The sequence below is a fragment of the Rhizobium sp. H4 genome (assembly GCF_003013335.1).
Lineage (GTDB): Bacteria > Pseudomonadota > Alphaproteobacteria > Rhizobiales > Rhizobiaceae > Rhizobium > Rhizobium sophoriradicis.
Map to the genome: position 1 here is coordinate 115,011 of NZ_PSOW01000013.1, position 56,659 is coordinate 171,669.

53 protein-coding genes (2 of these 53 only partly in view) are annotated in these 56,659 nt (G+C 61.3%); 30 read left to right on the forward strand and 23 right to left on the reverse strand.

The genetic code is table 11. The features are described 5' to 3' along the window. The 4 genes from ugpC to C4N04_RS20695 form a co-directional block, all read right to left on the reverse strand. Positions 1–807: the 5' portion of a sn-glycerol-3-phosphate ABC transporter ATP-binding protein UgpC gene (gene ugpC / locus C4N04_RS20680; protein ID WP_096763248.1), read on the reverse strand. It extends 276 nt beyond the left edge of the window; only the first 807 of its 1,083 coding nucleotides appear in the window; its start codon is at positions 805–807; its stop codon lies beyond the left edge, outside the window. A gap of 12 nt (positions 808–819) precedes the next feature. Further along, positions 820–1,656 carry a carbohydrate ABC transporter permease gene (locus C4N04_RS20685; protein WP_010056938.1) on the reverse strand — a complete coding sequence of 279 codons (837 nt, stop codon included), beginning with the start codon at positions 1,654–1,656 and terminating at the stop codon, positions 820–822. Next, positions 1,653–2,513: a sugar ABC transporter permease gene (locus C4N04_RS20690; RefSeq protein WP_106796896.1), complete on the reverse strand. Its 861-nt coding sequence runs from the start codon at positions 2,511–2,513 to the stop codon at positions 1,653–1,655. Before C4N04_RS20690 ends, C4N04_RS20685 begins: the two co-directional genes overlap by 4 nt. A gap of 88 nt (positions 2,514–2,601) precedes the next feature. Continuing rightward, positions 2,602–3,876 (reverse strand): extracellular solute-binding protein, encoded by a 1,275-nt coding sequence (locus C4N04_RS20695; RefSeq protein ID WP_096763249.1) that lies wholly within the window; start codon positions 3,874–3,876, stop codon positions 2,602–2,604. Between the two features lie 86 nt (positions 3,877–3,962). Between C4N04_RS20695 and C4N04_RS20700 the strand changes: the two genes are divergently transcribed. Beyond that, complete coding sequence (locus tag C4N04_RS20700; protein WP_106796897.1) at positions 3,963–4,883, forward strand: helix-turn-helix domain-containing protein; 921 nt, start codon at positions 3,963–3,965, stop codon at positions 4,881–4,883. Position 4,884: 1 nt separating this feature from the next. Here the strand turns inward: C4N04_RS20700 and C4N04_RS20705 are convergent, their stop codons facing one another. Further along, a complete protein-coding gene (locus C4N04_RS20705) occupies positions 4,885–5,301 on the reverse strand; it encodes a VOC family protein (RefSeq protein ID WP_106796898.1) in 417 nt (138 codons plus the stop codon). Between the two features lie 137 nt (positions 5,302–5,438). Between C4N04_RS20705 and C4N04_RS20710 the strand changes: the two genes are divergently transcribed. Further along, positions 5,439–5,948 (forward strand): GNAT family N-acetyltransferase, encoded by a 510-nt coding sequence (locus C4N04_RS20710; RefSeq protein WP_096763252.1) that lies wholly within the window; start codon positions 5,439–5,441, stop codon positions 5,946–5,948. 64 nt (positions 5,949–6,012) lie between these two features. Here C4N04_RS20710 and C4N04_RS20715 read toward each other — a convergent pair whose 3' ends face one another. Next, positions 6,013–7,107, reverse strand: coding sequence for a Gfo/Idh/MocA family oxidoreductase (locus C4N04_RS20715; RefSeq protein WP_096763253.1), 1,095 nt, complete (start codon positions 7,105–7,107; stop codon positions 6,013–6,015). Between the two features lie 10 nt (positions 7,108–7,117). Further along, positions 7,118–8,128 carry a Gfo/Idh/MocA family oxidoreductase gene (locus tag C4N04_RS20720; RefSeq protein WP_096763254.1) on the reverse strand — a complete coding sequence of 337 codons (1,011 nt, stop codon included), beginning with the start codon at positions 8,126–8,128 and terminating at the stop codon, positions 7,118–7,120. 367 nt (positions 8,129–8,495) lie between these two features. Between C4N04_RS20720 and C4N04_RS20725 the strand changes: the two genes are divergently transcribed. After that, complete coding sequence (locus C4N04_RS20725) at positions 8,496–9,656, forward strand: fumarylacetoacetate hydrolase family protein (RefSeq protein ID WP_096763255.1); 1,161 nt, start codon at positions 8,496–8,498, stop codon at positions 9,654–9,656. Here C4N04_RS20725 and scpA read toward each other — a convergent pair whose 3' ends face one another. The 5 genes from scpA to C4N04_RS20750 form a co-directional block, all read right to left on the reverse strand. After that, on the reverse strand, positions 9,657–11,795 hold the full coding sequence (gene scpA / locus C4N04_RS20730) for a methylmalonyl-CoA mutase (protein WP_096763323.1): 2,139 nt from the start codon (positions 11,793–11,795) through the stop codon (positions 9,657–9,659). Between the two features lie 130 nt (positions 11,796–11,925). Continuing rightward, entirely contained in the window at positions 11,926–12,579 is a 654-nt protein-coding gene (locus C4N04_RS20735; protein WP_096763256.1) for a methionine ABC transporter permease, read from the reverse strand. Then, positions 12,560–13,648, reverse strand: a complete 1,089-nt coding sequence (locus C4N04_RS20740) for a methionine ABC transporter ATP-binding protein (RefSeq protein ID WP_106796899.1) — start codon at positions 13,646–13,648, stop codon at positions 12,560–12,562. Before C4N04_RS20740 ends, C4N04_RS20735 begins: the two co-directional genes overlap by 20 nt. Positions 13,649–13,737: 89 nt before the next feature. Beyond that, positions 13,738–14,577, reverse strand: coding sequence for a MetQ/NlpA family lipoprotein (locus tag C4N04_RS20745; protein ID WP_040112984.1), 840 nt, complete (start codon positions 14,575–14,577; stop codon positions 13,738–13,740). A 338-nt stretch (positions 14,578–14,915) separates the two neighbouring features. Then, a complete protein-coding gene (locus C4N04_RS20750) occupies positions 14,916–16,118 on the reverse strand; it encodes an MFS transporter (protein WP_096763258.1) in 1,203 nt (400 codons plus the stop codon). Positions 16,119–16,471: 353 nt separating this feature from the next. Between C4N04_RS20750 and C4N04_RS20755 the strand changes: the two genes are divergently transcribed. From C4N04_RS20755 to C4N04_RS20780, 6 genes are all read left to right on the forward strand, one after another. Continuing rightward, positions 16,472–16,930, forward strand: coding sequence for a helix-turn-helix transcriptional regulator (locus tag C4N04_RS20755; protein WP_096763259.1), 459 nt, complete (start codon positions 16,472–16,474; stop codon positions 16,928–16,930). Between the two features lie 282 nt (positions 16,931–17,212). Next, positions 17,213–18,427 (forward strand): plasmid partitioning protein RepA, encoded by a 1,215-nt coding sequence (gene repA, locus C4N04_RS20760; RefSeq protein WP_096763260.1) that lies wholly within the window; start codon positions 17,213–17,215, stop codon positions 18,425–18,427. Between the two features lie 42 nt (positions 18,428–18,469). Beyond that, entirely contained in the window at positions 18,470–19,519 is a 1,050-nt protein-coding gene (gene repB, locus C4N04_RS20765; protein WP_096763261.1) for a plasmid partitioning protein RepB, read from the forward strand. A 149-nt stretch (positions 19,520–19,668) separates the two neighbouring features. Then, on the forward strand, positions 19,669–20,961 hold the full coding sequence (gene repC / locus C4N04_RS20770; protein WP_106796900.1) for a plasmid replication protein RepC: 1,293 nt from the start codon (positions 19,669–19,671) through the stop codon (positions 20,959–20,961). A gap of 273 nt (positions 20,962–21,234) precedes the next feature. Next, positions 21,235–21,801 (forward strand): sugar transferase, encoded by a 567-nt coding sequence (locus tag C4N04_RS20775; RefSeq protein ID WP_096763263.1) that lies wholly within the window; start codon positions 21,235–21,237, stop codon positions 21,799–21,801. 123 nt (positions 21,802–21,924) lie between these two features. Next, positions 21,925–23,919, forward strand: a complete 1,995-nt coding sequence (locus C4N04_RS20780) for a nucleoside-diphosphate sugar epimerase/dehydratase (protein ID WP_106796901.1) — start codon at positions 21,925–21,927, stop codon at positions 23,917–23,919. Between the two features lie 33 nt (positions 23,920–23,952). On the opposite strand, the gene C4N04_RS20785 is transcribed toward C4N04_RS20780, so the two are convergent. The 3 genes from C4N04_RS20785 to C4N04_RS20795 all read right to left on the reverse strand — a co-directional run bounded on the left by C4N04_RS20785 (position 23,953) and on the right by C4N04_RS20795 (position 26,248). Beyond that, positions 23,953–25,227, reverse strand: a complete 1,275-nt coding sequence (locus tag C4N04_RS20785; RefSeq protein ID WP_106796902.1) for an O-antigen ligase family protein — start codon at positions 25,225–25,227, stop codon at positions 23,953–23,955. 315 nt (positions 25,228–25,542) lie between these two features. Then, entirely contained in the window at positions 25,543–25,794 is a 252-nt protein-coding gene (locus C4N04_RS20790; protein WP_009986472.1) for a hypothetical protein, read from the reverse strand. 52 nt (positions 25,795–25,846) lie between these two features. After that, positions 25,847–26,248 (reverse strand): DUF2934 domain-containing protein, encoded by a 402-nt coding sequence (locus C4N04_RS20795; protein ID WP_096763266.1) that lies wholly within the window; start codon positions 26,246–26,248, stop codon positions 25,847–25,849. A gap of 187 nt (positions 26,249–26,435) precedes the next feature. Here C4N04_RS20795 and C4N04_RS20800 point away from each other — a divergent pair, with 187 nt between their 5' ends. Together C4N04_RS20800 and uxuA are read left to right on the forward strand one after the other, a co-directional pair. Then, positions 26,436–27,158, forward strand: coding sequence for a GntR family transcriptional regulator (locus C4N04_RS20800; protein ID WP_106796903.1), 723 nt, complete (start codon positions 26,436–26,438; stop codon positions 27,156–27,158). 43 nt (positions 27,159–27,201) lie between these two features. Beyond that, positions 27,202–28,389 (forward strand): mannonate dehydratase, encoded by a 1,188-nt coding sequence (uxuA, locus tag C4N04_RS20805; RefSeq protein ID WP_106796904.1) that lies wholly within the window; start codon positions 27,202–27,204, stop codon positions 28,387–28,389. A 133-nt stretch (positions 28,390–28,522) separates the two neighbouring features. Here uxuA and C4N04_RS20810 read toward each other — a convergent pair whose 3' ends face one another. After that, positions 28,523–29,395: an aldose 1-epimerase family protein gene (locus C4N04_RS20810; RefSeq protein WP_106796905.1), complete on the reverse strand. Its 873-nt coding sequence runs from the start codon at positions 29,393–29,395 to the stop codon at positions 28,523–28,525. A 37-nt stretch (positions 29,396–29,432) separates the two neighbouring features. Further along, complete coding sequence (locus C4N04_RS20815) at positions 29,433–29,762, reverse strand: DUF6665 family protein (RefSeq protein WP_106796906.1); 330 nt, start codon at positions 29,760–29,762, stop codon at positions 29,433–29,435. Between the two features lie 143 nt (positions 29,763–29,905). Here C4N04_RS20815 and C4N04_RS20820 point away from each other — a divergent pair, with 143 nt between their 5' ends. The 4 genes from C4N04_RS20820 (at position 29,906) to C4N04_RS20835 (ending at position 33,373) form a co-directional block, all read left to right on the forward strand. After that, positions 29,906–31,528: an ABC-F family ATP-binding cassette domain-containing protein gene (locus C4N04_RS20820; RefSeq protein ID WP_106796907.1), complete on the forward strand. Its 1,623-nt coding sequence runs from the start codon at positions 29,906–29,908 to the stop codon at positions 31,526–31,528. 141 nt (positions 31,529–31,669) lie between these two features. Next, entirely contained in the window at positions 31,670–32,260 is a 591-nt protein-coding gene (locus C4N04_RS20825) for a hypothetical protein (RefSeq protein ID WP_106796908.1), read from the forward strand. 99 nt (positions 32,261–32,359) lie between these two features. Then, a complete protein-coding gene (locus C4N04_RS20830) occupies positions 32,360–32,524 on the forward strand; it encodes a DUF1328 domain-containing protein (protein WP_003571841.1) in 165 nt (54 codons plus the stop codon). Between the two features lie 327 nt (positions 32,525–32,851). Further along, positions 32,852–33,373, forward strand: coding sequence for a DUF992 domain-containing protein (locus C4N04_RS20835; RefSeq protein WP_040112834.1), 522 nt, complete (start codon positions 32,852–32,854; stop codon positions 33,371–33,373). Between the two features lie 147 nt (positions 33,374–33,520). On the opposite strand, the gene C4N04_RS20840 is transcribed toward C4N04_RS20835, so the two are convergent. Further along, on the reverse strand, positions 33,521–34,450 hold the full coding sequence (locus C4N04_RS20840; protein ID WP_106796909.1) for a LysR substrate-binding domain-containing protein: 930 nt from the start codon (positions 34,448–34,450) through the stop codon (positions 33,521–33,523). 72 nt (positions 34,451–34,522) lie between these two features. Here C4N04_RS20840 and C4N04_RS20845 point away from each other — a divergent pair, with 72 nt between their 5' ends. The 10 genes from C4N04_RS20845 to glpK all read left to right on the forward strand — a co-directional run bounded on the left by C4N04_RS20845 (position 34,523) and on the right by glpK (position 45,622). Continuing rightward, complete coding sequence (locus C4N04_RS20845) at positions 34,523–35,440, forward strand: DMT family transporter (protein WP_106796910.1); 918 nt, start codon at positions 34,523–34,525, stop codon at positions 35,438–35,440. Between the two features lie 114 nt (positions 35,441–35,554). Then, complete coding sequence (locus C4N04_RS20850) at positions 35,555–36,328, forward strand: DeoR/GlpR family DNA-binding transcription regulator (protein WP_106796911.1); 774 nt, start codon at positions 35,555–35,557, stop codon at positions 36,326–36,328. A gap of 111 nt (positions 36,329–36,439) precedes the next feature. Further along, positions 36,440–37,954 carry a glycerol-3-phosphate dehydrogenase gene (gene glpD / locus C4N04_RS20855; protein ID WP_106796912.1) on the forward strand — a complete coding sequence of 505 codons (1,515 nt, stop codon included), beginning with the start codon at positions 36,440–36,442 and terminating at the stop codon, positions 37,952–37,954. Positions 37,955–37,995: 41 nt separating this feature from the next. Next, positions 37,996–39,090 carry an ABC transporter ATP-binding protein gene (locus tag C4N04_RS20860; RefSeq protein ID WP_106796913.1) on the forward strand — a complete coding sequence of 365 codons (1,095 nt, stop codon included), beginning with the start codon at positions 37,996–37,998 and terminating at the stop codon, positions 39,088–39,090. A gap of 9 nt (positions 39,091–39,099) precedes the next feature. After that, positions 39,100–40,170 carry an ABC transporter ATP-binding protein gene (locus C4N04_RS20865; RefSeq protein WP_077993509.1) on the forward strand — a complete coding sequence of 357 codons (1,071 nt, stop codon included), beginning with the start codon at positions 39,100–39,102 and terminating at the stop codon, positions 40,168–40,170. 3 nt (positions 40,171–40,173) lie between these two features. Beyond that, the gene (locus C4N04_RS20870; protein ID WP_011427488.1) at positions 40,174–41,037 is read left to right on the forward strand and encodes a sugar ABC transporter permease; all 864 of its coding nucleotides are present in this window, start codon (positions 40,174–40,176) and stop codon (positions 41,035–41,037) included. A gap of 12 nt (positions 41,038–41,049) precedes the next feature. Beyond that, entirely contained in the window at positions 41,050–41,871 is an 822-nt protein-coding gene (locus C4N04_RS20875) for a carbohydrate ABC transporter permease (protein ID WP_040112840.1), read from the forward strand. A gap of 12 nt (positions 41,872–41,883) precedes the next feature. Then, positions 41,884–42,165, forward strand: a complete 282-nt coding sequence (locus tag C4N04_RS20880) for a DUF2160 domain-containing protein (protein WP_040112841.1) — start codon at positions 41,884–41,886, stop codon at positions 42,163–42,165. A 79-nt stretch (positions 42,166–42,244) separates the two neighbouring features. Next, entirely contained in the window at positions 42,245–43,969 is a 1,725-nt protein-coding gene (locus C4N04_RS20885) for an ABC transporter substrate-binding protein (RefSeq protein WP_040112842.1), read from the forward strand. A gap of 150 nt (positions 43,970–44,119) precedes the next feature. Next, the gene (glpK, locus tag C4N04_RS20890) at positions 44,120–45,622 is read left to right on the forward strand and encodes a glycerol kinase GlpK (RefSeq protein WP_106796914.1); all 1,503 of its coding nucleotides are present in this window, start codon (positions 44,120–44,122) and stop codon (positions 45,620–45,622) included. A gap of 86 nt (positions 45,623–45,708) precedes the next feature. Here glpK and C4N04_RS20895 read toward each other — a convergent pair whose 3' ends face one another. The 5 genes from C4N04_RS20895 to C4N04_RS20915 form a co-directional block, all read right to left on the reverse strand. Next, on the reverse strand, positions 45,709–46,551 hold the full coding sequence (locus C4N04_RS20895; protein WP_106796915.1) for an alanine--tRNA ligase-related protein: 843 nt from the start codon (positions 46,549–46,551) through the stop codon (positions 45,709–45,711). A gap of 197 nt (positions 46,552–46,748) precedes the next feature. Further along, positions 46,749–47,735, reverse strand: a complete 987-nt coding sequence (gene pdxA, locus C4N04_RS20900) for a 4-hydroxythreonine-4-phosphate dehydrogenase PdxA (protein WP_106796953.1) — start codon at positions 47,733–47,735, stop codon at positions 46,749–46,751. Positions 47,736–47,765: 30 nt separating this feature from the next. Beyond that, positions 47,766–48,899 carry an iron-containing alcohol dehydrogenase gene (locus C4N04_RS20905; RefSeq protein ID WP_106796916.1) on the reverse strand — a complete coding sequence of 378 codons (1,134 nt, stop codon included), beginning with the start codon at positions 48,897–48,899 and terminating at the stop codon, positions 47,766–47,768. Between the two features lie 332 nt (positions 48,900–49,231). Further along, the gene (locus C4N04_RS20910) at positions 49,232–50,419 is read right to left on the reverse strand and encodes an exo-alpha-sialidase (RefSeq protein ID WP_106796917.1); all 1,188 of its coding nucleotides are present in this window, start codon (positions 50,417–50,419) and stop codon (positions 49,232–49,234) included. Positions 50,420–50,430: 11 nt separating this feature from the next. Further along, positions 50,431–51,336 carry a dihydrodipicolinate synthase family protein gene (locus C4N04_RS20915; RefSeq protein ID WP_106796918.1) on the reverse strand — a complete coding sequence of 302 codons (906 nt, stop codon included), beginning with the start codon at positions 51,334–51,336 and terminating at the stop codon, positions 50,431–50,433. A gap of 323 nt (positions 51,337–51,659) precedes the next feature. Here C4N04_RS20915 and C4N04_RS20920 point away from each other — a divergent pair, with 323 nt between their 5' ends. The 5 genes from C4N04_RS20920 to C4N04_RS20940 form a co-directional block, all read left to right on the forward strand. Further along, complete coding sequence (locus C4N04_RS20920; RefSeq protein WP_106796919.1) at positions 51,660–53,297, forward strand: ABC transporter substrate-binding protein; 1,638 nt, start codon at positions 51,660–51,662, stop codon at positions 53,295–53,297. Between the two features lie 133 nt (positions 53,298–53,430). Further along, the gene (locus C4N04_RS20925) at positions 53,431–54,387 is read left to right on the forward strand and encodes an ABC transporter permease (RefSeq protein WP_085739127.1); all 957 of its coding nucleotides are present in this window, start codon (positions 53,431–53,433) and stop codon (positions 54,385–54,387) included. Between the two features lie 2 nt (positions 54,388–54,389). Then, complete coding sequence (locus C4N04_RS20930) at positions 54,390–55,349, forward strand: ABC transporter permease (RefSeq protein WP_040112849.1); 960 nt, start codon at positions 54,390–54,392, stop codon at positions 55,347–55,349. Then, positions 55,346–56,353, forward strand: a complete 1,008-nt coding sequence (locus tag C4N04_RS20935) for an ABC transporter ATP-binding protein (protein WP_096763280.1) — start codon at positions 55,346–55,348, stop codon at positions 56,351–56,353. The genes C4N04_RS20930 and C4N04_RS20935 overlap by 4 nt, the downstream gene beginning before the upstream one ends. Further along, positions 56,353–56,659 carry the beginning of an oligopeptide/dipeptide ABC transporter ATP-binding protein gene (locus C4N04_RS20940; RefSeq protein ID WP_096763281.1) on the forward strand. It continues 686 nt past the right edge of the window, so only the first 307 of its 993 coding nucleotides appear in the window; its start codon is at positions 56,353–56,355; the stop codon falls past the right edge of the window. Before C4N04_RS20935 ends, C4N04_RS20940 begins: the two co-directional genes overlap by 1 nt.

Here is a 56,659-nt window from a genome sequence, read left to right on the forward strand (position 1 = left end):
GGGCAGCGGCAGGCGCGTATTGGTGTTGCTTTCGAGTGCAATCACCGCCCTGCCCGGCTGCGTCTCGACCACAACGGCCTTAAGGAAATTCATCTTCGGCGAGCCAACGAAGCCGGCGACGAACTGGTTGGCGGGATCGTCATAGAGATCGAGCGGCGCGCCGATCTGCTCGATATTGCCGGCGCGCAGCACGACGATCCGGTCGGCGAGCGTCATCGCCTCCGTCTGATCGTGGGTGACGTAGATCATCGTCGTGCCGAGCTGCTTGTGCAGCCGGGAGATTTCGACGCGCATCTGCACGCGCAACTCGGCGTCGAGGTTCGACAAAGGTTCGTCGAACAGGAAAACCTCCGGTTCACGGACGATGGCGCGGCCGATCGCGACGCGCTGGCGCTGACCGCCGGAAAGCTGCTTCGGCCGCCGCTTCATCAACTCGGTGATCTGCAGGATCTCGGCGACATGGCGCACGCGCCGCTCGGTATCGGCCTTCGGGTTGCCGTTCATGCGCAGGCCGAAGCTCAGGTTTTCCTCGACGGTGAGGTGCGGATAAAGCGCATAGGATTGAAACACCATGGCGATGCCGCGATCGGCCGGCTCGACGTCGTTGACGACCCTGCCGCCAATGCGAAGCTCGCCTGAAGTAATGTCCTCGAGGCCGGCGATCATCCTGAGCAGCGTGGACTTGCCGCAGCCGGACGGGCCGACGAAGACGACGAATTCGCCATCCTTCACCTCCAGATCGGCGCCGTGGATAATCTCAAAGCCGCCGAAGCGTTTGACGATATTGCTGAGTGAAAGCTCTGCCATGCGGCCTCCCGATTATTTAATTGCGCCGGCCGCGATGCCGGCGATGAAATGGCGCTGCAGAGCCACGAAGACGACGAGGATCGGCGCCGTCAGCAGCACCGCGCCGGCCATGATGCCGCCCCAGGAGACTTTGGTGAGGCCGATCAGCGTTCCCAATGCCACTGGCGCCGTCATCATCCCCGGTCTGGAATTGATCAGCAGCGGCCAGAGATAATTGTTCCACGAGTGCAGGAAGAGAATGATCGCCAATGCCGCCATCGTCGGGCGCGCCAGCGGCAAGGCGATGCGCAGGAAGATCTGCCATTCCTTGACGCCCTCGACCCGGGCCGCATCGAAAAGCTCGCCCGGCATCATCGAGAAGGATTGTCGCATGAACAGCACGCCCAGCGAATTGAACAGCGGCGGCACGATCAGCGCCACCCAGGTGTTTGCCAGCTTGAACTCGCGCGCCACCATGATGAATTGCGGGATGACGACCACGGAGAAGGGCAGCGTGATCGTGCCGAGGATGATGGCGATAACGACGGTGCGGCCGACGAAACGGTAACGTGCCAGTGCCCAGCCGGCCATCGAAGTCAGCAGCACCGAGAGCACCGTATAGATCAGCGCCACGCCAATGGAGATCACCATGGCCCCGATGAAATCGGTATCGGCCTGCAGGTTCTTGAAATTCTCGACGAAGTTGGTCGATGGCCACAGCACGATGTCAGGGCTGAAGATGCCGTTGTCGGGCATCGTGGAGAAGACGAACATCATCCAGAGCGGAAACAGCCAGATTATCGCAAGCGGCGCCAGTGCGGCATGCAACGCGATCTGGCGCAGCAGAAGGGATTGCGATTTGGATTTCATTTCGGATCCCTCCCGACCCAGAGATTGAGAAGCGAGATCGCCACGGCAAGGGCAGCCATCGTATAGGCGATCGCCGAGGCATAACCGAAGTTCAGAGCGGTGAAGCCCTGGCGATAAAGGAAGAGGCCGAGAGTTTCCGTGCCGCCGCCGGGACCGCCGCGATTGGTGATGAGGAAGGGCTCGGTGAAGAGCTGCATGGTGCCGATCACCGAAAGCACCACACAGAAGAGGATGATCGGTTTCAACAGCGGCAGGGTGATATGAAAGAACTGCTGTACCTTGCTCACTCGGTCGAGCGTTGCTGCCTCGTAGACATCGTCGGGAATGGCCTGCAGGCCGGCGAGGATGATGATGGCGTTATAGCCGGCCCAGCGCCATGTGACGGCGAGGATGATCACGGCCATCGCCGCATTGGCATTGTCGAACCAGGATATCGGGCTGAAACCGATGGCCGAAATCATCTTGTTGATGACGCCGAAATCGAGGCTGAACATCAGCCGGAATACGGCTGCGTAAGCGACCTCACCAACGACAACCGGCGCAAAGAAGGCGAAACGGAAAAGCGGGCGCGCTTTCAGGAGCGGCGAATTGAGCAGCACGGCCATGACGGTCGCAAGCGCGATCATGACCGGCACCTGGATCACCAGGATGATCAGCGTGTTGTAAAGAGCGTTATAGAAGGCCGGATCGTAAAAGAGCCGGCCCCAATTGGCCTGCAGACTGTATTTCCACGGGTTGATGCGGGTGTTTTGAAAGGAAATTAGGAACGAATTGATGATCGGCCAGATCCAGAAGGTGGCAAAGATCAGCAGATAGGGGGCGAGGAACGCATAAGCGCTCCGGGTTCTGAACGGCATCCAGTTTCCTCCACACGAACTAAATGAATGACCGGCTGCGTTGCAGGCCGGGGGAATGCCGGGAGCTTGGAGCGCCCGGCATCGTCATTCATTGCGCGATGGGAAGACCGGTCGCCGAAGCGATCTGGTTGGCGGCGTCGTCGAGAGCCGCTTTCGCATCGGGGTAGCCGCCGGCGAAGAACTTCGCCTGCGTCGCCCTGAAGATGCCTTCGGCATCGCTCTGGAAGGCGGTGCCGCGGCTCGGAACGATCTTCGGCAGCGTCGCCAGGATATCAGCCCAAACCTTCTGCCCGCCCCAATAGGGCTGCGGCTCGTTGACGAAGGGATCCTTCTCGGCCGAAAGCAGCGACGGCACCAGGCCGAATTCCTTCAGCATGGTCACCTGCCCCTCGTTGGTGCCGAGGGCATAGTTGACGAACTTCCAGGCCGCTTCCTTGTTTGCGGACGCTGCCGAAATTGCAAGCGACGAACCGCCGAGATTGGCCGCGTGCGGGCCGTCGGCCGTCAGGCTCGGCATTCTGTAGACGCCCCATTTGCCCTTGAGATCGGGAGAGGTCGAGCGCACGGTGCCTTCATACCAGCCGCCATAGAGCTGGCTTGCCGCCTTGCCGGCGGTATTGGCCTGGATCTTTTCGTCCCAGTTGGCGGCCGTCAGCGTGCCGGCATCCTTCATCTCCTTTACCTTCTGCAGCGAAGCGACGCAGGCCGGCTGGTTGATGGTGATGTTCTGGCCGTCGGTCGAGAAATAGCCGCAGCCCTGCTCGTTGGCGATCATGCGGAACCATTCGCTGTCGCCGTTGAAATCGGCCTGCGCCATGACGACACCGGGATTGGCGGCCGAGATCTTCTTGCCGGCGGCGATGAAATCGTCCCAGGTGCTGATGGTGCTCGGATCGACGCCGGCCTTTTCATAGAGATCGCGGCGGTAGAAGACGGCGACGGGACCGGAATCCCAGGGCATAGCATAGGCGACATCGCCGACCTCGAGCTCTGTGCGCTTGAAGTCGGGGAACTTCGCCTGAATATCGGCTGTGTAACCGAGCTCTTTCAGATTAGCGAAGCAATCCGGGAAGCGGCTCCAGAAGATTTCAGCTTCGAAATTCTCGATGCTGACGATGTCGGGCAAGCCTTCGCCGCCGGCAGCGCAGGCTGCGAGCGTCTTGTCGAAGACCTGGCTGTTTCCGAGGTCTTCGACGGTGATCTTGATATCGGGAAACTGCTTGTTGAAGCCGGGCAGCGTGGATTTCAATGCCGACGCGGCGACATTCCAGCTCCAGATGGTCAGGTTGGCCGACTGCGCGAAGGCGGAGCCGGAAGCGAGCAGTGCGACAGCTGTGGTCGCGGCGAGAAGTTTGAAGCGCATTGAAAATCCTCCCTTTTCAATTGCCGATCTTTCACGAACGCGGTTAGACTATCCGCAAGGGAGCGGCTGTCTCCTAAAAAGGGAATATGGATTTGGCGGAAAGTAAGATCGGCACGAGTGCAATCTACCGGCCCGGCGCCGGCAGCATCGAGGGTTCGCCGACGGCGCTGCAGATGTTTCATGCCCATCCGCTCGTCATGGCCATGCCGCACTGGCATGCGCAGGTCGAGGTCAACTATGTCATGCGCGGAACTGTTCATTATCGGATGAGCGACCACGAATTCCGGCTGAACGCCGGCGAAATGTGCCTCTTCTGGGGCGGCCAGCCACATCAGATGGACGAATCATCGGATGATTCGCTCTACGCCGGCGCCCACCTTCCGCTCATCTATTTCTTTCGGCTGCGTTTGCCGATCAGCATTTCCAGCCGGCTGATGAAGGGCGAGACGCTGCTGACCTCGGCAACCGATGCCGCCGACAATGAAAATTTCGCTCGCTGGTTCCACTATTCCAAGTCCGGCGATTCCGCCAAGGCCCAGCACGCCGTCGATGAATTGCTGCTGCGCATCGAGCGCATTGCGCTCGAACCCTATTCGATGACCACATCGAAGACGACCGTCAGCCTGGAAGGCGATCAGCCGCATCCGAATTCCTCGCGCAGCGTCGCGCGCATGTGCGATTTCATCGCCGCCAATTTCCTGCAGGACATCGATTCGGTCGACATCGCCCGCGCCGCCGATCTGCACCCGAAATATGCGATGAACCTGTTCAAGCGGTCGACCGGCATGACGATCAGCAAATATGTGACGCTGCTCAGGCTGTCGCGCGCCCAGGCGATGCTGATGAGCGAGGGCGCCAATGTGTTGCAGGTGGCGATGGACAGCGGCTTCGGCTCGATCAGCGCCTTCAACAAATCCTTCCGCCATATCGCCGGCATGTCGCCATCCGACTTCCGCCGGGATATCCGGCTGGTGACGACGGTGCCCGCCGGTTCCTTCCAGAACTAGCTCACAATACGGCGGCGACAGACGATCGTTTCTCGGCAAGTTCGATCTGAATGCCATCAGGATCGCGCAGAAAGGCGACCTTGTGCAGAACTTCGGCATTGACGGCCAGGCGCGGCTGCTCCTTGACCTCGACACCGGCCTGTTTTAGCCGGGCGAATGTCTCATCGACACTTTCGAACAGGAAGGTCAGATGCCGTAGTCCGGCCGTGCCCTCGGGAACGTCAACCGCCCGTGCCGCACCACCGGCCGGCGCGACGATCTCGAGCATGCCGCCGCCGGCATCGAGAAAGGCGATCTCAGAGCCGTCGGCCATCGTCCTGCGCAGATGCAGGCGCAAGCCGAGCAGGCCGCAGTAAAAATCGAAGGCACGGTCCATGTCACTGACCGTCATGCCGACATGTTCGAAGGATTTCAGCATGGGTGCTTCTTTCGTTTTGGATTTCGGCGGCTTGAATTTTGGATGAGCGGGATTGCTGGAGGCCGCAGACGGGTGGGCGCTTGCGCTCTCTCATTCTCGCCACCAGTTTGTCGTCGAAACACGAGGCTATCAAAGTCATGCATATTCGAAGAGCGGTATCCGCCGATGCGGAGGAGCTGTGCAGTCTCCTGAACGAAATTATCCTGGCCGGCGGCACAACCGCGCTCGAGACGCCGCTTACCGCCGCGGAATTCACAGATTGGTTCATCAACGGCGAGTTTCCCCTTGTCTGCCATGTGGCCGAGCATGACCGGTCGCTTGTCGGCTTTCAGTCGCTGAGCTCATACGGCGATCCGCCGAAGGGTTATGTCGATATCGCAACATTTGCCCGCATGAGCCCGAAGATCTCAGGCGCCGGCAGCGCCCTTTTTCCGGCGACGCGGGCAGCAGCCGAAGAGCTCGGGCTCGAATTCATCAATGCGACCATTCGTGCCGACAATGTTGGCGGTCTTGCCTATTACGCAAAGATGGGCTTCGAGCCCTATGACAGGCTTATCCAAGTTCCGCTGTTGGACGGAAGGCCCGTCAATCGGGTCAAGAAAAGGTTCAAGGTGGATGCCAAGCCCCGTCCGGCACCCACCGTTTGACCGTTCGCAGACCCCGTCGGAAGGCCCCCGTCCGTGCCCTTTTAACGCCCCTCCCCTGCTTTGTTCACAGGCCGGCAGCCGCGCGCTGTTCCTCCGGAAGCCAGGAGCGGTAGAGAGGGTGATCGGCGGCAATCGGCATCGGCGTCGGCTTGCCGGTGCGCTGCGAGTAATAGGCGGCCGTCACCAGCTCCAGTGAGTTACGGGCATCCTGCAGCGTCACCGGCGGGTCCTTGCCCTCGACGATCGCCTTATGGAGGAGCTCGAACTGGCGGGTATAGCCGTCCTCGCCCGGCACATAGGCGGCCAGCGCCTCGTCGATCCGCGCCTGGTGTTCCTCCGTTCCAGCCGTGAAGATCCAGGGATCGCGACCCATCGTGTAGGGTTCGAGTATGCTTTCGGCGACGAGATCGCTGAAGCAGAAGCGCAGTCGCGAGATCTCCTTGCGCGAGCCGAGCGTCATCGACAGCGTCGCCAGCGAGCCGTTCTGCATCTTGACCGAAAGGGCGGCCGTATCTTCCACTTCGATCGGATTGACCAGCGTCGCACCATAGGAAAACACCTCGGCGCAGGGTCCATGCACATAATTCAGCATGTCATGCGCGTGGATCGCGTGGCCGAGAAGGCCGCCGCCGAGCTCGGTCGCCCATTTGCCGCGCCACGGCACGGCGTAATAATCCGGGCCGCGCCACCAATGGGTTTCGATCGTCGTCAGGAATGGCTTGCCGGCCAGGCCGCTTTTGATCAGCAGCTTCAACTTCTGCAGGCCGGAGCCGTAGCGATATTGGAAGATCGGCATCAGCTTTTGGCCGGGGAAGCGGGCGAGGATGCGGCCCATTTCGTCGACCTCGGCGATCGAGCCGAAGAGCGGCTTCTCGCAGATCACGTGCTTGCCGGATTCGATGCCCTTGCGGCAAAGCTCGAAATGCGAGCTCGGCGGCGTCGAAATATCGATGATATCGAGATCGTCGCGGGCAAACAGCGAGTCTGCGTCCTGCGTATATTCGCCGATGCCGAACTCTTCACACAGCGCTTTGCCGCGATCCTCATCGAGCGAGCAGAGTACGGGAACCTCAAAGAGATCCTTGTTCCAGCCGAAGCCTGTCAGATGCCGCGCGGCAATCCCTGCGCCGATAACGCCGACGCGCAATTTCCTGGTCATGTCATCCTCCTCAGCGAGCGCCGATGCGCGCGGCTTTCGTCTGGGCTTCGAGCGAAAGGCGGCAGACCTCGAATACGTGATCCTGCGTCATCGCCGTCTGCGTGCGGTTGCCGACATCGGCGGTGAAGGCGTCGAAATAATCGAGCTTTTCGCCACTGCAATCGATATGGGTCATTTCCTTGCCGTTGACGAGGAAGAGGTGATCCTTGCCCGGCCGGCCGGCAATGTCGATATATTTGCGCAGCTCGATATAACCCTCGGTGCCGAGGATGGTCAGGCGTCCGTCGCCCCAGGTCGGCAGTGCCTCCGGCGTGAACCAGTCGACGCGGACATAACCTGCCGCTCTGTCGGAGCGCAGCAGCACTTCGCCGAAATCCTGGAAGGCCGGCTTGTCGGGCATGCCGAAATTGCCGATCGAGCTGGCGATGACCTCCCCCGACGTCGAGCCGGTATAGAACAGGAACTGGTCGACCTGATGCGAGGCGATGTCGACGATGATGCCGCCGAAGGCTTCCGGATCGAAGAACCAGTCGGGTCTGGTCGGCAGCTGCAGGCGGTGCGGGCCGACGCCGAGCGTCTGGATCACCTTGCCGATTGCGCCTTCGGCGACGAGCTTGCCGGCCTTGACGGCGGAGCGCACGCAATGGCGCTCGGAAAAGCAGATCGAGAAGATCTTGCCGGTCTCTGCCACTGTGCGCTTGACCTCTTCGAGTTGGGCGAAGGTCGTGACGCCGGGCTTGTCGGTCATCACGTCCTTGCCTGCCTTCATCGCGCGGATGGCAAGGCCGGCGCGGTCGCGCGGGATCGCGGCAATGCAGATGACATCGATCGACGGATCGTCGAACAGCTTTTCGCGATCGATCTGCGGCGCATCGGGATATGTCTTTTCGAACGTCTCGCGCAATGCCGGCACCGAGGTTTGCGGGCAATAGCCGACGAACTCGCCGCCTGCCGCCAGCAATCCTTTCACGTGATCGAACGTATGCCCATGGTCGATTCCGACGACGGCAAATCTCAACATCGCTGCAATATCCTCCCGGGATTTTCTGAGCACCGGCTGGCGCCGGCATCCTCCATGTCGGGCAAAACAGATAACGAAACTTGCCTCCTGTCAAGGCGAGATCGAGGCTGATAATGCACATCGATGTATCTAAGCATCTGAAAGTAAATAAAAATTTTGTATCTAAATAGTTATTTACTGACTTCCGGCGCCGTTTTGCTGACAAGTCCCTTATTCGATCCGAATTGGACGAAAGTCTTTTTCTCCAGCATCTCTTGCCCCATCTGCGGGAATGTGATCGATTTCCGCCGCCGCCGGGTTGGAGGGCGGCAACGACCTCGAAGATATTCAAAGAGCGCTCCCCGCTTGCCTGTGACGGAGGATCACCATGTCTCATCCCCTTCTCGATGCCGCTGCTTCGGCTGGTCTTTTTGTCGGCCGCGTCTGGAGCCCCGAGGCAGCCGGACCGAGCATCGTAACGCTTCGCGAGGGCATGTTGGTCGACATTACCTCGCGCGAGGCGCCGACGCTGAGTGCGGTGCTCGAAAAGCAGGATGCCGCCGGCTTCGTCCGCGCCGCAAATGGCAAGGCGATCGGTTCGCTGGAGGAGATCGCCGCCAACAGCAAGGAAGCGCCGGACACGGCTCGTCCCTATCTGCTGGCGCCCGCCGACCTGCAGGCGGTCAAGGCCTGCGGCGTTACCTTCGCCCAATCAATGATCGAGCGCGTCATCGAGGAGAAGGCGGCCGGCAATCCCGATCGTGCCGCCTCGATCCGCGAACGCGTCAGCACGCTGATCGGCGGCAGCCTCACCAATCTCAAGGCCGGTTCGCCCGAGGCTGCCAAGGTCAAGCAGGCCCTGATCGACGAGGGCATGTGGTCGCAATATCTCGAAGTCGGCATCGGCCCGGATGCCGAGGTCTTCACCAAGGCGCCGGTACTGTCTTCCGTCGGCTGGGGCGCCGATGTCGGCCTGCATCCGATCTCGACCTGGAACAATCCCGAGCCGGAAATCGTGCTTGCGGTCAACAGCCGCGGCGAGATCAAGGGCGTGACGCTCGGCAACGACGTCAACCTGCGCGACGTTGAGGGCCGCTCGGCGCTCTTGCTCGGCAAGGCCAAGGACAACAACGCGTCCTGCTCGATCGGTCCGTTCATCCGCCTGTTCGATGCCGGTTACGGGCTGGATGACGTGCGCAAGGCCGAGCTCGACCTGAAGGTCACCGGCGAGGATGGTTTCGTGCTCAATGGCAAAAGTTCGATGTCGCAGATCAGCCGCGATCCGACCGACCTCGTCAAACAGACGCTCGGGCCCCATCATCAATATCCCGACGGGTTCATGCTCTTTCTAGGCACGCTGTTTGCCCCGACCCAGGATCGCGACGCGCCGAAGCAGGGTTTTACCCATAAGATCGGCGATGTCGTCGAGATTTCCTCGGCCGGTCTCGGTACGCTCGTCAACACGGTGCGGCTCTCCACCGAATGCCCGCCCTGGACCTTCGGCATTTCGGCGCTGATGAGCAACCTGGCGAAGCGCGGATTGCTGTAACTACTGGTTCCGCCGCCTGCCCTGCAGTAGGTCAAGGACGGAGTTGGCTGCCTCGAGGACGTTCGTCCCTGGGCCGAACACCGCGGCAACACCGTGTTCGTGCAGGAATTCATAGTCCTGTCTCGGAATGACGCCGCCGCAGACGACGATGATATCGCCACCGCCCTTTTCTCTCAGCCTGTCGATCAGCTGCGGCAACAGGGTCCGGTGACCGGCCGCCAGCGACGAGACGCCGACGACATTGACCTTCTCACCGAGCGCCACGCCGGCCGCCTCCTCAGGCGTCTGGAAGAGCGGTCCGGCAAGCACGTCGAAACCGATATCGCCGAAGGCCGAGGCGATCACCTTGGCGCCACGGTCATGCCCGTCCTGGCCGAGTTTGGCGACCATGATCTTCGGCCGCTGTCCCATCGCTTCCGTGACCTCCGCCATCCGGGTCTTCAGCACGGCAAGTTCCGGCTCGTTGTCATAGGCCTCCCCATAGACGCCCTTGATGACGGCAGGCGTGGCGGCATGATCGCCGAAGGCTCCGCGCATGGCATCGGAGATCTCGCCGACGGTGGCGCGCGCCCGTGCCGCCTCGATTGCTGCTTCCAACAGGTTGCCGCTCCCGGTGCGCGCCACCTCTGCAAGGGCGGCCAATGTCTCGCGCACGGCATTGCCGTCGCGCCGCCGCCTGGTTTCCTCGATCCGTTTGATCTGGGCGGCGCGCACGGCGCTGTTGTCGATCTCCAGAATGTCGATCGGCTGTTCGTTGTCGAGCCTGTAACGATTGACGCCGACAATGACCTCTTCGCCCTTGTCGACGGCAGCCTGGCGGCGCGCGGCCGCCTCCTCGATCATCCGCTTCGGCAGGCCGTCATTGACGGCTTTCGTCATGCCGCCGAGCGCTTCGACCTCCTCGATCAGCGCCCAGGCCTTATCGGCAAGCTCCTGCGTCAGGCTCTCGACGTAATAGGAGCCGGCCAGCGGGTCGACCACCTTGGTGACGCCGGTTTCGTGGCTCAGGATGAGCTGGGTGTTGCGAGCGATGCGGGCGGAAAATTCCGTCGGCAGCGCGATCGCCTCGTCGAAAGAATTGGTGTGCAGCGATTGCGTGCCGCCGAGCACGGCCGACATCGCCTCGAAGGCGGTGCGGATAATGTTGTTATAGGGATCCTGCTCCTGCAGCGACACGCCGGAGGTCTGGCAATGGGTGCGCAGCATCAGCGAGGACGCCTTCTTCGGCTGGAACTCCTCCATGATCCGGCTCCAGAGCAGCCGGGCGGCGCGCAGCTTCGCCGCCTCCATGAAGAAGTTCATGCCGATCGCGAAGAAGAAGGAGAGCCTTCCGGCAAAATCATCGACGTTGAGACCCTTGGCGATCGCCGCCCTGACATATTCGCGACCGTCGGCCAGCGTAAAGGCCAGTTCCTGGACCAGCGTCGCGCCGGCCTCCTGCATGTGATAGCCGGAGATCGAGATCGAGTTGAATTTCGGCATCTCCCTTGCCGTATATTCGATGATGTCGGCAACGATCCGCATCGAGGGCTCGGGCGGATAAATATAGGTGTTGCGGACCATGAACTCCTTGAGAATGTCGTTCTGGATGGTTCCCGACAACTCGCCCCTCGGCACCCCCTGCTCCTCGCCTGCGACGATGAAGGAGGCGAGGATCGGGATGACGGCGCCGTTCATCGTCATCGACACAGACATTTCCCCGAGCGGAATGCCGTCGAACAGGATTTTCATATCCTCGACGCTGTCGATCGCGACACCCGCCTTGCCGACATCACCTTCGACGCGCGGATGATCGCTGTCATAACCGCGATGGGTGGCGAGATCGAAGGCGACCGACAGGCCCTTCTGGCCGGCGGCCAGATTGCGGCGGTAGAAGGCGTTCGATTCCTCTGCCGTCGAGAAGCCGGCATATTGACGGATTGTCCACGGCCGGCCGGCATACATGGTGGCGCGCGGGCCGCGGGTAAAGGGCGCAAAGCCGGGAAGCGAGCCGAGATGCGCGGCGCCTTCGAGATCCTCGGCCGTATAGAGCGGCTTGACGGCAATGCCTTCCGGCGTCTGCCAAATCAGCGTTTCGGGCGAGGCACGCAGTTCCTTCTGCGCAAGCTCCGCCCAATCCGACAGCGTCTTCTTCGTCATGCCTTCCTCCGGCTCTTTCATCGCACCTTATCATTTCACAGGCGCTTGATGCGATACAGCCTTAGGAGAATTAGCGCAGCAAAGCATCGATCGCCTGCCACTCATTCCGCCACCGGGTTGCGGCACTGACCTATTTGTGATCCAGCCTGGCGACTAGCCTGTCGCCGAGCCACTGGATGCCGCAGACGAGGACGATGAGGACGGCGACGACCGCGATCATCACATTGGTTTCGAAGCGCTGGTAGCCGTAGCGGATGGCGAGATCGCCGAGGCCGCCGGCGCCGATTGCGCCCGCCATCGCCGAGGCGCCGATCAGTGTCACCAATGTGACGGTGAAGCCGGCGACGATGCCGGGCAGCGCTTCGGGCACTAGCACTTCGCGGATGATCGTCCAGCGATTGCCGCCTATGGCGCGCACGGCATCGATCAGCCCGCGGTCGACCTCGCGCAGCGACACTTCGGCGATACGGGCGTAATAAGGCGTCGCGGCGATGGCGAGCGGCACGATGGCCGCCCATGTGCCAAGCGCGGTGCCGACGATCAGCCGTGTCAGCGGAATCAGGGCCACCAGCAGAATGATGAAGGGCACCGAGCGGAAACCGTTGATAACAGCGCCGAGCACGCGATTGATCCAGAGATTTTCAGCGATGCCGCCGCGTGCGGTGACGACAAGGGCAAGGCCGAGCGGCAGACCGGCGACGAGGGAGATCACGCCGGAGGCGACGGTCATCAGGACGGTCTCCCAAAGCGAGCGGATCAGCAGTTCAAACATGATCGGCGTCATAACCAAGCACCTCCACCCGGGCGGACCGGGCCGTCAGAAATTGTTCGACCTTCCCGGCAAGCGCGGGGTCGCGCATGGGAACGGCGATGAAGAACCGCGCAACCGGCTGGTTCTGGATATGGTCGATGCCGCCATGGACCAGACGGAAGGAATGCGGCAGCGCCGCCGAAAGCTCGGCAAACAGCGCGCCTTGCGCTTCGGGCCCGGCCAGATCGACACTGAGGATCGCCTCACTGCCGGATGTCGCCGATAGCCGCCCGGCTATATGATCGGGAAGCTGCGGGCGGATGCCGCCGAGCAGGCTCCTTGTGATCCCTTCTTGCGGATTGGCGAAGACCGACCAGACCTGGCCCTCCTCGACGATCCGCCCGGCATCGATGACCGCGACGCGATCGGCAATGCCGCGCACCACTTCCATCTCATGCGTGATCAGCAGAATGGTCAGGCCGAGTTTGCGGTTGATATCTTTGAGTAAGGACAGGATCGACCGGGTCGTCTCGGGATCAAGCGCCGACGTTGCCTCGTCGGACAACAGCAGCGCCGGACGCGCCGCGAGTGCGCGGGCGATGCCGACGCGTTGTTTCTGGCCGCCGGAGAGCGAGGCGGGATAGGCCTTCGCTTTGTCGGCAAGCCCGACGAGCTCAAGCAACTCACGCGCCCGCTTCAGGCGCTCGGCCCTGGCAACGCCCTCGATCTTCAGCGGCAGCGCGACGTTGTCTTCGACCGTCTTGGCCGAAAGCAGGTTGAAGTGCTGGAAGATCATGCCGATGCGGCGGCGCAGCGGCTGCAGTTCCCGTTCTTGAAGTCCGGTGATATCGCGGCCTTCGATACGGATCTCGCCGCTGTCGGCGCGCTCTAGGCCGTTCAGGCAGCGGATCAAGGTCGATTTGCCGGCGCCGCTGCGGCCGATGATGCCGAGGACTTCGCCCTTCTTCACCTGCAGCGAAATGCCGTCGAGCGCGGCCGTGGCTCCGAACCGACGCTTCACGTCGACAAGTCTCACCACTTCTTCGGCCGTTGCTGCTTGCGGCTGCGGCTCGATTGTCGTGGCGGAAACAAAGGAATTCATCTGCTTTTCCTTAGAAATACCAAAGGCGGTCCTGGCATGAAACGCCCGGACCGCCTTTCGGCAGGCCTTAACCCCGGCCGAGTTTCGGATCAATAGGCGCTGAGACCCGTCCCCTTATAGACCTTGTCAAATTCGGCCTTGACGGTGTCGTTCTGATAAGACGACACAAGCGTCTTGACCCAGTCCGCATCCTTGTTCTCGGCCTTGACGGCGATGAAATTGCGGTACGGATTATCGGCGACCGGCTCCTGCGCGATGCGTTCGGCAGGAGAAAGGCCGCTCTTCAAAGCCCAATCGGTATTGACAACGCCGGCATCGAGATCATCGATCGAACGGCCGACGATGCCGGCATCGAGTTCCTTGATCTCGATCTTCTTCGGATTGTCGCTGACGTCGGCCACGGTGGCGAGAATGCCCGTGCCATCCTTCAGCTTGATGAGGCCTTCGCTCTGTAGAACGCGCAAAGCCCGCCCTTCATTCGAGGGATCGTTCGGGACGCCGATGACCGCCCCTTCCGGGATCTCGGCGACGGATTTGTATTTCTTGCTGTAGAGGCCGATCGGCCAGACCCCGGTATAGCCCGCGCGGACGATATGATAGCCGTGCTGCTGGATCTGGTTATCGAGATAGGGCTGATGCTGGAAGGCGTTGGCGTCGATCTCGCCCTGCTCCAGCGCTTCGTTTGGCTGCGTGTAGTCGTTGAAGACGACGGTCTCGATCTTGAGGCCTTTCTTGGCCGCCTCACTCGTGACGACACGCCAGATGTCCTCCTCTTCGCCGGCCATGATGCCGACTTTGATCGACTTGTCCTCGGCAAGGGAGGGAGTGGGAACTGCAAAGGCAAAAAGTGCGGCAGCAGAGACGGCGACGGCAGCAAGAGCCGCCCGGCGCGAAAACTGTAAGCCGTGAAGGTTTTTGTTCTTGGTCATAGTATATCCCGTCTGAATGAATGAGGCCGAACGCCCCGATCAGGCTGAGCATGGCAAATGCGCGGATCGGGGGCGAAGCACGAACGTCTGATGTGAAGGAAGAGCCTGAAAAACTCTTGCCCCGCCTTCGATATCGGCAGGATAAATTTCTATCAAATTTATGGATTAATTGCGGCCCTTAAGCATGTCCTAAAGAATGAAGGTGGCGCTTGAGAGGCGCGCTCGCCGAGATCGTGATGGCGTAGCGCCTGTCCAAGTGTGGGCGACATCAGGGTAAAGCCATGCCAATCCTCCCCATCCAAATGCGGAGGAAATCTTTGGTTGCGGACCATATGGCCTCAGGCCGGCTTCTGCTTCGGGATGCGCGGCAGGAGGATCGTCAGCAGGCCGAGCAACGGCAGGTAGGAGCAGATGCGGTAGACGAAGTCGATGCCGTGCGTATCGGCAAAATCACCGAGCAGCGCCGCACCAAGCCCCCCTGCCCCGAACGCGAAGCCGAAGAAGACGCCGGCGATCAGGCCGACGCGGCCGGGCACGAGCTCCTGAGCAAAGACGACGATCGCCGAAAACGCCGAAGCGAAGATCAGGCCGATGATGACGCTGAGCACCCCCGTCCAGAGAAGATTCGCATAGGGCAGCAGCAATGCGAAGGGGATTACGCCGAGGATCGAAAACCAGATGACGAAACGGGCACCGAAGCGATCGCCGATCGGTCCACCGAGGAAAGTGCCGACGGCAACCGAGCCGAGGAACAGGAAGAGCATCAGCTGCGCCTGCTGCACGCTGAGTTCGAACTTGTCGATGACATAGAAGGTGAAGTAGCTGGAGACGCTTGCCATATAGACATTCTTCGTTGCCGTCAGCAGCACGAGGATCAGCAGCGCCCAGACGACCCTGTTCTGCGGCAGCGGCAGGGTTCGACTGACAGCAGGTCTGCTGGCGTTCTGGCGCCGATGGCTCATGTACCAGTTGCCCACCCAGCTCAGCACGATCATGCCGACCATGGCGATGACGGCAAACCAGGAGACGCTGTGCTGGCCGAGGGGCAGCACGATGAAGGCGGCGAGCAGCGGACCGATCGCCTGGCCGGCATTGCCACCGACCTGGAAAAAGGACTGCGCAAAACCGTGGCGACCGCCGGAGGCAAGACGGGCGACACGCGAGGATTCCGGATGGAAGACCGCCGAACCGAAGCCGATCAGGCTTGCTGCCACCAGCAGCAGTGTGAAACTGCCGGCGTTGCCGAGCAGAATAAGGCCGCAAAAGGTGCTAGCCATGCCGACCGGCAGGGAATAGGGCATCGGCCAGCGATCGGTGACGATGCCGACCGCCGGCTGCAGCAGAGACGCGGTGACCTGAAATGTCATGGTAAGAAGGCCGATCTGCACGAAGTCCAGGTCGTAATTCGCCTTGAACAGCGGATAGAGTGAGGCGAGCAGCGACTGCATGATGTCGTTCAGCATATGGCAGAAGCTGACCGCCATCAGAATAGACATCGTCGTTTTTTCGAAACGGGGCGCGCCTTCAGCAACGGTTGCCATCAATATCTCTCCTGAACAGGTACGGTCGGTGCCGTGCTGCGTCTTTTTCGATGGATTTGCGGCGATCGGGGCTGGCAAGACTGTCGCGCGACGTTCGCTGAGAAGCATTTAACCCACGCCTGGCAGCAATCGCCAGCCCGGTTTCTCCAGGATCGGTACGGCTTTTGTTCGATTTTCCTTCAGTCGAGCGGGTTCTTGCGCAGTCATCCCCTCTTTCCGATGGGGGTTTTCATACCACAGTCAGCCGGGATCGTCGCATATGTGGTATGCTATATGAAAACAACCATGGAAAACCGCTCAGGGGGGCACTACAGCTGCGGCGATTGAAATGCGATCGAGGCTGACAATACGCGATGAATGTCAAGACACCGAATGCCATAGACAGCTATGTCGGAGCGCGCATCAGAACGCGCCGGCAACTGCTCGGAATGAGCCAGGAACGGCTTGCCGATCAGATCGGCGTGACCTTTCAGCAGGTTCAAAAATACGAAAAGGGCATCAACCGCATCGGCGCGAGTCGTTTGCAGCGCATCGCCGAAGTGCTTCACACCTCACCGAGCTTCTTTTTCGAGCAGGGCGACTCCCAGCCGTTGACGGTGCGGGGGCTGGATGGACCGGACCATGCCGATCCGGTTACCGAATTCCTGCGAACCAAAGAGGGGCTGGTGCTCAATCGCGCCTTTCTGAAGATCGCCGATCCCGAAATCCGTAAATCGATCATCGCACTGGTCACGGCGATGGGGCAGGTGGAAAGCCGTGGTCTGACCGTGGCGGCCTCCGTCGCAGATAGCTCCCGTCCGCTCGGAGAGTAACCGGACAGACCGGCAATTCTGGTGTGAGTTCAGATCCCAGTCATTTCATTGCGATTTCGGTACAATGCCGTTGTCGCAGCTTGGTCTCGTCCGATTCGCCCTGTAAATGCGCGATTGCCGCACCCGCCAGCGACACGCGCGCCTGGGCAAGTGCTTGAAAAAGATTGGACAACCTCTTGATAGGGTCTTGTTAACCCTATTTGCCTTGCCACTCCTCCAGAATCGGCGCTAAATGCGCTTTCAAAGCACGTAGAGCTTTTAAATCGCATTTTCGAGATTTCCATGAATATGGCACCGCAGATAGAAAAAGCAATTTCCGATGTCGACCAGCTGATCATCGGTCAGGCGCAGGAACTATCCGACAAACTGAAGCAGCATCGGCTCGAAATGTTTCCGCCGCGCGCTCTGAAGGGGCTCCGGGAATTTCAGCTTGCCGAAGTGGCGCGGTTTCTCGGCGTGACCAGCGGCTATCTTCGCAATCTGTCGCTGGAGGGCAAGGGCGCCCTCCCCCAGGTTACGCCGTCGGGCCGTCGGTCCTACACGGCGGAACAGATGGAAGAGATGCGCGCCTTCCTCGAGCACAATGCGCGCGCCGGAACACATTATGTGCGCCATCGCCGCGGCCACGAACATCTGCAGGTCGTCGCCGTCGTCAACTTCAAGGGCGGCAGCGGCAAGACGACAAGTGCGGCGCATCTTGCCCAGCACCTTGCCTTGACGGGTCACCGCGTCCTTGCCGTCGATCTCGACCCGCAGGCGTCTCTCTCGGCCATCCACGGCTTTCAGCCGGAGTTCGACGTCAACGAGAACGAGACGCTCTACGCCGCCATTCGCTACGACGACCGGCGGAGGCCGCTGCGGGAGGTGATCCGGCCAACCAACTTCCCGAACCTTCATTTGGTGCCGGGCAACCTCGAACTGATGGAATTCGAGCACGATACGCCGCGGGTCCTCGCCCAGGGTAAAGCGGGCGACTACGGACGCGTGTTCTTCGCCCGGCTGGACGAGGCGCTTTCTTCGGTCGCCGACGACTACGACGTCGTCATCATCGACTGCCCTCCCCAGCTCGGCTTTTTGACCATGAGCGCCATTTGCGGCGCGACGGCGGTCCTGATTACCGTTCATCCGCAGATGCTCGATGTCATGTCGATGTGCCAGTTCCTGCAGATGCTCGGTGAAGTGCTGAACACGCTGAAGGGCGCCGGCGGCAACATGAACCTCGACTGGCTGCGTTATCTCGTGACCCGCTACGATCCGCAGGACGGGCCGCAGACACAGATGGTCGCCTTCATGCGGTCGATGTTCAAAAACCACGTGCTCACCAATCCAATGCTGCGCAGCGTGGCGATTTCAGATGCGGCGATGACCAACCAGACGCTTTATGAGGTCGAGCGGAGTCAGTTTACCCGGGCGACCTATGACCGCGCCATGGAGGCAATGGATGCGGTCAACACCGAAATTGTCGATCTGATCCACAAAGCGTGGGGGCGGAAATGACCAGGATGTTTACTGCGGTAAACCGGAGCGGGGGGATGGCTGATGGCGCGTAAAAATCTCCTCTCCGGCCTGATGGACGATTCCAAGAAGTTTACTGCGGTAAACAATGAGGATGAGCCGACCCATCGCGATGAGAAACAGCACATCACCTATAAAGGGATCGGCGCTCTCGGGGCTGTCACGCGCAGCATTGACGCGCTGGCTGCGAAGGCTGATGCAGCCAGGGCGATCGAGGAGCAATTGGCGAGCGGCGAGACGGTGGTCGATCTCGATCCAACGCTGATCGAAGATTCCTTCGTGACGGATCGGTTGGTGCACACCGACGAGCAGTTCCGCGAGTTGGTCGAGGCGATTCGCCTGCGCGGCCAGGATTCGCCGATCCTCGTGCGCCCGCATCCCGAGAAAGATGGCCGCTATCAGATCGCCTTCGGGCATCGCCGCGCCCGCGCTGCAAAAGAGCTCGGACGGCCCGTCCGCGCGGTGGTCAAGAAGCTCGACGATCGCGACCACGTCATCGCTCAGGGACAGGAGAATTCGGCGCGCGCCGATTTGTCCTTCATCGAGAGGACGATGTTTGCCGACAGGCTCGACACGCTGGGCTTCGACAGGGAAACGATCATGTCGGCCCTCAGCGCCGACAAGACCACAGTTTCCAAGATGCTGTCCGTCACCAAGCGCATTCCAGCCGAAGTCCTGGCTGCGATCGGCGCGGCCAAGACCACCGGCCGCGACCGCTGGCATGATCTTTCGGTGAAATTCGAGACCGAAAACATCGCCGCCCGGGCAATCGAGTTTACCAGGTCGGTAGAGTTCGAGACGGCTGAGCCGGACGCCCGCTTCGACATGCTCGTTGCGTTCATCAGCAGGAAGCATCAAGCCTCGTCCACCGCCGCGCTTCAGCCCGTGGCTCGCGCTTGGCAGCGCCAGGACGGAGCCGTCAAGGCGAAGATCAAGGATGATGGACGGCAGTTCACCATCGCGCTGAAGGCGGAAAAGGCATCTGCCTTTGGAGCCTACATCGCCAGCAATCTGGATCGCCTCTACGAGGCGTTCGAGAAGACACAGGATTCAACGAAGAACGGAGATCAATAAGCAAAAGAAAAGGCCCCCGAACGTTGCCGTCGCGGAAGCCCTCTCTGATCTAGACACCCAGAGAATCACATTTCCGCGAATCATAGTCAAGAGTCTTTGGCACCGAATTTGGTGAGCCGCGATCTTTTGCCTTGAAGAAGGCGAAGAAAATGGAAAGCGGAAGTGTGACGACGCCCTTCGGGCGGCGGCCGATGACGTTTGGCATGTTGGCAAGCCAGACGGCGGCTCGAAAAATCGAGCCCGGTCGATCGATAGACAAGTGGAAGCTCTACCGCGCCCTGTGTGAGGCCAAGCCGCTGCTCGGCATCACCGACCGGGCGCTTGCCATCCTCAACGCGCTGCTGAGCTTTTATCCCAAGGGAGAGCTCTCCGAGGAAAATGGGCTGGTCGTATTCCCGTCCAATGCCCAACTCTCCCTGCGCGCGCATGGAATGGCGGAGCAGACGATCCGCCGTCACCTGGCGTGCCTGGTCGAGGCTGGGCTGCTGATCCGCAAGGACAGCCCGAACGGCAAGCGTTATGCCCGCAAGGAGCAGGGCGGGGACATCCGCGAGGCATTCGGTTTCTCGTTGGCGCCGCTGCTCGCGCGCGCAGACGAGATCGAGCGCCTGGCGGCGGAGGTGGCGGCCGAACGATTGCATCTGCAGCGGCTCAGAGAGCGCCTGACGCTATGCCGGCGCGACGTTGCCAAGCTCATCGAAATGGCGCTCGAAGAGGGGGTCGCCGGCGACTGGGGTCGTATCCATCTGCATTTCCGCGATATCGTCGAGCGACTGCCACGCTCGCCATCCGCTGCCGAGATTGCCGCGACCCTCGACGAATTGGAACTGTTGCGCGACGAAATCACCAATCAGTTAGAAATTCAGGAAAAAACACGAAATCATAGCGGCAATGCCCCACATTATGAGCGGCACATACAGAATTCAAACCCACAATCAACTATTGAACTTGAACCAAGCTTCGAAACGAAGCAGGGCGCGACGGCGCAGGATGGATCGGCAGGTCGGGCCGAGCCGGCAGCGCGAATGCAGAAAGAGGAAGAGGCGAACGGCCATGTCCGGGAGGCCAGATCTGCCTCCGCTGGCAGCGGCGCGCTCAAATCCTTTCCGCTGGGCCTGGTGCTGCAGGCCTGCCCCGAGGTCGCGGCCTACGGACCGCAGGGCTCGATTGGCTCCTGGCGCGATCTGATGGCAGCGGCTGTGGTCGTTCGTTCAATGCTCGGTGTCAGCCCGTCGGCCTACGAACAGGCCTGTGAGATCATGGGGCCGGAAAATGCCGCCACCGTCATGGCTTGCGTCCTCGAAAGGGCAGGGCACATCAACTCCGCCGGCGGCTATCTTCGCGACTTGACGCGGCGTGCCGAAAGAGGAGAGTTTGCCATCGGCCCGATGTTAATGGCCCTTGCCCGCACCAATGTGCCGGTGAGAGGCAGAGCGGGATGAGATTCCTGGCGGCCTTTGCTGCGCGAATTTATGGTTAACGATGTGTGACGGAACTAAAGAGGGAGATAGTTTCTCATTGGCGCCTTCTTCCTTTTGGATCATGAGGTTAGATATTTCCAGTTGGCGGGGCGGGGAGCGGAACTGGCCGATGAGCGGCCGGGCGTTCCATTGAGGAACGGCGGCTACTGGAGTTGACGCGAAACGCCTTTTTGACGATACGGCGCGGTGGGGCGTATGGCGAAATCCCATGAGGCGAGGGAACAAGTGCGGAGCATGGGTTTGAAACGGGCGGTCGATTTTCTTCTGGCTGTGGTCGCGTCGGCCATCCTGCTGGTTCCTATCATAGTCGTCGCTCTCTGTGTCCGGCTGACCTCGACGGGGCCAATCCTCTACTGGTCAAAACGTGTCGGCCGCTTCAATCAGATTTTCCTGATGCCGAAATTTCGCAGCATGCGCGTCGATACGCCGACGGTTGCCACACATCTTCTCGAGAATCCCGATCGGTTTCTGACGCCCATCGGTTCGTTTCTGCGCAAATCGAGCCTCGACGAATTGCCGCAGCTCTGGTGCATTCTGAAGGGCAAAATGAGTTTTGTCGGGCCTCGGCCGGCGCTCTACAATCAGTATGATCTGATCGAATTGCGGACCGCCCGCGGCGTCGATAAACTCCTGCCCGGATTGACCGGTTGGGCGCAGATCAACGGCCGTGACGAGTTGCCGATTCCGGAGAAGGTGAAATTCGACGTCGAATATCTTCAGCGGCGCTCACTCGGTTTCGATATGCGCATTCTGTTTCTGACTGCCGGCAAGGTGATCGGACGCAAGGGAATAAGGCATTAAGGTACCAACTTCCGATAGATAAGCGGTGCGGAAGGCCTTGATTTCCGATTATTTCAGTTGCGCTCGTTGTAGAAAATGACAAGAAGGTGATTGTCTGATTGATCTACGAGACGCTGGGAAGCAATGCCTGAAAATACCCCCACTGAGACGCCACGCTCAGCATGGTTCTTGGTGCCGATGCAGGCGCTCGTCGCCCCTCTGCTGGCGATGCCACGTGCCGCCAAACGCGCGCTCGCCTTGCTGGTGGATTCCAGTCTTTGCGTCCTGACGATCTGGCTGGCCTATTGCTTCCGCTTGAACGAATGGACGGTGCTGACCGGCGTGCAGTGGCTGCCGGTCTTCGTTTCCTTGTGCATGGCCCTTCCGATCTTCATCGTCATGGGCATGTATCGGGCGATCTTTCGTTATGCCAACATGGCCGCTTTCATCGCGGTTCTAAAGGCGATTGCGATCTACGGCGTCGCCTTCATGACGATATTTACGGCACTCAGCGTCCCGGGCGTTCCGAGAACCGTCGGTATTCTCCAGCCCTTCCTGCTGCTGATTGCGATCGGACTGTCGCGACTGAGTATCCGCTATTGGCTCGGCGATACCTATCAGCGTATCCTGCACCAGAATACGCTCGCCAAGGTGCTGATCTACGGGGCAGGGAATGCCGGCCGACAACTCGCCGGTGCTCTGACGAACAGCGCCGAACTCAATGTCGTCGGCTACCTCGATGATGATCCGCGTCTTAAGGGCGGCATCATGGGCGGCTTGCCGATCTACGACCCGTCCGATCTGCCGGTGCTCGCCGAAGCTCTTGGCGTGCACAACGTGCTTCTTGCTCTTCCATCCGCATCGCGGCAGCGGCGCAATGAAATCCTCGAGCACATCCGCAAAGCCAGGGTGAATGTTCGGACATTGCCGGATCTCACGGCGCTTGCTCAGGGCCGTATCGCGGTTTCCGACATTCGTGAGCTGGAGATCGAAGACCTGCTGGGCAGGGAGGCGGTGGCGCCGCGGCAGGAATTGCTCGACAAGGCAATGCGCAAAAAGGTGGTGATGGTGACAGGCGCCGGCGGTTCCATCGGCGGTGAACTCTGTCGCCAGATTCTGCGCAATGCGCCTTCGATCCTCATCCTCATCGATCAGAACGAGTTTTCGCTTTATAATATTCACGCCGAATTGCTAAAGTTGGCCGAACTGTACCAGCAGGAAAGCCTGCAGATCGTTCCGATCCTTTGTTCCGTCCGCGACCATGACCGCATGGAACATATTATGCAGAGCTGGCGGCCTCAGACGCTCTATCATGCCGCCGCTTACAAGCATGTGCCTCTCGTCGAACATAATGCCGTGGAGGGCATCAAGAACAACGTCATGGGGACGCTGATCACCGCACGCGCGGCGAACAAATGCGGCGTCTTGAATTTTGTGCTGATCAGCACCGACAAAGCCGTGCGTCCGACGAATGTGATGGGCGCCAGCAAGAGGCTGGCGGAGATGGTTCTGCAAGCGCTTGCCGCAGAACCGGCCGTTGACAGCGCGCGCACGAATTTCTCCATGGTCCGCTTCGGAAACGTGCTCGGTTCCTCCGGATCCGTTGTGCCGCTGTTCCGGCAGCAGATCAAGGAAGGCGGGCCGGTTACCCTGACGCACCCGAAAATAACCCGCTACTTCATGACCATTTCGGAGGCCTCGCAACTGGTCATTCAGGCGGGCGCCATGGCCGAGGGCGGGGATGTTTTCCTGCTCGACATGGGCGAGCCCGTCCGCATCGCAGACCTCGCCCGCAAGATGGTCGAGCTTTCGGGATTGACCGTGCGCGACGAGGATAATCCCGAAGGGGACATCGAGCTTTCCGTGACCGGCCTTAGGCCCGGCGAGAAGCTTTATGAAGAACTGTTGATCGGGGATAACCCTGAGACAACCGAACATCCCCGGATTATGAAGGCACGCGAGGATTTCCTGCTCTGGCCGGAGCTTTCCAAGAAGCTCAGCCTACTCAACGCGGCATTGGATCGAAACGATATGGTCGCGGCACGCGCGACCTTGGCAGAGCTTGTTTCCGGCTATTCCTCAACCGGTGAGGTTTCGGATCTCGCCTTCACCGGCGCCGAAACCGTTCCGGCAGCCTGACGACGACAACTCGCAAGCATTGAGCGCGGGAATTCAGCTTCGCACGACCGGCGCGAAGCCTGTGCTGCCCCGATCCAAGCAAATCAGGGCGACCATATAGGCGAAGATCGGATCCAGTGCCTTCTGATTGAACATGATGCCGACGCTGCCGGTAACTACGTAGCTGCTGGTGAGCAGAAGAGCGAGCGCTATGGACAGGTCCCTGCCAGGACCGGGTTCCTTTTTCCACGCGGCTATCACGGGCGTCAGGAGCAGCAGCGAAAGCGCCGCGATGCCGACAACGCCGGCGTCAATTCCCGCTGTCAGAAAGCCATTATGAACATGCGAGAAGGTCAAGTATGGCCGCATGCTGTCTGGCAGTTCCGCCAAGACCGAGGCCATCCTGTTTTGCGGGCCGTAACCGGTCAACGGGTCCTTGCTGATTGCCGACAGTGCGCCTTTGTACAAAGCGACCCGTGCGCTGAGTGAGGTAATCTCGCCTTCACTGCGTTCAAGCGCTGCCATATTTTCCTGCAGCGCCTCGATGCGATGGATGATCTGGCCGCTGCCCAGCGCGATAAGTCCCGCAAACAACAAAGAGCCGGTGATGGCGAGACTGCGCAAACTCAGATGGAAGCTGTGTTTGCGAAAATACCAGAGAAAGATGACGAGATGGACGGGAATGGCCAGCCAGGCGGAACGCGTTCCGGAAAGCAGCACGCAGCCGAGGCCGGCGGCATATCCCAAGATCGCAATTCTTTGCTCCACGCTTTTGGGAGATTGAACGTTGAGAAGCGCAACGCCCCCGAAAAGAAGGCCTATGATTCCGAGGAGCGCTGCATTCGATGTCCCAGCCTCTGCTCTCTCCATCAGAAACATGATCTGCAGCAGGCTTATGATAAAGGTAACGATCATGCCGATCCCGGCGCCGAGGATAAACAGTGGCACGAGGCGGCCATCGGGCGATTGGCGCATTCGCGGCAATATCAGCCAAATCGAAAAGAAGGGCAGGAGTCGGAATATCCAGTCCGCCACTTCGGAGTAAGGCGGGTTGATGAAGATGCTGGCGATCATCACCAGCGGGTAGATCGTCATGCAGATGGCGACTGCCCGGTCTGATTTCGATAAGTTCAGAGGAAAGCGGGCGGTCGCCAGCAAGTAGATGCCCGACAGCATCGATCCGAGGAGGATGAACCCGTTGAAATTAGGTGAAAGTCCGGGCAGGATTGCAAAGAGAAAAACCGCAATGCCATTAGTTCGATCAAGCGTGCTTCCAGACCCGTCCCCGGGATGAAGTACCGCAATCACGAGTTGTCTGAAATAATTCACTTTGCTGATCCTGAGGTGTCATTGATCCAGCCTCGCTAAGGACCGATGTCACCGCTGTCAAGTTGTGGAAGCGGACCCCAACCCGCGCTTTTCTCACTATTGTATTCCGGCAACAGCAAACCCGAATGCTTCTTCCTCTGCCGTCGATGCGCCGCGACGCCCTGCAGCAGCAAAGCTGATGCGATAACGAAACACGCTTGGGTGCGATCTTACCGTCAGGGTTATCATTGCGCCGCGTATAGGAGGGCGGTCGCGCACACGATCCGGCTCTATCATTCTTGCCGCTCGCGCGGCTCGTTCGTTGAGGTCGGACAGCTAACGCCAATATGAGCGGGCCGAGCTTTCCGCCGATGATCGACCAAGGAGATAGCCGAACCCGAACGCCACAATACCGATGCCAAGCAACAAAGCGCTTGCAGTGTGCGGGTGGTCTCTGGCGCCGGCGGTGACTGCATAGACCTCGCGTTTCACTCCGCTCGCCGCCGATTGAGCGGCCTTGGCTAATCCTTCCGGCGGTTCGACGGGTGTGCCGGTGAAGCCGGCGTTCAAATCCTGTTTGTCAGCCATGTCGGGACCTTTCCTGAATCTGCTCGTCCTAAATTTGCTCGAGGCTGCAATTTCAATCCTGCTCGCGTGTGCCGGGCGAGGCTTCGCGTTGATCCGCGTCTTCGAGATCCGTTTTGACGAGGAAGGTGTCGCGATGTTCGCGCGAAGCCTCTCGCAGCGCCTCGAGCCTGGGAGGATGGTCCGTCTCGCCCCGTGCATCGAGCTCGTGCTCGGCGCGGGTCCAGTGATCCTGATGCTTGCCTTCCGGCCTTCCTTCCTTCTCCCACAGCGAGTAGGCCCTTTTCCGGATATTGTCCTCACGGGTGGCTGCCTGAGAACCGATGCTCTGATCTGCTGGTTCCTGCATGGTTTGTCGCGGCGTCTTCCCTTTGCCTGCGCCGGCTGGGGATGAAGCCTTCAGTCGCGTGTCGTCGGCCGCGATTTCATTTCTTTTGCGTCGCAACGGATTTTTCATCGGCGTCTCCTTGATGGGATTTCAACCAATTCCGCTGATCTAAGTTCCCACGTTGAGCCCTCAATCAGCACTTGAAGGCTGTTCGAGAGATCCTGCTGTTCAAAATGCAGCCACTCCGTCCAAGTGGCTTGGCAGAGGGTCGTGGCTAATATACTAGTATGCCAAAATCAATGGCCCGGTACCGCCTATGAGGCAAGCTTCAGAAACCCACGCGCTTGTCGTCCCGACCTCGCAGGAAGCCGGGCGCAGGCCGCGCCGCGTCACCACGGCCGGCGTCATCTATGAGCGTCTCTATGCCGATATCGTCTCGCTCCGGATGCCGCCCGGTCTGCTTTTGCAGGAAAAGCGGATCGCGGACGAATTCGGCGTCAGCCGGACGCCGGTGCGCGAGGCGTTGCTGAGGCTCTCCGAAGGCGGACTGGTCGATATCTTTCCGCAGTCGGGCACCGTCGTATCGCGGGTGCCGGTCTCGGCGATTCCCGAGGCGGTCATCGTGCGCAAAGCGCTCGAAGGCACGACCGCCGAGATGGCGGCTCAGACCGCTGCCGCTGCCGATGTCGCCCGCCTCGATGCCATTATTGCCCGACAGCGCGCGCATGCCGCGGTCGGCAACGCCTCAAGCTTCCACGAGGAGGACGAAGTCTTTCATGAGGCGATCGCGCAGATATCAGGTTATCCCGGCATCTGGGGGATCCTGAAGACTGTCAAGGTGCAGATCGACCGGGCGCGGCGGCTGACGCTGCCGGCGCTTGGGCGTATGGGCAATGTGGTGTCCGAACATATGATCATCCGCGACGCCCTCGTCGCCCATGATGCAGCGGCTGCACGTAAAGCGATGATCCACCATTTGAGCGCCGTTATTCCCGATGTCGACGAGCTGCGCTCGCGTTACCCCGATTATTTCTGCTGACGGCAGGATCACCACGAAACGAAAAGCAAGCGAGGGAAGAAAGATGCGGCAGGGTTGGAGATGGTTCGGGCCGGAAGCGCCGGTGACGCTGGATGAGGTCCGTCAGACGGGCGCGACCAATATCGTCTCGTCGCTGCATCAGGTGCCGATCGGCAGGGCTTGGACGGAAAAGGAAGTGCGCGAACGCCAAGCGCTGATCGAGACCACGCCTGCCGACCGGTCGCCGCTCGTCTGGTCGGTGGTCGAAAGCATTCCGATTCCCGACGCCGTCAAGCGCAAGGGCGGCGAGGCGAAAGCGGAAATCGAGGCGTGGATTGCCAGCCTCGAAGCGGTCGCCGCCTGCGACATCCCGATCGTCTGCTATAATTTCATGCCTGTGGTCGACTGGACCCGCACCGAACTTGATTTCGTGACGCCGACCGGCGCCACAGCCATGCGCTTCGATCACGAGCGCTTCGCAGCTTTCGACCTCTTCGTTCTGGAACGGCCGGATGCGGGTCAGCAATATTCAGTGGAAGATCGCGAACGGGCGCGTGTCGTCTTCGAGGCGATGTCGGAGGAGGAGATTGCCGAGATTACCCGCATCATCACCTCGGCTCTGCCCGGTTCGACTACCGAGCCCCTGACCATTCCGGCCTTCCGGGAAAAGCTGGTCGCCTATAGCGGTATCGACGCCGCACGGCTGCGCCGGCACCTGATCGAGTTCCTGGAGGCGGTGACGCCGGCTGCCGAAGCCCGCGGCGTCAAGCTGACGCTGCATCCCGATGATCCGCCGCGTTCGCTGTTCGGTCTTCCCCGCATCGCCTCGACGGGGGATGATTATGCCGCGCTCTTCGATGCGGTGCCGTCGGCGGCGAATGGCATGTGTTACTGCACCGGCAGCCTCGGCGTGCGTGCCGACAACGACCTGCCGGCGATCGCCCGGCGCTTCGCCTCGCGCATTCATTTCGCCCATCTGCGCGCCACGACGCGCGAAGGCGACGGCCGGACCTTCCACGAAAGCGCGCATCTCGAGGGCGACGTCGACATGGTCGCGGTGCTCCGGGAATTGGTGGCGGAAGACAAGCGCCGGGGTGGCGAAGACACCATCATCTTCCGCTCCGACCACGGCCACCGCATGCTCGACGATCTCGACAAGGTCGTCACCCCCGGTTATCCTGCCATCGGCCGCATGCGCGGCCTTGCCGAACTGCGCGGTATCCTGCATGCGCTGGGCGCCCCGCCGACCTGAGGGCATCCGGAGCTGCCCGCAGTCGAATCGTCGCGCTGGCCGAGGCGCGGGCGCCCACTGACGATCGACCCGCGATTGCTTGGAGACGACGTGGCCGGAGAAAGTCTTCTTCGCGCGTCTCTCGGGCGGCGGCTTATTCCTGCAAGATCTCGACCGTAAAGGCGAAACGTGCTGTCGCCCCGGGTGCCAGGATGGTGGTGTGGGGTCGTTGCGACAGCTCTGACGAACCTCCGGCTTCCGCCGCCGTTCCATGCCACGGTTCGATGCAGATGAAGGGCGCGCCTGGTTTGGTCCACAGCGCAAGGTTGGGCAGATTTTCGAATTGGAACCGCAGGCTCGGCCCGCCTTCGGCGCCGTAACGCAGCCCATCGCCGGCACCCTTCGGGAAAATCATCGCGTCCTTCTCGAACATGGCATGATCCAGCACCAGCCGGCCTTTATCGAATGGGGAGGGCAGTGGGGCGGGGTTGATAAGGCCGCCCTCCAGCCGCGCGAGCGCCGGCTCACCCTCATTGTCCAGCGTGACCATGTGCGGGCGTCCGGCGGCGTCAGGCAGCGGCCAGGCGAAAGCCGGATGGAAGCCGAGACCGAAGGGCAGCGCTCTTGCGTCGCGGTTGTTTACTTCTGCCGTCACCGTCAAAGCGCGTCCCTGCACCGCATGCTCCACGGCCAGCAGGAAGTCGAACGGATAGACCGCCTGCGTGGTTGCCGAGGCTGGGAGTTCGTGCCGGCACATGGTCGGCGTCGACGCGGCGAGGCTAAACTCGCTTCGCCGGGCAACGCCATGCTGGGCCATCGGGTAGACCGCGCCGCCAATCGCCAGCTTGTCATCAGCCGCCTTGCCGACGATCGGAAACAGGATCGGCGATCGTCCGGCCCAGTAGGCCGCGTCGCCCGTCCATAGCCAGGAGCGTCCGTCGCTGCTCGTGAGCGCCTGCATCTCGGCGCCGAGGGAGGAGACGTCGACGGCAAGATGCCGATTGCCGATCCGTGTAGAGCTTGGCATCGCAATTTCCTTTCGCCGTAATGGGCACGGCTTCACGTCATTTTCGTATGGCGCCCAGTCTGGCGAGCACCTCGTTTGGGATGCCGTAACGCTGGATGGCGTCGCGATTGTTTCGCAACCCGCAGCTCTCGCGCTGGACGAAAAATGCCCAGACGGCATCGGAGGCTTCGTTGAGCAGCTTCTCGCGTTCCTCCGCGCTCTGGCGTTCGACGGCCCAGGCTTTTAACGCGGCGAGCGCCGCCTCCACCTTCAGCCCATGACGCCCGAGCGAATTGGCGCGTTCCGACATCAGCCCATATTCGAGGGCGTTGACGCCATTGGCGTCCTGCTGCGACTGCCTGAAAGACTGCGGTAGGCGAACGCTCATTGGCTGGAAATCCTTAAATCAGCGTAGGCGACGATGTTACCCAATCGGAAGCCGGAGATCGAGAGGGTTGAAACGGGCCTATCCTGCGGTTTCCATGCGTGGCATAAGGGCGCCGAAACTTCCCCCGGACACCCGCGCACACCATGATTCGTATTGAGAATATCAGCAAACAGCTCAGCCACCGGATCCTTTTCATCGAGGCCTCGGCCGCCCTCAACAGAGGCGAGAAGATCGGTCTGGTAGGCCCGAACGGCGCCGGCAAGACGACGATCTTCCGGATGATCAATGGCGAAGAGCAGCCCGATGAGGGGCAGGTCTCCTGCGAGAAGGGCGTGACGATCGGCTACTTCAACCAGGATGTCGGCGAGATGGCGGGCCACAGCGCCGTCGCCGAAGTGATGAACGGTGCCGGCCCGGTCAGCATCGTTGCAGGCGAATTGCGTGAGCTCGAGGCCGCCATGGCCGACCCGGAAAGAGCCGGCGACATGGAAGAGATCATCGAGCGTTACGGCGAGGTGCAGGCGCGTTACGAGGAACTGGACGGCTATGCGCTCGAGGGCCGTGCCCGCGAGGTGCTTGCGGGTTTGAGCTTCAGCCAGGAAATGATGGACGGCGATGTCGGAGCGCTGTCGGGCGGCTGGAAGATGCGTGTGGCGCTTGCCCGCATCCTGCTCATGCGCCCCGACGTCATGCTGCTGGACGAACCGAGCAACCATCTCGATCTCGAAAGCCTGATTTGGCTGGAAGAGTTCCTGAAGGGTTATGAAGGGGCGTTGCTGATGACCTCGCACGACCGCGAGTTCATGAACCGCATCGTCAACAAGATCATCGAGATCGACGGCGGCGGCCTGACGGCCTATTCCGGCGACTATGAATTCTACGAGCAGCAGCGGGCGCAGAACGAGAAGCAGCAGCAGGCCCAGTTCGAGCGCCAGCAGGCGATGCTCGCCAAGGAGATCAAATTCATCGAGCGGTTCAAGGCGCGGGCCTCGCATGCCTCGCAGGTGCAGAGCCGGGTGAAGAAGCTGGAGAAGATCGACCGGGTGGAGCCACCCAAGCGCCGCCAGTCGGTCGCTTTCGAGTTCCAGGCCGCGCCGCGCTCCGGCGAGGACGTGGTCAACCTGAAGAATGTCCATAAGAAATACGGAAGCCGAAGCATCTATGAGGGTCTCGACTTCATGGTGCGGCGGCGGGAGCGCTGGTGCATTATGGGCATCAACGGCGCCGGTAAATCGACGTTGTTGAAGCTGGTGACGGGCACCACCACCCCTGACCAGGGCAGTGTTGCGCTCGGCGCCGGCGTCAAGATGGGTTATTTCGCCCAGCACGCCATGGATATCCTCGACGGCGAGCGGACGGTGTTCCAATCGCTGGAAGACAGATTTCCGCAGGCAGGGCAGGGGCCATTGCGGGCGCTTGCCGGATGTTTCGGCTTTTCCGGCGACGATGTCGAGAAACGGTGCCGGGTGCTCTCCGGCGGCGAGAAGGCCCGGCTGGTGATGGCGATGATGCTCTTCGATCCGCCGAACCTGCTCGTGCTGGATGAGCCGACCAACCATCTCGACCTCGACACCAAGGAGATGCTGATCAAGGCGCTCGCGCAATATGAGGGCACCATGCTCTTCGTCTCGCACGACCGACACTTCCTGGCTGCGCTCTCCAACCGCGTGCTGGAGCTGACGCCGGAGGGCGTCCACCAGTATGGCGGCGGTTATACGGAATATGTGGCGCGCACCGGTCACGAGGCGCCTGGCCTGCGCAGCTGACGAGCTGTTTTTCGGGGTGCGCCGCACGGCCGCCTTCACCGATCCGTCGGGCCATGTCTGGGACGTTGCGCAGGAAGTGCAATAGGCGGTTTCCTGTGAGCGACGCATAGCTTCGGCTGATATTGCTGACGCTCTGCCACGATGATGACCTATTTCCGTGGTGTTCGGAGCCCTCTTCATTCAATCGGGGACGGGCGGGTCTGCATGGACTGGATCAATCGCTATATCGATCAGCCGCTACTGCACGGTGCGGCGGGCTTGCTGCGGAGTTGGCACATCCGCACGCGACAGCCGCCGGAACTGTTGGAGCCGACGTGGAATCTCGTCGTGCTCTCTTTTCTCCTTGTCGCGAGCGGGCAGGTGATGGCCGGCAGGCCTTTCGCGCTCAGCGTCGCCGCGGTGGTCATGCTGGCCCTGCCGTCGGCCAGAAAGCTGCTTTCGGCGGTAAAGGCGGGAGGAAGCGCCTATGGCGCCCGGGAGTACAAGTCGCTGAGGGCGCGCGCCGTCGCCAAACGTGAGGCGGAGTGGTCGGTGCGGATCATTGTTCTGTTCTCATCGGCCTGCCTTCCGTTCATCGCTCGCATCGACGATCCGGTGGGCGCCTGTTTCATGCTGGGGGCCAGCGTCTGGTTCGTGCTGACCGGGCCGCTCAAGACGTATCTGGATGCAGCCGAGCCTCCGGAGCCGACCGAAGGCGACCGGACGTACAGCGGCGTTCTTCATTTCGGCTGAACGAAAGCCGATGCGATGCTCCCCCTGCCGAGCATGATAGGCAGGGAACCAAAATGGGCGGTCTCCGTTATGTCAGCAGCAACGTAAAAGGAGATTGCGATGCTTTACTACGCTCTGGTGTTTCTCGTTGTGGCCTTGATTGCCGGCGTCCTCGGATTTGGCGGCATCGCCGGGGCCTCAGCTTCTATTGCCCAGGTTCTGTTCTTCATTTTCCTGGTGTTGTTCGTCGTCTCGCTCGTCATGCGCTTCATGCGCAGAGTATAGCGAGGAGAAATGAAGTATAAAGCCCGGTGATAACTATCGCCGGGTTTTCCTTTTCTTGGTATTCGCCCCGCGCTGCGAGAACCCGCTCTGAGCGAATGTGTTTTTTGTGCAACCATTCCTGACAAGATCGTGAAATGGCGCATGCGGCCCACATGGTGCCTTCGAAATGTCCCAATGGGGCTAAACCGTAAGGGTGTCGCTTGCGCCTCCCACGCGCTTTAACTGCGACGCGAAAACGGCACCGTTCTGGGATTGTGTTGCGATCCCCTTCTATATCCGGTGCCGGCCAGCCGGGTGTTCCCGTCACGATTTGAGAAGGAGAGACTTATGAATAAAACTCTTGCGACGGCGTTTGCCGCGGTATCGTTGACGTTTGTCGGCGCGGGGGCGGTTAATGCTGCCGATCCCGTCACCAGAACATATGAAGAGCCGGATCTGCGCAATGGTGTGAAGATCGGTTATCTCACTTGCGATATCGGCGGCGGCACGGGTTATGTGCTCGGTTCCTCCAAGGAAGCAGACTGCGTCTTCCAGTCGATCGTCGGCAATGAGCTTCTGGACCACTATACCGGCGAAATGCGAAAGCTCGGCATCGACCTCGGCTTTACCACCCGCAGCCGGCTGATCTGGGCGGTGTTTGCGCCGACGGCCGGCTATCATCGCGGGTCGCTCGCCGGCCTTTATGTCGGCGCGAGCGCAGAGGCGACGGTCGGCGCCGGCGTCGGCGCCAACCTCCTGGTCGGCGGCACCTCCGGTTCAATCCATCTGCAGACGGTAAGCCTGACCGGCCAACTCGGCCTGAACGTTGCGGCCGGCAGCGCATCGATGACACTGACCCCGGCGGATTGACCGGTTTTGACTCGCCCCTGCCGAGACGCGGCGGGGGCGTCAAATCCCTCGCGCCTGTTTGCGCGCGCAGTAATGGATGATTATCCGGAAATCTGGGACAGCCATGATATGCCGCCGAGACGTTCAGGCCGGATGCGGCGGCGAGTCTTACGCTTTTGCCCTGCCGGGTGCGACAAAGGCGCAGATCGTCGCCTCGTCATGACCGGCTTCGTGCAGGAAGCGACGGGCAAATTCGACAGCGGGGCTTCGCAGTGCATCGTCCGGCCGGATCAGGTGAAAGGCGACGTGATAGTCGAGCGTACGGTCCGACACCGCCACGACGCGTCCGGCGGCGAGTGCCGCATCCGATAGGGGAGGGCGGGCGAGCGCGATGCCCAGTCCTTGCGCACAGGCATCGATCACCAGATTGTAATCCTCGAAGCGCCGATCCTGGCCGCGCGGCATATAATCGACGCCTTCGCGAGAGAGCCAGCGGCGCCAGCCTTCGATGTTGGAGTCGTGCAGGATCGGCAGCTCGAGCAGGGAAAGCGCATCGGAGCGCTGTTCGAGCCGGTTTGCCAGCGCCGGGGCGGCGATCGGAAAGGATTTCTCCTGCCAGAGCGGCAGGGCGCGCACGCCGGCCCACGGACCCTTGCCGCAGCGGATGGCAAGATCCGTGCCTTCGCCGAAATCCGCCAACCGGTGCTCGAGCGTCAGCTCGACATGCAGCTCGTTTCCTTCGAGCTTCGCCAGACGCTGGAATAGCCACAACGAGGCGACGGAGGGCGTCACCGAAAGGCGCACCACCGCCTTGTTCGGCCGGGGCAGCCAGCGCTCGCCGCTATTGCCGAGCAAAGAAAGCGCTTCCTCGGCCCGCGCGAAAAACCGCATGCCTTCCGGCGTCAGGCGAACGCCGCGGGGCTCTCGTGCAAACAGCCGCACACCCATCCAGCGCTCGAGGCGCGAGACCTGCCGCGACACCGCGCCATGGGTGATGCCGCTCTCTTCGGCCGCGGCGGAAAACGATCCCAGCCGGGCGGCGCGGGCAAAGGTCTCGAGCGTATCAAGTGGTGGAAGCACGGGCGAGCTGTGAACCATACGCACATTTGATCATCGATTGAGATGCTTTTCAAGCACGAGTCATCAGCTTAATCCTTGGTCAAAGCACCAATGGAGGCGACAATGAGCATGGCGGCAAGCGCACCGGTTTCGACGAAAGAGCAGGGCAGCTTTGATCTGGTAGCCTTTGCGGCGATCGTCGTCACTATTGTCTTCTGGGCCTCCTCCTTCGTGGTGATCCGCATCTGCCTCGGGCCGCTGACGCCGATCGAGCTGGCCACAGCGCGTTACGTGGCGGCCGGCGTCCTTGCCCTTGTCTATCTCGCCATCTACCGGCCGATGCCGGAAAAGCGCGATTTCTTCCGCCTCTCGGTCGCCGCCGTGCTCTTCATCGCCGCTTATGCGGTTCTGTTGAACACCGGCGAGCAGACGGTTGCGGCGGGGCCGGCCAGCTTCATCATCAATACCATGCCGGTCTTTACCGCCCTCATCGCCACCTTCGCGCTCGGCGAGCGCTTCGGCCGCTGGGGCTGGGTAGGCACCGCGGTTTCCTTCGGCGGTGTAGCGCTGATCGCGGTCGCCTCCGACGACGGCTTCAAGCTCGATCCGAATGCAATCCTCATCCTCGGCGCAGCGCTCTGCTCGGCGATCGCCAGCGTGCTGCAGAAGCCGCTGCTTGGCAGGCTGCCGGTGCTTGCAGTCACCGCCTGGATCCTGCTGATTGGCTCCGTGCCGCTGTTTCCGGCCGTCCCGGCGACGATCCGCGCGTTGGCGGCAGCGCCCGCGGAGGTCAACTGGGGCGTTGCCTATCTGGTCATCTTCCCCACCGCGATCGGCTATCTCACCTGGGCGATTGCATTGAAGCGGCTGACGGCAGGTCGCGCCTCGAATTTCCTCTATGGCGTGCCGCCGGTCGCAACGCTGATCGGTTTCGTCTGGCTCGGCGAGACGCCGACGGCACTCGGCGCGATCGGCGGCGCCATGGCGATCCTCGGCGTTCTCGTGGTCAACCTCATGCGGAAACGCTGATTGCGCGGCGCGGCGGCCATCAGATTCGGAGCGCGAAACTCGGCCGCCGACAAATAGGCATTGCGCCGCCCTTCGCTTTCTTTAAAAACGAAAGCAGATCGAAAGGGGGCGCCGATGTTCTTGACCGACCGACAGACTGAAATCGTGGCGATCGCGAAATCGAGCGGCAGGGTTCTGGTCGAAGAGCTCGCCTCACGGTTTTCGGTGACACCGCAAACCATCCGCAAGGACCTGAACGATCTCTGCGATGCGCAGGTGCTGACCCGCATCCATGGCGGGGCGACGTTCCCGAGCGGAACGGAGAACGTCAAATACGAGGCGCGCCGCCAGATCGCCGCCTCGGAGAAACAGGCGATCGGCATGGCGGCCGTCGAACTGATCCCGAGCGGCGCCTCGCTCTTCATCAATATCGGCACGACGACCGAGGCGGTGGGCGAGGCGCTCGCCAATCATCACGAACTGATGGTGATCACCAACAATATCAACGTTGCCAACCGGTTGCGCCTCTTCCCGGCAATCGAGGTGGTGATCGCCGGCGGGGTCGTGCGCGGGTCTGACGGCGGCATCGTCGGCGAAGCGGCGGTCGATTTCATCCGCCAGTTCAAGGTCGACTATGCCGTAATCGGCGCTTCGGCGATCGATATCGACGGCGCGCTTCTCGACTATGATTTTCGCGAGGTGAAGGTCGCCCAGGCGATCATCGCCAATGCCCGCCATGTCATCCTTGTCGCCGATTCGACGAAGTTCGAACGCACCGCGCCGGTCCGGATCGGCCAGCTTTCCCAGGTTCACACCTTCATCACTGACCACTGTCCGGTGCCGTCGATCCGCAATCTTTGCCTCGAAAACAATGTGAAACTGATCGAAACGAGCAGCAGATCGAAATAGATCCGCCAACATTCGTTTGACATTCGTAATTCTTTCGTTTTTACTGATCTCACTTTCGCAATCGCGCAAGTTTTGTGCGATGCGAAATAAGCAGCAGGCTCGGAGGGGCAATTGGGCCGGGAGATACACGACATTTTCGTCATTGGCGGCGGCATCAACGGCTGCGGCATCGCTCGCGATGCTGTCGGGCGCGGCTATACCGTGGCGCTGGCGGAGATGAACGATTTCGCTTCGGGCACCTCATCTGGCGCCACCAAGCTGATCCATGGCGGCCTGCGTTATCTCGAGCATTACGAGTTCCGCCTGGTGCGTGAATCGCTGATGGAGCGCGAGATCCTCTGGGCGATGGCGCCGCATATCATCTGGCCGCTACGCTTCGTATTGCCTTATCATAAGGGCGGTATCCGCCCGGCATGGCTGATCCGGCTCGGTCTCTTCCTCTACGACCATCTCGGCGGCCGCAAGCTGCTGCCGGCGACGTCGGTGCTCGACATGCGCAAGGATCCGGCCGGCAAGCCGCTGAAGGCGCTGTTTACGAGAGCGTTCGAATATTCCGACGGCTGGGTTGACGACGCTCGCATGGTGGTGCTGAACGCCCGCGATGCCGCCGACAAGGGTGCGGTCATACTGCCGCGTACCAAAGTGGTGTCGGCACGGCGCGAGACGGGCCTTTGGCATATCGAGACCACCGATACCGTCACCGGCCGCAGCGAAAGCCATCAGGCGCGGATGCTGGTCAATGCCGCCGGTCCCTGGGTCGATCATGTCATTCGTTCCGCCTTCGGCGAGAACGAGGCCCACCATGTCCGCCTCGTCCAGGGCAGCCATATCGTCGTCAAGAAGAAGTTCGACGATCCGCGCGCCTATTTCTTCCAGAATCCGGACAATCGCATCATCTTCGCCATTCCCTATGAGGGCGACTTCACCCTGATCGGCACGACCGACCGCGACTATACCGCCGATCCCAAGGATGTCAGGATCTCCGAGGAGGAGACGGTCTATCTCTGCAATGCGGCGTCGGAATATTTCAAGGAGCCGGTGCGGCCAGAGGATATCGTCTGGACCTATTCGGCGGTGCGCCCGCTTTATGACGACGGCGCCTCGAAGGCGCAGGAGGCGACGCGCGACTATGTGCTGAAGCTCGACGGCGAGAGGGAGACCGCGCCGCTGCTTAATGTTTTCGGCGGAAAGCTCACCACTTATCGCCGGCTGTCCGAGCATGCGTTGGAGAAGATCGGTGCTGCGATCGGCGTCAAGGGTGCTCCGTGGACAGCCAAGAGCCATCTGCCCGGCGGCAATTTCGCCGTCAAGGGTTATGAGGCCGAGGTTGCCAAGCTGAAAAGCCGCTATCCGTTCCTCGCCGATCGGCACGCTCGCCGGCTGGTGCGTCGCTACGGCACCAGGGCCGAGACGCTACTCGGCAATGCCCGTGGCATTGACGATCTCGGGCGGCTGTTCGGCGGCGATCTCTACGAGGCCGAGGTCGCCTATCTCGTCGAACATGAATGGGCCCGGCACGCCGAAGACGTGCTGTGGAGGAGAACAAAGGATGGTCTGCGCCTTTCGAAGGAGCAGGCTCAGTCACTGGAGGAGTACATGGCTGCCATGCCGGCGATGGCCGGATAGGCGGCGTGTGATCCCCGCTGCGTGGAGGCACGGGAACAGGAATGCTGGAACTGCGGAACGCCGCCAAAATGGTGGGCGCGGACTATCACATCTATCCGACCGATCTGGTCCTCGAGCGCGGCACGCTGAACGTCCTGCTCGGGCCGACGCTGTCGGGCAAGACGTCGCTGATGCGGCTGATGGCCGGGCTTGACCGTCCGACCGCCGGCTCCGTGCATTTCGACGGCGCCGACGTCACCGGCATGCCGGTGCAGAAGCGCAATGTCGCCATGGTCTACCAGCAGTTCATCAATTATCCGGCATTGACCGTTTATGAAAACATCGCCTCGCCGATGCGCATATCGGGCAAGGACGCCGCCACGATCGATCGCGACGTGCGCAAGGCGGCCGAGCTTCTGAAGCTCACGCCCTATCTCGACCGCACGCCGCTCCATCTCTCCGGCGGCCAGCAGCAGCGCACGGCACTTGCGCGCGCCCTCGTCAAGAACGCCAGCCTGGTGTTGATGGACGAGCCGCTCGCCAATCTCGATTACAAACTGCGCGAAGAACTGCGTGAGGAGCTGCCGAAGATTTTTGCCCAGTCGGGTGCGATCTTCGTTTACGCCACCACCGAACCGTCCGAGGCGCTGCTGCTCGGCGGCAATACGGCAACATTGAACCAAGGTCGGGTCACCCAGTTCGGGCCGACCATAGACGTCTATCGCCGCCCTGTCGATCTCGACAGCGCCGGCATCTTCGCCGATCCGCCGCTGAACACGCTGGACGTGACGAAATCGGGCGATATCTTCACGCGCCCGAGCGGGGCCACGCTTTCCGTCCCCTCGCATCTGGCCGCGGTGCCGAACGGGCCCGTGACGATCGCCTTTCATCCGCATCATCTCGGCCTCCGAGCCCAGACCGGCGATGCGGCCCGCCTGCAGGCGCGCACGCTGGTTTCCGAGATCACCGGTTCGGAGAGCTTCGTGCATCTGGAATATGACGGCGTGCGCTGGGTGATGCTGGCGCATGGCATTCACGACATCGATCCGGATATCGAGATCGAGGCCTTTCTCGACACCCGCCACCTGATGGCCTTCGGCGCCGACGGCCGCGCTATCGCTACGATCGGCGCTGTCGCTGCAGCCGGAAAGGCATAGGAGAGCACCATGGCACGCATCACGCTCGACCATATCCGCCACGCCTACGGCGCCAATCCGAAGACGGAAAAGGATTATTCGCTCAAGGAAGTCGATCACGAGTGGAACGACGGCGGCGCCTATGCGCTGCTCGGCCCCTCCGGCTGCGGCAAGACCACGCTGCTCAACATCATCTCCGGCCTGCTGCAGCCTTCGCACGGCCGCATTCTCTTCGATGGCAGGGATGTGACGAACCTTTCGACGCAGAGCCGCAACATCGCCCAGGTCTTCCAGTTTCCCGTCATCTACGACACGATGACGGTCTACGACAATCTCGCTTTCCCGTTGCGCAACCGGGGCGTGGCCGAGGCAGATGTCGACCGGCGCGTGCGTGACATTCTCGAAATGATCGACCTTGCCGGCTGGGCCAAGCGCAAGGCGCAGGGGCTGACGGCCGACCAGAAGCAGAAGATCTCGCTCGGCCGCGGGCTGGTGCGCAACGACGTCAACGCCATCCTGTTCGACGAGCCGCTGACCGTCATCGATCCGCACATGAAATGGGTGCTGCGCTCGCAGCTGAAACGGCTGCACAAGCAGTTCGGCTTCACCATGGTCTACGTCACACACGACCAGACCGAGGCACTGACTTTCGCCGAGAAGGTCGTCGTCATGTATGACGGCCAGATCGTCCAGATCGGCACGCCGGCCGAGCTCTTCGAGCGGCCGAGCCACACCTTCGTTGGTTATTTCATTGGTTCGCCCGGCATGAACGTCATGCCGGCACAGGTCGACGGCAGCGCCGTCAAGGTCGGAGACGAGGTGCTGACGCTGGATTATGCGCCGAATACCAATGGCGCGGTGAAGACCGAACTTGGCATTCGCCCCGAATTCATCCGCCTGGGGCGGGAGGGCATGCCGGTTACAATCAATAAGATCGAGGATATCGGCCGGCAGAAGATCGTGCGCGCCCGTTTTGCCGGCCAGCCGATCGCGATCGTCGTCTCCGAAGACGACGACATTCCCGCGGATGCCCGCGTCACCTTCGACCCGTCCGCCATCAGCATCTACGCCGACAGCTGGCGTGTCGGCAGGGAGGCCTGAGCCATGCAGAAGACTTGGAACAACAAAGCTTGGTTTCTGGTGCTGCCGGTGCTGCTGCTCGTGGCCTTTTCAGCGGTCATTCCGCTGATGACCGTTGTGAACTACTCGGTGCAGGATACGTTCGGCAATAACGAGTTCTTCTGGGCCGGCACCGACTGGTTCGTCCAGACGCTGCATTCCGACCGTTTCTGGGAAGCGCTCCAGCGTAATCTGCTGTTCTCCTTCATCATTCTGGCGCTGGAGATCCCGCTCGGCATCTTCATTGCGCTCAACATGCCGAAGTCGGGTCCCGGCGTCCCGGTCTGCCTGGTGCTGATGGCGCTGCCGCTGCTCATTCCGTGGAATGTCGTCGGCACCATCTGGCAGGTTTTCGGACGCGTCGATATCGGCCTGCTCGGTCATACGCTCGCCGCGATCGGCCTCGACTACAATTATGTCCGCGATCCCGTCGACGCTTGGGTGACCGTCATCGTCATGGACGTCTGGCACTGGACGAGCCTCGTCGTGCTGCTCTGCTATGCCGGCCTGGTTTCGATCCCGGACGCCTATTATCAGGCTGCCAAGATCGACGGCGCCTCGCGCTGGTCCGTGTTCCGCTACATCCAGCTGCCGAAGATGAAGCGGGTGCTGCTGATTGCCGTGCTGCTGCGCTTCATGGACAGCTTCATGATCTATACCGAGCCCTTCGTCGTCACCGGCGGCGGCCCCGGCAACTCGACGACCTTCCTCTCCATCGACCTTGTGAAGATGGCGGTCGGCCAGTTCGATCTCGGCCCGGCCGCGGCAATGTCGATCATTTATTTCCTCATCATCCTGCTGCTCTCCTGGGTGTTCTACACCGTGATGACCAGCAGCGACGCGAGCTAAGGGAGGGCAGATATGACCAGAAAATACAAACCCGCAGGCAGCCTCTCCTGGCTTGTACCGACGATCTACATCCTCTTCCTGCTCCTGCCGATCTACTGGCTGATCAACATGAGCTTTAAGGAAAATGCCGAAATCACCGGCGCCTTCACGCTCTGGCCGGCGGCCCCGACGCTGCACAATTATACGGTGATCTTCACCGACCCGTCCTGGTATAACGGCTATATCAACTCGATCATTTATGTGGTGATGAACACGGTGATCTCGGTTGCCGTGGCGCTGCCGGCGGCCTATGCCTTCTCGCGCTACCGCTTCCTCGGCGACAAGCACCTGTTCTTCTGGCTGCTGACCAACCGCATGGCGCCGCCGGCGGTCTTCGCGCTGCCGTTCTTCCAGCTCTATTCGGCCTTCGGCCTGATCGATACGCATATCGCCGTGGCGCTTGCTCACTGCCTGTTCAACGTGCCGCTCGCCGTCTGGATCCTCGAAGGTTTCATGTCCGGCGTGCCGAAGGAGATCGACGAGACCGCCTATATCGACGGTTATTCCTTCCCGCGCTTCTTCATCAGGATATTCATTCCGCTGATCGCAAGCGGCGTCGGCGTGGCGGCATTCTTCTGCTTCATGTTTTCCTGGGTCGAACTGCTGCTTGCCCGCACTCTGACGACGACGGCGGCAAAGCCGATCTCGGCGATCATGACGCGAACGGTTTCGGCGGCCGGCTTGGACTGGGGCGTGCTCGCGGCTGCCGGCGTGCTCACCATCATCCCGGGCGCGCTCGTCATCTATTTCGTTCGCAACTACATCGCCAAGGGCTTTGCCCTGGGCCGCGTCTGAGGAGGACCGGACATGACCTTTTCCTGGATGGCCTGGACGCTGCCGACGGCGCTGTTCTTCCTGACGATCCTGGCGCTTCTGATCGCCATGAGCATCGGGGAGTATTTTTCTCCGGGCGGCTCGCCGCGCACGGGCGTGCTGCGTTTCGAAACGACGCGCGGTGACCGGCTTTTCATTTCGCTGCTGGGCAGCGCTTTCATTCATCTTGCATGGCTTGGGCTCGCTGGGCCCAACCTGTGGTGGGCTCTTGCCATCTCCGTGGTCTACGCCATCGGCGTGTTCCGCTACGTGTGACGGCAAAGTGAAGACAGATGGCCGGGGGTGCTTGGCCGCCTGAGTATGTGACTGCAATCGCAAACCCTGGGAGGATATTATGCGACGGCACTTATTGACGACGACAGCAGGCCTGCTGCTGGCGATGACGGCATCGGCCTATGCCGGGATGGACGAGGCCAAGACCTTCCTCGACAAGGAAGTCGGCGATCTCTCGACGCTTTCCCGCGCCGATCAGGAAAAGGAAATGCAATGGTTCGTCGATGCCGCGAAGCCCTTCGCCGGCATGGACATCAAGGTGGTTTCCGAAACGATCACCACGCATGATTATGAATCGAAGGTGCTGGCGCCCGCTTTCACCGCGATAACCGGAATCAAGATTACCCACGACCTGATCGGCGAAGGCGACGTGGTCGAGAAGCTGCAGACGCAGATGCAGTCCGGCGAAAACATCTATGACGCCTATATCAACGATAGCGACCTGATCGGCACCCATTGGCGCTACCAGCAGGCCCGTTCGCTGACCGACTGGATGGCCAATGAAGGCAAGGATGTCACCAATCCGGGCCTCGATGTCGACGACTTCATCGGCAAGTCCTTCACGACAGCGCCTGACGGCAAGCTCTATCAGCTGCCGGACCAGCAGTTCGCCAACCTCTACTGGTTCCGCTACGACTGGTTCAACGACGAGAAGAACAAGGCCGACTTCAAGGCGAAGTACGGCTACGATCTCGGCGTGCCGGTCAACTGGTCGGCCTATGAGGATATTGCCGAGTTCTTCACCGGCCGCGAGATCGACGGCAAGAAGGTCTATGGCCACATGGACTACGGCAAGAAGGACCCGTCGCTCGGCTGGCGCTTCACCGACGCCTGGCTGTCGATGGCCGGCAACGGCGACAAGGGCATTCCGAACGGCAAGCCGGTCGACGAATGGGGCATCAAGGTCGATGAGAACTCCCGTCCCGTCGGCTCGTGCGTCGCGCGCGGCGGCGATACCAACGGCCCGGCCGCTGTCTATTCCATCCAGAAATATCTGGACTGGATGAAGGCATACGCACCGGCTGCCGCTCAGGGCATGACCTTCTCCGAATCCGGTCCGGTGCCTTCGCAGGGTGAAGTTGCCCAGCAGATGTTCACCTACACGGCCTTCACCGCCAATTTCGTCAAGGAAGGCCTGCCGGTCGTCAATGCGGACGGCACGCCGAAATGGCGTTTCGCGCCGAGCCCGCATGGTGTCTACTGGAAGGACGGCATGAAGCTCGGCTATCAGGATGCGGGTTCCTGGACGCTGATGAAGTCGACGCCCGTCGACCGCGCCAAGGCGGCCTGGCTCTATGCCCAGTTCGTCACCTCGAAGACTGTTGACGTGAAGAAGAGCCATATGGGTCTGACCTTCATCCGTCAGTCGACGCTGGATCACAAGTCCTTCACCGACCGCGCACCGAAGCTCGGCGGCCTGATCGAGTTCTACCGTTCGCCGGCCCGCCTGCAGTGGTCGCCGACCGGTACGAACGTTCCTGACTATCCGAAGCTCGCACAGCTCTGGTGGCAGGCGATCGGTGACGCATCCTCCGGCGCCAAGACGCCGCAGGAAGCCATGGACTCGCTTTGCTCGGAGCAGGAAAAGGTGCTGCAGCGCCTGGAACGCGCCAAGGTCCAGGGCGACATCGGCCCGAAGCTCGCCGAAGAGCATGATCTCGCTTATTGGAACGCTGACGCGGTGAAGAAGGGTAACCTCGCTCCGCAGCTGAAGATCGAGAACGAGAAGGACAAGCCGCTCACCGTCAACTACGACGAACTCGTCAAGAGCTGGCAGAAGAAGTAAGGCGGACCCGGCCGGAGGCAACGAGACCTCCGGCCATCACTTCCTACCACCGACGACAAGCCGGTGGCACCTACAATCTTTTTCTCCTGAGGCCTTCGCGTCCTGCCCTTCCGGGCAGGCGGAGCGGTTTCGCGTGAGCCGGAGACGGATATGAGCGGCTATATTCTTTCGATCGATCAGGGCACGACGTCTTCGCGCGCGATCATCTTCAACGGCGACATGAAAATGGCAGGCTCCGCTCAGGCGGAGATCACGCAATACTATCCGCACCCCGGCTGGGTGGAGCACGACGCTGCCGAAATCTGGCAGTCCGTCGTCGATACGATGCGCAAGGCGATCGCTGATGCCGGCGTGGATGCCGCCGCGATCGCAGCCGTCGGCATCACCAATCAGCGCGAAACGGCAGTCGTCTGGGATCGCAAGTCCGGAACACCGCTTTACCGCGCGATCGTCTGGCAGGACCGGCGCACGGCGGAAATGTGCGATAGCCTGAAGGCCGATGGATATGAGAAGCTGTTTTCCGCCAAAACCGGACTGCTGCTCGACCCGTACTTTTCGGGAACCAAGCTGCGCTGGCTGCTCGACAATGTCGATAGGCTGCGCGAGAAGGCCGAGGCGGGCGAGGTCTGTTTCGGCACGATCGACAGCTGGTTGATCTACAAGCTGACCGGCGGCCGCGTGCATGCGACAGATGCAACCAATGCATCGCGAACGCTGCTCTACAATATCGATGACGGCGCTTGGGACGAGGAACTTCTCGGCATTCTCGGCGTCCCGGCCGCCATGCTGCCCGAGGTCAGGGAATGCGCCGATGATTTCGGCCGCATCGACAAAGCCTTGCTCGGCGCCGAGCTTCCGATCTTCGGGGTCGCCGGCGACCAGCAGGCGGCGGCGATGGGCAATGCCTGCTTCGAACCCGGCATGATGAAATCGACTTACGGCACCGGCTGCTTCGCCCTGCTGAATACCGGCCGGGATCGAGTTTCCTCCGCCAACCGGATGCTGACGACCATCGCCTGCCGCCTCGACGGCGAGACGACCTATGCGCTCGAAGGCTCGATCTTCATCGCCGGTGCCGCCGTGCAATGGCTGCGCGACGGCCTTGGCATTATCGGCCAGGCGTCGGAGGCAGGGGTGCTTGCGGCCAAGGCGGATCCCGGGCAGCAGGTCTATATCGTCCCCGCTTTCACCGGGCTCGGCGCGCCTTATTGGGATCCGGCTGCGCGTGGTGCGATCTTCGGCCTGACGCGCAACAGCGGACCGGCGGAATTCGCCCGCGCCGTGCTCGAATCCGTCGCCTATCAGACGCTCGACCTGCTCGTGGCGATGAAGAGGGATTGGGGCGCCAATCAGTTGGAGACGGTGTTGCGCGTCGATGGCGGCATGGCGGCTTCCGATTGGACGATGCAATGCCTCGCCGACATGACCGGAAACCCCGTCGACCGCTCGGCGATCCACGAGACGACGGCGCTCGGGGCCGCCTGGCTTGCCGGCTCGAGGGCCGGTATCTGGCCGGGCAAGCGTGAATTTGCCAAGGCTTGGGCCTGTGATCGACGTTTCAGCCCCGCAATGGCGGAGACAGAGCGGCAGGCCAAGATCATCGGTTGGAAGAATGCCGTCTCCCGGATGATCTCGGACACTTCGGCGGGATAGCCGAGACGGTGCAATGCGGATCGCCGCGGGGCATCTACGGCGGTGGCAAGGCCTCCCGGGTTCAATTCCGGGAAGCCTCATCCCTGCTACTCGATGATCTCCTCGATGTCGGAGAGATCAATGCCGTGGGTGTCGAACCACCATTCCGCCCCCTTGTCGCAATAGCGATCGCGCAGGCGCAGATACTTGGCGCCGAGCCGCTTCTGGCGTTCGACCTCTTCCCCGAAGAACGGATGGTCGAGCGTGCCGCCCATCCTGTGGATACGGCGGAGCAGTTTGCGCAGAACATATCCCTGCTCCTTATTACCCGGCCGATATCCGCTTTCTACGATCGTCATCACCGTCTCGCGCAATGTCTCCAGCGCATCGGCCGGCGGCGTGCCGTTGACGATCATATCGAGACGCTCCGCGCCGAAGCCGACATCGATACAGCTTCCGAGCGGATTGACAATGTTCCCGATCTCTATGCCATGCTTGTAGAACTCGGTGCAGTATCCGCTGATGCTGCCATCGCTCCAGATGCATTCGGCATCTGCAACGATGGGTACGCGCCCGCCATAGAGCGGCGTCCATTCGATCAGGCGGTCTGGATGCATCGTTACGTGATCCGGCGCCAGACCGAGCGTTCCGAGAAACGCGAGCCAAAAATCGATGGCGTCGCCGACGGTCATTTCCCTGAAGGAGAAAAGCCCGAGCATGGTGAAGTGGAGGAAGTGAGTTCCGTCGCCGATCTCGTCGAGGTCGCCCAAGCGCAGGCAGGCCTGGCTGTTTGCGACTGTTCCGCTAAAAGAAGGATCGGAGAAGAGAGGCTTGTATTGCTGCATGCCAGCGCTGCAGAAGAGCGTTGTATCGTCATGCGGCCGTACGGATTCGATGCGTGTGAAGTCGATGCCCTTGGAAAGGCAGAAGTCTTGATAGTGCTGGATCAGGCGTCCCGCGGTGTCATAGGCAACCTCCTTTGCTGTTCGTGCCCGCTACAACATAGCGATGTCACGCCTGTGCGGCAATCTTCTGCGGCCAGCAGCCACGCCGTTCTATCACCGCGACCTGTTCGGCATGTGACGAGGCGAAGTAAGAGATCCCCGTTCCCGCGAGGCGTGGCCGCCGCTCCTTCGGAATAGGGCGATTACGCGTCCCGCCGCGGTGAGCTCGCCATCAGCCGGGCATAGGCGATGGCCGAGAGCATGTTGACGTGATTGGCCTTGCCGGTGCCGGCGATGTCGAAGGCGGTGCCGTGATCGACCGAGACGCGGTCGATCGGCAGGCCGAGCGAGACGTTGACCGCCGTCTCGAAGGCGACGAGCTTGATCGGGATGTGGCCCTGATCGTGATACTGGGCGATGACGAGATCAAAGGCGCCGTTATAGGCGCGAGCGAAAACCGTATCGGCCGAGATCGGACCGACGACGTCGATGCCCTTGGCCTGCGCCTGTTCGACCGCCGGCACCAGGAATTCCATGTCCTCGGTGCCGAACAGGCCGTTTTCGCCGCAATGCGGATTGAGGCCGGCAACGGCGATGCGCGCCTGTTTGCCGATACGCAAGAAATGATTGTGGCCGGCCTCGATGGTCGCCAGCACCCGCTCGGTCTTGGCCCGTTCGATCGCGCCCTTCAGCGAGATATGGGTCGAGACATGGATGGTGTTCAGCCGCTCCGAGGCAAGCAGCATGAAGGAGCTCTTTGAGCCGGTGAGATGGGCGAGCAGCCCGGTATGGCCGTCATGGTGATGGCCGGCTAGGTTCATCGCCTCCTTGTTGATCGGCGCGGTGACGATGACATCGGCTTGACCTGACATGGCGAGATCGACGGCGCGAGTGATATAGCGCACGGAAGCGTCGCCCGCGACCGGGCTGACCTTGCCGATCTCGGGCAAAGCGGCGGCGAGTGGGACTTCATCGACGGCGATCCTGTCGTCGCTGGCGGCGTCGGCAGAACCGAATTTCAGCGCGGTGCCGCTGACGCGGTCGGCGCGCTCCAGCGCTTCGACATTGCCGACGATGACGAAATCGCGACGCTCCTCCTTCGGAAGGGCTGCCAGTGCCTTGACGATCACCTCGGGGCCGACGCCGGCGGGATCACCGAGCGTCACGGCGACTTTTGCATTCCTGTCCATCATCAAAGTCCCTTCTGAAAACCCTGTCGCCTAGAAAGCGGCCGCATAAATCGAGCGAATGTCGGCGCGGGTGAGATCGCGCGGATTGTTATCGAGCAGACGGCGGATGGCAAAGGCGTCGTCGGCCATGGCGTCGAGATCGCTTTCCGGCACGCCAAGGCCTGACAGTTTCATCTCGATGCCGAGCTCGGCGCAGAAAGCATAGGCCGCATCGAAGACGGATGTCGTGTTGTCCGAGGTTTGACGCCCAAGCGCTTCCATCACCGCTTTCGTCTTCCCCGGTGCAGACGGCGTGTTGAAGGCGAGAACATGCGGAAAGATCAGCGCGTTGGCAGCGCCATGCGCCACATGCCAGCGGGTGCCGAGGGGATAGGCAAGCGCATGACCGCCGGCGGTGTTGACCGGGCCGAGGCAGAAACCGCCGTAAAGCGAGGCGAGCGACAGGCCGGCGCGCGCTTCGGCGTCGTTTCCGTCTCTGACGGCGCGGGCGAGATATTTGCCGACCAGCCGCGTTCCCTCAATTGCATAGATATCGACCATCGGATGAGCCTTGCGGTTGGTGAAGGCCTCGACGCAGTGGGCCATCGCGTCGACGCCGGTGGCGGCTGTGGTTCGGGCCGGCACGGTGAAGGTGAGCGCCGGATCGATGACGGCGATGTCGGCCAGCATATGCAGGCTTTCGACTGCGAGCTTGGCCATCGTCCTGGGGTCGGTGACGAGCGCGCGGATGCCAGCCTCGCTGCCGGTGCCCGATGTCGTCGGCACCTGGGCGAGCGCTGCCTTGCGCGGTCCATGCACCTTGTTCGGGCCGACGACCTCATGCAGCGTCTGCGCCGAGCCGGCAAGAACGGCGGCGAGTTTTGCCAGATCCATGGCGCTGCCGCCGCCGAAGCCGACGATCAGCTCGGCGTCAGCGCCGTTGGCCGCCGCCAGGACTTTTTCGAGGTTGGCCGTATCCGGCTCCGGCGTCACGTCGGCAAAGACCGTCACCTCGCCCTTCAATTCCAGCAGGTCGATGCGCGCGGCATTGAAAGCGTCGGAGATGACGAGCGTGCGCCTGAAACCCTTTTCGGCAGCCCATTTGCCGAGCTTTGCCGCCATGCCGATGCCGAATTCGATCAGATGCGGCCGAACGATGGTGATAGGCGAATCCAAGCTGGCCATGAAGTCCTCCTGCAGGATCTTGCGGCGATAATGTCAGCCCATTTATTGTAAAGTTGTAAGATCAATGTCAAGCAGGCATTCCTGGCTCGGGGAGATTTTATCACCGGCATGGCCGGTCCAACCGATCGACCCCTGAAAATATCTATGTGAAAACAGATACTTATTGAAAGGATGAATGAAGCGTCAATTGAAAGGTTAGCCGCTATCACGCCGTGGAGGAGAGCCAAAATTGTTGTCAAATCCCGGCGCGAGCCGGCCAATTTCCTGATGTCCCGCATACTCTCACGCAAGGATCGCAAAGCCGATTTTACAATTCCAGGCCGGCAGCTTGCTTACGGCAGCGCTTGCGGGGCGAGCCGCACATATTTGATGGCGCGCCGGTAATAGGTGTAGGCGACATGGAGCGTGCCATCGCTGCCCTGGACGACCGAGGGGTAGGAGAATTCGCGGTTCAGCGAATCCTTCGAATTGTTGCTGAGGCAGAAGCCGTCGCCGGTATCGAGATCCATGCGCTGCGGAAAGGTCCTGCCGCCATCCCTCGAGATCGCCAGGCTGAGCGGCGCGCGCGGAACACCCCAGACCGCCTTGCGGCCGGCATCGGCAACGATAGCAGCGCTCTCTCCAGCCTCGTCACCCTCGATTTCATCGTAGAGAGACTGGCGTCGCGCATCCGACATCGTCGCATTCGAATGGTTGTAAACCATTACAATCATTCGATTATCCAGAACGGTGGCCTGGATTGAGGAGTTGTTGTTCGGCAGTTCGGTGGGCTCGGGCGGGCTCCAGCTTTCGCCGCCGTCCGCCGATCGGCTGGAAAGTATGGTTTCGGCGAAACGATTGCGGTAAAAGGCGACCATCTCGCTGCCGCCAAGCGGCAGGATGTTCATGTGCACGGCGCCGAGACTGTCCCAAATATCGACCATTTGCCAGTTCGTGCCGCGGTCACGGGAGATCAGCACCGCTGCCGTATCGGCATCGCCGCTCCAGCGCTGGCCCTCAAGGCCGACGCAGCGGAAGATCGGCAGCAGCCAGTCGCCGCGGTCGTTGACGACAATCGGCTGGCGGACGAAGGTACCGGGGCTGTCGCAGAGGATTTGGGCCGGGCCGAATGTTTTGCCGCCGTCATTCGATGTCCGGAATTTGACAATCGAGCCATCCTGGTTGCCTGACGTCTGCGATGTGTAGAGCAGCCAAATCTTTCCGTCAGGGGCGTTGAATATCAAGGGGTTCTGCTCGGATTTCTCCGGATCGTCGCTCATCTTTTCCGGTTCCGACCAGCGATCGGAGCCCGGCGCCAGCCGCGACATGTAAATCGAAATGTCTCCCATGCCCTCCATCGTGCCGCCGAACCAGACGCAGGTTAGCGTGCCGTCGGGGAGAAAGGCAAGATTGGCCGCATGGTTCTGGATGCAGGGGGAGGGCAGGTAGGCGTCGGCGCGGCCTGCGACAGAGGGGTGAGGGGTGACGGCCCCGGTCATCAGAGCAGGGACGGCTTCCGGAGGCAGGCCGGTAAAACGCATGGCGGATCTCCTCAGGACAATTTGGCGTAGCTATTGGCGAGTGCGGCATAATCCGCCTCGGCGAGCGGCATCAGCGGCGCGCGCGTGCGCTTCCAGGCGGGATTCCCGGTCTTCAGCCCGACCATTGCCTTGATCGTCGGGATCTGGACGTAGGAATTGGAAAGCGTGCGATAGGCGTTGATGCGCGCCTGCGCCGCCTCGACATCGGCGGCGCGCGCCTCGTCATGGACATGGTCGTAAACGGTGCGGAGCGAATCCGCCACCAGATTGGAAGTGGCCGTGATGCAGCCGGCGCCGCCGGCCTTCATCAGTGGTAGCAGCAGCGGATCGGCGCCGGCCAGGACAGAAAATCCGGGATAAGCGGCGATAATTGCCTGCATGTTGTTGAAATCGCCCGCCGATTCCTTGATGCCGACGACGGTTTCCGGAAATGCCGCAATCAGCCGGCCGATCAGTGGAATGGACAGCGGAATGCCCGAAATCTGCGGGATATGATAGAGAATGACCCGCAGACGCGTATCCGCGACCTTTTCCAGCACTTGCGAATAGGCAGCGAAGAGGCCGTCGTCGGAGACGCCCTTATAATAAAAGGGTGGCAGCATCACCACTTTGGTGACGCCGAGCGACAGTGCGTGCCGTGTCAGTTCCACGGTCTCCGGAATGGCGACGACGCCGGTGCCCGGCAAAAGCCTGTCGGCCGGAATGCCGGCCTTCACAGCCGCTTCCAGAATGGCGCGCCGCTCATTGCCGGAGAAGGAATTGGCCTCACCGGTCGTGCCGAGCAGGGCTACGCCATGACATCCCTCGGCCAGCAGCTGCCGGCAATGGTCGGTGAAAAGCGCGAAATCCGGCGTGTTGTCAGCCGTCAGCGGCGTTGCGGCCGCGCTGAAGACGCCGGTGATCCTGTGATGGCTCATTTCTCCTCCTTCGGTGCGCCCTGGCTTGCCGATCCGTGTCCGAACCGCGCGACTGCGCCCGATTGTCATGCATCTGCCTGCGATGGAGTGCTAAGAACTTTTCCATTGTGGCGCTTTTGTCAAGAAGACAAAAGGGATTAATCTGAAAGCGAAAATTTATCTGATTGTAATTCTTCATATTTTTTGAAAGATAAATTTTGTTCGAATGAAAATCGCGGATTTTTGTTGACATATTTACAATAACGAGAGAACGATAGACGACGGATTGTGCTGCGCCTGGCAGCGCAGGGAGAGCGCTGCCGATTTCACCTGGGAGGAATGACATGTCTTTTGATCAATCGGATAAAACCAATTTATCGCGCCGCAACGCGCTGAAGCTCGGCCTTGCCGCCGGCGTCGGGCTGACGGTGTTCGGGATGAATGCCCGCATCGTGCTGGCCGATGAAGGCCAGGTACTGAAAGTCGCCCATCCGGCATTCGACCAGGATTGGTCGCCGCTGCGCGGCGGTGGCAGAACGTTCCGCTGGAACTCGATCTGGTGGGCTTCGCCGATGTATTTCGACAGTCAGGGCAATATCAAGCCCTACGTCTTCACCAGCTGGGAATCCGCCGACAACACAGTCTGGACCTTCAAGATCGACCCCAAGGCCGTCTTCTCCGACGGCAGCAAGATCACCTCGGCCGACGTCAAGGGATCGTGGGAAGTCGCCTCAATGCCGAACACCAAGAGCCAGCGCGCCGACCAGGTGCTGAGCAAGGTCAAGGGTTATGCGGAAATCGCCGCCGGCTCCGGCAACGAGCTGACCGGTGTCGCGACACCCGACGAGGGCACGGTCGTGGTGACGCTGGCTGCTGCCGATCCGATCTTCTTCATGCGGCTCGCCAACCACATCGCCCCGATCACCAAGGCGTCGCAGTCGCGCGGCAGCGACGGCGAGGAAATCTTCGATTGGTACAAGCCGGAGAACAAGCCGGTCTTCTCCGGCCCCTTCAAGCTGACGAGCATCGATATCGATGCCGGTAAGATCACCTTCGAGCCGAATGAGAACTTCTTTGGGCAGAAGCCGAAGCTTGCCCGCATCGACATCACCTCGATCGAGGATAATGTCACCGCGACGTCGCTGATCAAGTCGGGCGAGTTCAACGCCCATACCGAGCTCGTCACCTCGACGATCATCCAGGATCTCGGCCCGGAATTCTCGGCAGGCCCGCTGATCCCGACCAGCCAGCACTTCTGGTTCAACATTTCCCGCGCGCCGATGGACGATCCGAAGGTCCGCCAGGCGCTGATCATGGCGGTCGACCGCGACGGCCTGTTCAAGGCGTCCTATCCGGATGGGCCGCACAAGAAGGCCGACCAGATCCTCAACTCGGTTCCCGGCGCCGACAATTCCGGCTTCGAGGCCTTTCCCTATGATCCGGCAGCCGCAAAGAAGCTGCTTGCCGAATCGAGCTATGGCGGGCCCGAGCGCCTGCCGAAGATCCTGTTCGTCGGCATTTCGGCGCCGGCCATTCAGGCCGCCGCCCAGTTCATTGCCGAGCAGTGGCGTCAGAACCTAGGCATCACTGCCGTCGACATGAAGCCGCAGCAGGACTCCTATGCCGGTCCGGATCAGAACTCGGTTCAGATCTTCCGCGACGACGTCGGCACCCGTGTCCCGGACGCCGTCTCCTATCTCACGGGCAGCATTGCCTCGACCTCGTCGAACGCGCAGAACAAGCTTGGCGGATACAAGAACGACAAGGTCGACAGCGCCCTTGCCGAAGCGGCGACCAAGGCCGCGGATGATCCGCAGCGCGTTGCTCTCGCCCAGGAAGCCCAGAAGGCATTCCGCGAGGATTGGGCCTTCATTCCATGGTATTCTCAGGCGATGTCGCGCTGGGCCATCAAGGAGGTGAAGGGACTCGAGAAGAACCTCGACTGGCAGATCGCCGAGCCCTGGAACATTTCCATCGGCTGATTGGGCCTATCGTTTCTGACAATGAGCGCGCGAGGGCCGCAAGGCCTTCGCGCAAGTTTCAAGAAGAAGAGATGCGAACCGCCGGGCTTCTGCAAAGGGCGGGAACGCATTGCACAACAGGTGGGAGGTGGCCTTGCTGCGCTACGTGCTAACACGGTTTGCCATCTGGATTCCGTCCGTTCTGGTGGTGATGCTGGCCGTCTACGCGCTGGCTTTCTACGGCGCCGGCGATCCGATCAAGCTCATCTTCCTGCGCGCGCCTGGTGACGTCGCCTATAATCCGCAGCGCATCGAAGCCATCCGTGAAAGTGCTGGCCTCAACAGGCCCTTCATCGAACAGTTCGGCCTTTACATCTGGAACCTGCTGCACGGCCAGTTCGGCAATTCGCTGACATCGGGCCGCGCCGTCTGGGCGATGGTCTCGGCTGCCGCCCCGGTCTCGTTCCAGCTTGCCCTCTGCGCCATCATCCTGACAGCCCTCGTCGCAATTCCGCTCGGCATGATCGCAGCGCTGAACCAGAATTCGCGCCTCGACTACGCCATTCTGGGCTCGGCGCTCTTCCTCTGGGCGATCCCGGCCTATGTCGCAGGTCCCTTGCTGATGGTCGGCCTGATCGTGCTCTTGCCGGGCGCAAGCGTGCCTTATGGCTGGGGCGGCGTCTTCGATGTCCGCATCCTGCTGCCGCTGCTCGTGCTTTCCTTCCAGCCGATCGCGCTGATCGTGCGCCAGACCCGTGCTGCCGTCATCGAGGTGCTGTCGGAGGATTTCGTTCGCACCGCCCGCGCCAAGGGCGTGCCCGAGATTATCGTGGCGCTGCGCCATATCCTGCGGCCGGTGCTGACGCCTGTGGTGACGCAGCTCGGCCTGATCATGATCACCATCGTCAACGGCGCGATCTTCGTCGAACTCGTCTTCGGTCTGCCGGGCCTCGGCCGGTTGACGGTGCAGGCGCTGATCAATTCCGACTACCCGGTCATCCTGGCGATCACTCTGATCGGATCGTTCCTGGTGATGGTGTCGAACTTGCTGGTGGATGTGCTGTATCCGCTGCTCGACCCCCGCGCCAATGATTCAAGAAGGAGCCGCTGACCGTGTCCGCAATCCCTCTTTCCACCCCTGAAACGATCGAGGAACCGCCGGTCAGCCTCTGGCGCGACGCCTGGCATCGGCTGAAGCGCAACAAGCTTGCGGTATTCGGCCTCGTTGTCGTGCTGCTCCTCGCATTCACCGCGATCTTCGGGCCGTATCTCACGCCCTATGATTATCTCAGCCAGGATCTCAACGCCCGCAATGCGCTGCCGTCGATTAGCCACCTCTTCGGAACCGACGACCTCGGCCGCGACGTCTTCAGCCGCGTGGTCTTCGGCACGCGGACCGCTTTCCTCGTTGCCGTCATCGTCACCTTCTTCGCGGTGCTGATCGGCCTGACGCTCGGCGCCGTCGCCGGCTTCTTCGGCAATCCCTTCGACCGCGCCATCATGTGGCTGACCGACGTGACGATGTCGGTGCCCAACCTGCTGCTCGTCGTCGTCATCAACGCCTCGCTAAAGTCGCCGATCACCCGCTGGATGGAGGCGCGCTACCTCGAGACCCTCAATCCCTTCTACCGCCAGACGATCTGGGTGGATTTCATCCTCGTCTTCGGGTCGATGGCGCTGATCTCCTGGCCGCCTTACGCGCGCCTGGTGCGCGCCCAGGTGCTGTCGATCCGCAGCCGACCCTATATCACCGCCGCCCAGGCGCTCGGCCTGTCGAATTGGGTCATCATCAAGCGTTATGTGGTGCCGAATGCGCTCGGGCCGCTGATCGTTTCGGTCAGCGCCGGTCTCGGCACGGCGATGGTGCTGGAAAGCGCCTTCAGCTTCCTTGGGGTCGGGGTCAATCCGCCAACGCCGAGCTGGGGCAACATGATCTCGGACGGCCTTCGCGTCTGGCAGCATTATCCGCATCTTCTCGCCGCTCCGGCGGCCGTGCTCGGCCTTGCCTCGGTTGCCTTCAGCTTCCTCGGCGACGGCCTCAATGACGCGCTCAATCCGCGGGGCAGTAAATGATGGACACCCAAAACAGAGAACGCCTGCTCGATGTCAGGGGCCTCACCGTCGAGATCGACGGACGCAACGGCCCGGCCGTCGTCGTCGACGGCATCGACCTCCATGTCGACAAGGGCGAGACGCTCGGCGTCGTCGGCGAATCCGGCTGCGGCAAGAGCCTTACCATGCTGAGCCTGATGCGGCTCCTGCCGAACAAGATCAAGGTCGCCAAGGGAACGGCCACCTTCGCCGGCCGCGACCTGCAGACGATGTCGAATGCCGAGCTGCGCAAGGTGCGCGGCGGCGATATCGGCTTCGTCTTCCAGGATCCGATGACGTCGCTCAATCCGGTCATGCGTGTCGGCGACCAGATCTGCGAACCGCTGATCTATCATCGTAAAATGAAAAAGGCGGAGGCTCGCGCCCGCGCCGTCGAGCTTCTGCGCCTCGTCGGCATTCCCGGCCCGGAAGAGCGGCTGCAGGCCTTTCCGCATGAACTATCAGGCGGCATGCGCCAGCGCGTGATGATCGCGATCGGCCTTGCCTGCAACCCGAAGCTCCTGATCGCCGACGAGCCGACGACGGCGCTCGACGTCACCATCCAGGCCCAGATCGTCGATCTGGTGAAGGATCTGCGCGCCAAGCTCGGCATGTCGGTCGTCTGGATCACCCATGATCTGGCATTGATCGCCGGCCTCGTCGACCGCGTTGCCGTGCTCTATGCCGGCACGGTCGTCGAGGATGCGCCGGTTGACGAACTCTATGCCCGCCCGAGCCATCCCTATACGCGCGGCCTGCTCTCCTCGATCCCCAAGCTCTCCGATCCACCGGCAAGCCGGTTGAGCTCGATCGGCGGCACGCCGCCGGAGCCCGGCCGCCGGCCAAAGGGCTGCCCATTTGCGCCGCGCTGCCCCCTCGTCGAGGCGATCTGCCACGAGAAGGTGCCGCGGCTCGAACCCTTGAGCGGCAGCAGCAACCATCGCGCCGCCTGTTTCGTCGTCCAGAGAATGCAGGAGGCCGCGTGATGGCTGCGCAACCGCTGCTCAAGGTCGAAAACCTGGTCAAGCATTTCCACGTCAAGCTCGGTGCCTTCGGCGAACGCTCGGCCACCGTCTATGCCCTCGACAATGTCGATCTCGACATCATGGAAGGCGAGACGCTGAGCCTCGTCGGTGAATCCGGCTGCGGCAAATCGACGACCGGCTTCACCATCCTCAACCTCTACAAGGCGACCAGCGGCAGGGTCGTCTACAAGGGACAGGATCTCGCCACGCTCGACGAGAAGCAGATGCGGCCGTTCCGCCGCGACCTGCAGATCGTCTTCCAGGATC

Excerpts from the sequence above, each read along its gene's own strand:
- C4N04_RS20685 (WP_010056938.1), bottom strand. The coding sequence starts at position 1,656 with ATGAAATCCAAATCGCAATCCCTTCTGCTGCGCCAGATCGCGTTGCAT.
- C4N04_RS20690 (WP_106796896.1), bottom strand. The coding sequence starts at position 2,513 with ATGCCGTTCAGAACCCGGAGCGCTTATGCGTTCCTCGCCCCCTATCTG.
- C4N04_RS20695 (WP_096763249.1), bottom strand. The coding sequence starts at position 3,876 with ATGCGCTTCAAACTTCTCGCCGCGACCACAGCTGTCGCACTGCTCGCT.
- C4N04_RS20700 (WP_106796897.1), top strand. The coding sequence starts at position 3,963 with ATGGATTTGGCGGAAAGTAAGATCGGCACGAGTGCAATCTACCGGCCC.
- C4N04_RS20705 (WP_106796898.1), bottom strand. The coding sequence starts at position 5,301 with ATGCTGAAATCCTTCGAACATGTCGGCATGACGGTCAGTGACATGGAC.
- C4N04_RS20710 (WP_096763252.1), top strand. The coding sequence starts at position 5,439 with ATGCATATTCGAAGAGCGGTATCCGCCGATGCGGAGGAGCTGTGCAGT.
- C4N04_RS20715 (WP_096763253.1), bottom strand. The coding sequence starts at position 7,107 with ATGACCAGGAAATTGCGCGTCGGCGTTATCGGCGCAGGGATTGCCGCG.
- C4N04_RS20720 (WP_096763254.1), bottom strand. The coding sequence starts at position 8,128 with ATGTTGAGATTTGCCGTCGTCGGAATCGACCATGGGCATACGTTCGAT.
- C4N04_RS20725 (WP_096763255.1), top strand. The coding sequence starts at position 8,496 with ATGTCTCATCCCCTTCTCGATGCCGCTGCTTCGGCTGGTCTTTTTGTC.
- scpA (WP_096763323.1), bottom strand. The coding sequence starts at position 11,795 with ATGACGAAGAAGACGCTGTCGGATTGGGCGGAGCTTGCGCAGAAGGAA.
- C4N04_RS20735 (WP_096763256.1), bottom strand. The coding sequence starts at position 12,579 with ATGACGCCGATCATGTTTGAACTGCTGATCCGCTCGCTTTGGGAGACC.
- C4N04_RS20740 (WP_106796899.1), bottom strand. The coding sequence starts at position 13,648 with ATGAATTCCTTTGTTTCCGCCACGACAATCGAGCCGCAGCCGCAAGCA.
- C4N04_RS20745 (WP_040112984.1), bottom strand. The coding sequence starts at position 14,577 with ATGACCAAGAACAAAAACCTTCACGGCTTACAGTTTTCGCGCCGGGCG.
- C4N04_RS20750 (WP_096763258.1), bottom strand. The coding sequence starts at position 16,118 with ATGGCAACCGTTGCTGAAGGCGCGCCCCGTTTCGAAAAAACGACGATG.
- C4N04_RS20755 (WP_096763259.1), top strand. The coding sequence starts at position 16,472 with ATGAATGTCAAGACACCGAATGCCATAGACAGCTATGTCGGAGCGCGC.
- repA (WP_096763260.1), top strand. The coding sequence starts at position 17,213 with ATGAATATGGCACCGCAGATAGAAAAAGCAATTTCCGATGTCGACCAG.
- repB (WP_096763261.1), top strand. The coding sequence starts at position 18,470 with ATGGCGCGTAAAAATCTCCTCTCCGGCCTGATGGACGATTCCAAGAAG.
- repC (WP_106796900.1), top strand. The coding sequence starts at position 19,669 with ATGGAAAGCGGAAGTGTGACGACGCCCTTCGGGCGGCGGCCGATGACG.
- C4N04_RS20775 (WP_096763263.1), top strand. The coding sequence starts at position 21,235 with ATGGGTTTGAAACGGGCGGTCGATTTTCTTCTGGCTGTGGTCGCGTCG.
- C4N04_RS20780 (WP_106796901.1), top strand. The coding sequence starts at position 21,925 with ATGCCTGAAAATACCCCCACTGAGACGCCACGCTCAGCATGGTTCTTG.
- C4N04_RS20790 (WP_009986472.1), bottom strand. The coding sequence starts at position 25,794 with ATGGCTGACAAACAGGATTTGAACGCCGGCTTCACCGGCACACCCGTC.
- C4N04_RS20795 (WP_096763266.1), bottom strand. The coding sequence starts at position 26,248 with ATGAAAAATCCGTTGCGACGCAAAAGAAATGAAATCGCGGCCGACGAC.
- C4N04_RS20800 (WP_106796903.1), top strand. The coding sequence starts at position 26,436 with ATGAGGCAAGCTTCAGAAACCCACGCGCTTGTCGTCCCGACCTCGCAG.
- uxuA (WP_106796904.1), top strand. The coding sequence starts at position 27,202 with ATGCGGCAGGGTTGGAGATGGTTCGGGCCGGAAGCGCCGGTGACGCTG.
- C4N04_RS20810 (WP_106796905.1), bottom strand. The coding sequence starts at position 29,395 with ATGCCAAGCTCTACACGGATCGGCAATCGGCATCTTGCCGTCGACGTC.
- C4N04_RS20815 (WP_106796906.1), bottom strand. The coding sequence starts at position 29,762 with ATGAGCGTTCGCCTACCGCAGTCTTTCAGGCAGTCGCAGCAGGACGCC.
- C4N04_RS20820 (WP_106796907.1), top strand. The coding sequence starts at position 29,906 with ATGATTCGTATTGAGAATATCAGCAAACAGCTCAGCCACCGGATCCTT.
- C4N04_RS20825 (WP_106796908.1), top strand. The coding sequence starts at position 31,670 with ATGATGACCTATTTCCGTGGTGTTCGGAGCCCTCTTCATTCAATCGGG.
- C4N04_RS20830 (WP_003571841.1), top strand. The coding sequence starts at position 32,360 with ATGCTTTACTACGCTCTGGTGTTTCTCGTTGTGGCCTTGATTGCCGGC.
- C4N04_RS20835 (WP_040112834.1), top strand. The coding sequence starts at position 32,852 with ATGAATAAAACTCTTGCGACGGCGTTTGCCGCGGTATCGTTGACGTTT.
- C4N04_RS20840 (WP_106796909.1), bottom strand. The coding sequence starts at position 34,450 with ATGGTTCACAGCTCGCCCGTGCTTCCACCACTTGATACGCTCGAGACC.
- C4N04_RS20845 (WP_106796910.1), top strand. The coding sequence starts at position 34,523 with ATGGAGGCGACAATGAGCATGGCGGCAAGCGCACCGGTTTCGACGAAA.
- C4N04_RS20850 (WP_106796911.1), top strand. The coding sequence starts at position 35,555 with ATGTTCTTGACCGACCGACAGACTGAAATCGTGGCGATCGCGAAATCG.
- C4N04_RS20860 (WP_106796913.1), top strand. The coding sequence starts at position 37,996 with ATGCTGGAACTGCGGAACGCCGCCAAAATGGTGGGCGCGGACTATCAC.
- C4N04_RS20865 (WP_077993509.1), top strand. The coding sequence starts at position 39,100 with ATGGCACGCATCACGCTCGACCATATCCGCCACGCCTACGGCGCCAAT.
- C4N04_RS20870 (WP_011427488.1), top strand. The coding sequence starts at position 40,174 with ATGCAGAAGACTTGGAACAACAAAGCTTGGTTTCTGGTGCTGCCGGTG.
- C4N04_RS20875 (WP_040112840.1), top strand. The coding sequence starts at position 41,050 with ATGACCAGAAAATACAAACCCGCAGGCAGCCTCTCCTGGCTTGTACCG.
- C4N04_RS20880 (WP_040112841.1), top strand. The coding sequence starts at position 41,884 with ATGACCTTTTCCTGGATGGCCTGGACGCTGCCGACGGCGCTGTTCTTC.
- C4N04_RS20885 (WP_040112842.1), top strand. The coding sequence starts at position 42,245 with ATGCGACGGCACTTATTGACGACGACAGCAGGCCTGCTGCTGGCGATG.
- glpK (WP_106796914.1), top strand. The coding sequence starts at position 44,120 with ATGAGCGGCTATATTCTTTCGATCGATCAGGGCACGACGTCTTCGCGC.
- pdxA (WP_106796953.1), bottom strand. The coding sequence starts at position 47,735 with ATGGACAGGAATGCAAAAGTCGCCGTGACGCTCGGTGATCCCGCCGGC.
- C4N04_RS20905 (WP_106796916.1), bottom strand. The coding sequence starts at position 48,899 with ATGGCCAGCTTGGATTCGCCTATCACCATCGTTCGGCCGCATCTGATC.
- C4N04_RS20910 (WP_106796917.1), bottom strand. The coding sequence starts at position 50,419 with ATGCGTTTTACCGGCCTGCCTCCGGAAGCCGTCCCTGCTCTGATGACC.
- C4N04_RS20915 (WP_106796918.1), bottom strand. The coding sequence starts at position 51,336 with ATGAGCCATCACAGGATCACCGGCGTCTTCAGCGCGGCCGCAACGCCG.
- C4N04_RS20920 (WP_106796919.1), top strand. The coding sequence starts at position 51,660 with ATGTCTTTTGATCAATCGGATAAAACCAATTTATCGCGCCGCAACGCG.
- C4N04_RS20935 (WP_096763280.1), top strand. The coding sequence starts at position 55,346 with ATGATGGACACCCAAAACAGAGAACGCCTGCTCGATGTCAGGGGCCTC.